At 32.8% G+C, this 57,671-nt stretch carries 42 protein-coding genes and 1 riboswitch (1 of these 43 only partly in view); all 42 genes read right to left on the reverse strand.

Annotated features, from left to right (window positions below):
* Nucleotides 1-244: 244 nt before the first annotated feature.
* Nucleotides 245-1,048: a transposase gene (locus tag BUA21_RS04405; protein ID WP_072743517.1), complete on the reverse strand. Its 804-nt coding sequence runs from the start codon at nt 1,046-1,048 to the stop codon at nt 245-247.
* Nucleotides 1,049-1,178: 130 nt separating this feature from the next.
* On the reverse strand, nt 1,179-3,683 hold the full coding sequence (locus tag BUA21_RS04410) for a sulfatase-like hydrolase/transferase (RefSeq protein WP_072743518.1): 2,505 nt from the start codon (nt 3,681-3,683) through the stop codon (nt 1,179-1,181).
* A gap of 165 nt (nt 3,684-3,848) precedes the next feature.
* Nucleotides 3,849-4,577, reverse strand: coding sequence for an ECF transporter S component (locus BUA21_RS14885; protein ID WP_072743520.1), 729 nt, complete (start codon nt 4,575-4,577; stop codon nt 3,849-3,851).
* Nucleotides 4,559-6,229 carry an ABC transporter ATP-binding protein gene (locus BUA21_RS04420; RefSeq protein WP_072743521.1) on the reverse strand — a complete coding sequence of 557 codons (1,671 nt, stop codon included), beginning with the start codon at nt 6,227-6,229 and terminating at the stop codon, nt 4,559-4,561. The genes BUA21_RS14885 and BUA21_RS04420 overlap by 19 nt, the downstream gene beginning before the upstream one ends.
* Nucleotides 6,202-7,098 (reverse strand): energy-coupling factor transporter transmembrane component T, encoded by an 897-nt coding sequence (locus tag BUA21_RS04425; protein ID WP_072743523.1) that lies wholly within the window; start codon nt 7,096-7,098, stop codon nt 6,202-6,204. The genes BUA21_RS04420 and BUA21_RS04425 overlap by 28 nt, the downstream gene beginning before the upstream one ends.
* Complete coding sequence (locus BUA21_RS04430) at nt 7,095-7,790, reverse strand: DUF4430 domain-containing protein (protein ID WP_072743525.1); 696 nt, start codon at nt 7,788-7,790, stop codon at nt 7,095-7,097. The genes BUA21_RS04425 and BUA21_RS04430 overlap by 4 nt, the downstream gene beginning before the upstream one ends.
* Nucleotides 7,791-7,808: 18 nt before the next feature.
* A complete protein-coding gene (locus tag BUA21_RS04435) occupies nt 7,809-8,837 on the reverse strand; it encodes a prenyltransferase/squalene oxidase repeat-containing protein (protein WP_072743527.1) in 1,029 nt (342 codons plus the stop codon).
* A 19-nt stretch (nt 8,838-8,856) separates the two neighbouring features.
* Nucleotides 8,857-9,897: a prenyltransferase/squalene oxidase repeat-containing protein gene (locus BUA21_RS04440; RefSeq protein WP_143147129.1), complete on the reverse strand. Its 1,041-nt coding sequence runs from the start codon at nt 9,895-9,897 to the stop codon at nt 8,857-8,859.
* A gap of 11 nt (nt 9,898-9,908) precedes the next feature.
* Entirely contained in the window at nt 9,909-12,215 is a 2,307-nt protein-coding gene (locus tag BUA21_RS04445) for a hypothetical protein (protein ID WP_072743530.1), read from the reverse strand.
* Nucleotides 12,199-12,798 (reverse strand): ECF transporter S component, encoded by a 600-nt coding sequence (locus BUA21_RS04450; protein ID WP_200796513.1) that lies wholly within the window; start codon nt 12,796-12,798, stop codon nt 12,199-12,201. Before BUA21_RS04450 ends, BUA21_RS04445 begins: the two co-directional genes overlap by 17 nt.
* Nucleotides 12,799-13,024: 226 nt before the next feature.
* A complete protein-coding gene (locus BUA21_RS04455; RefSeq protein WP_072743533.1) occupies nt 13,025-17,344 on the reverse strand; it encodes an InlB B-repeat-containing protein in 4,320 nt (1,439 codons plus the stop codon).
* Between the two features lie 22 nt (nt 17,345-17,366).
* Nucleotides 17,367-21,689 (reverse strand): DUF6242 domain-containing protein, encoded by a 4,323-nt coding sequence (locus BUA21_RS04460; RefSeq protein ID WP_072743535.1) that lies wholly within the window; start codon nt 21,687-21,689, stop codon nt 17,367-17,369.
* 180 nt (nt 21,690-21,869) lie between these two features.
* Nucleotides 21,870-22,820, reverse strand: coding sequence for a DUF4430 domain-containing protein (locus BUA21_RS04465; protein ID WP_072743536.1), 951 nt, complete (start codon nt 22,818-22,820; stop codon nt 21,870-21,872).
* A gap of 190 nt (nt 22,821-23,010) precedes the next feature.
* On the reverse strand, nt 23,011-24,330 hold the full coding sequence (locus BUA21_RS04470; protein ID WP_072743538.1) for an ABC transporter permease: 1,320 nt from the start codon (nt 24,328-24,330) through the stop codon (nt 23,011-23,013).
* A complete protein-coding gene (locus BUA21_RS04475; RefSeq protein ID WP_072743540.1) occupies nt 24,327-26,150 on the reverse strand; it encodes a COG1361 S-layer family protein in 1,824 nt (607 codons plus the stop codon). Before BUA21_RS04475 ends, BUA21_RS04470 begins: the two co-directional genes overlap by 4 nt.
* A complete protein-coding gene (locus BUA21_RS04480; protein WP_072743542.1) occupies nt 26,147-26,842 on the reverse strand; it encodes an ABC transporter ATP-binding protein in 696 nt (231 codons plus the stop codon). Before BUA21_RS04480 ends, BUA21_RS04475 begins: the two co-directional genes overlap by 4 nt.
* Nucleotides 26,843-26,860: 18 nt before the next feature.
* Nucleotides 26,861-27,877 (reverse strand): DUF4430 domain-containing protein, encoded by a 1,017-nt coding sequence (locus BUA21_RS14890; protein ID WP_199228841.1) that lies wholly within the window; start codon nt 27,875-27,877, stop codon nt 26,861-26,863.
* Nucleotides 27,878-27,970: 93 nt separating this feature from the next.
* Nucleotides 27,971-28,126: a DUF2292 domain-containing protein gene (locus tag BUA21_RS04495; protein ID WP_072743544.1), complete on the reverse strand. Its 156-nt coding sequence runs from the start codon at nt 28,124-28,126 to the stop codon at nt 27,971-27,973.
* A gap of 113 nt (nt 28,127-28,239) precedes the next feature.
* Nucleotides 28,240-28,426: riboswitch (cobalamin riboswitch) on the reverse strand.
* A gap of 129 nt (nt 28,427-28,555) precedes the next feature.
* Nucleotides 28,556-30,904, reverse strand: a complete 2,349-nt coding sequence (locus BUA21_RS04500) for a sulfatase-like hydrolase/transferase (RefSeq protein WP_072743546.1) — start codon at nt 30,902-30,904, stop codon at nt 28,556-28,558.
* Between the two features lie 161 nt (nt 30,905-31,065).
* Nucleotides 31,066-32,433, reverse strand: coding sequence for a dipeptidase PepV (gene pepV, locus BUA21_RS04505; protein WP_072743547.1), 1,368 nt, complete (start codon nt 32,431-32,433; stop codon nt 31,066-31,068).
* A gap of 33 nt (nt 32,434-32,466) precedes the next feature.
* Entirely contained in the window at nt 32,467-32,814 is a 348-nt protein-coding gene (locus BUA21_RS04510; protein WP_072743548.1) for a PqqD family protein, read from the reverse strand.
* Nucleotides 32,815-32,869: 55 nt separating this feature from the next.
* Nucleotides 32,870-34,747, reverse strand: coding sequence for an OPT family oligopeptide transporter (locus tag BUA21_RS04515; protein ID WP_084604168.1), 1,878 nt, complete (start codon nt 34,745-34,747; stop codon nt 32,870-32,872).
* Between the two features lie 359 nt (nt 34,748-35,106).
* A complete protein-coding gene (locus tag BUA21_RS04520; RefSeq protein WP_072743550.1) occupies nt 35,107-36,312 on the reverse strand; it encodes an iron-sulfur cluster-binding domain-containing protein in 1,206 nt (401 codons plus the stop codon).
* Complete coding sequence (locus tag BUA21_RS04525; RefSeq protein WP_072743551.1) at nt 36,312-37,895, reverse strand: phytoene desaturase family protein; 1,584 nt, start codon at nt 37,893-37,895, stop codon at nt 36,312-36,314. Before BUA21_RS04525 ends, BUA21_RS04520 begins: the two co-directional genes overlap by 1 nt.
* Nucleotides 37,896-38,154: 259 nt before the next feature.
* A complete protein-coding gene (gene kamE / locus BUA21_RS04530) occupies nt 38,155-38,913 on the reverse strand; it encodes a lysine 5,6-aminomutase subunit beta (RefSeq protein ID WP_072743552.1) in 759 nt (252 codons plus the stop codon).
* Nucleotides 38,913-40,469, reverse strand: coding sequence for a lysine 5,6-aminomutase subunit alpha (gene kamD / locus BUA21_RS04535; RefSeq protein ID WP_072743553.1), 1,557 nt, complete (start codon nt 40,467-40,469; stop codon nt 38,913-38,915). Before kamD ends, kamE begins: the two co-directional genes overlap by 1 nt.
* 15 nt (nt 40,470-40,484) lie before the next feature.
* A complete protein-coding gene (gene kamC, locus BUA21_RS04540; protein WP_072743554.1) occupies nt 40,485-42,116 on the reverse strand; it encodes a lysine 5,6-aminomutase reactivase ATPase KamC in 1,632 nt (543 codons plus the stop codon).
* A 1-nt stretch (nt 42,117) separates the two neighbouring features.
* The gene (kamB, locus tag BUA21_RS04545) at nt 42,118-43,152 is read right to left on the reverse strand and encodes a lysine 5,6-aminomutase reactivase subunit KamB (RefSeq protein WP_233242533.1); all 1,035 of its coding nucleotides are present in this window, start codon (nt 43,150-43,152) and stop codon (nt 42,118-42,120) included.
* Between the two features lie 25 nt (nt 43,153-43,177).
* The gene (gene kamA, locus BUA21_RS04550; RefSeq protein WP_072743555.1) at nt 43,178-44,428 is read right to left on the reverse strand and encodes a lysine 2,3-aminomutase; all 1,251 of its coding nucleotides are present in this window, start codon (nt 44,426-44,428) and stop codon (nt 43,178-43,180) included.
* A 36-nt stretch (nt 44,429-44,464) separates the two neighbouring features.
* The gene (kdd, locus tag BUA21_RS04555; RefSeq protein WP_072743556.1) at nt 44,465-45,502 is read right to left on the reverse strand and encodes an L-erythro-3,5-diaminohexanoate dehydrogenase; all 1,038 of its coding nucleotides are present in this window, start codon (nt 45,500-45,502) and stop codon (nt 44,465-44,467) included.
* A 166-nt stretch (nt 45,503-45,668) separates the two neighbouring features.
* Nucleotides 45,669-47,057 (reverse strand): sigma-54 interaction domain-containing protein, encoded by a 1,389-nt coding sequence (locus BUA21_RS04560; RefSeq protein WP_072743558.1) that lies wholly within the window; start codon nt 47,055-47,057, stop codon nt 45,669-45,671.
* A 67-nt stretch (nt 47,058-47,124) separates the two neighbouring features.
* Nucleotides 47,125-47,931 (reverse strand): glutamate racemase, encoded by an 807-nt coding sequence (gene murI / locus BUA21_RS04565; protein WP_072743559.1) that lies wholly within the window; start codon nt 47,929-47,931, stop codon nt 47,125-47,127.
* A 58-nt stretch (nt 47,932-47,989) separates the two neighbouring features.
* Nucleotides 47,990-49,354, reverse strand: a complete 1,365-nt coding sequence (gene ypeB, locus BUA21_RS04570) for a germination protein YpeB (RefSeq protein ID WP_072743560.1) — start codon at nt 49,352-49,354, stop codon at nt 47,990-47,992.
* 11 nt (nt 49,355-49,365) lie between these two features.
* Nucleotides 49,366-50,097, reverse strand: a complete 732-nt coding sequence (sleB, locus tag BUA21_RS04575; protein WP_072743561.1) for a spore cortex-lytic enzyme — start codon at nt 50,095-50,097, stop codon at nt 49,366-49,368.
* A 78-nt stretch (nt 50,098-50,175) separates the two neighbouring features.
* The gene (spoIIR, locus tag BUA21_RS04580) at nt 50,176-50,784 is read right to left on the reverse strand and encodes a stage II sporulation protein R (protein ID WP_072743562.1); all 609 of its coding nucleotides are present in this window, start codon (nt 50,782-50,784) and stop codon (nt 50,176-50,178) included.
* Nucleotides 50,785-50,878: 94 nt separating this feature from the next.
* On the reverse strand, nt 50,879-52,003 hold the full coding sequence (locus BUA21_RS04585; RefSeq protein ID WP_072743563.1) for a Ger(x)C family spore germination protein: 1,125 nt from the start codon (nt 52,001-52,003) through the stop codon (nt 50,879-50,881).
* Nucleotides 52,004-52,005: 2 nt separating this feature from the next.
* The gene (locus BUA21_RS04590; RefSeq protein WP_072743564.1) at nt 52,006-53,100 is read right to left on the reverse strand and encodes a GerAB/ArcD/ProY family transporter; all 1,095 of its coding nucleotides are present in this window, start codon (nt 53,098-53,100) and stop codon (nt 52,006-52,008) included.
* An 8-nt stretch (nt 53,101-53,108) separates the two neighbouring features.
* Nucleotides 53,109-54,575 carry a spore germination protein gene (locus BUA21_RS04595; protein WP_233242534.1) on the reverse strand — a complete coding sequence of 489 codons (1,467 nt, stop codon included), beginning with the start codon at nt 54,573-54,575 and terminating at the stop codon, nt 53,109-53,111.
* An 11-nt stretch (nt 54,576-54,586) separates the two neighbouring features.
* Nucleotides 54,587-54,793 (reverse strand): CLC_0170 family protein, encoded by a 207-nt coding sequence (locus BUA21_RS04600; protein WP_072743566.1) that lies wholly within the window; start codon nt 54,791-54,793, stop codon nt 54,587-54,589.
* 60 nt (nt 54,794-54,853) lie between these two features.
* Nucleotides 54,854-55,705, reverse strand: coding sequence for a 4-(cytidine 5'-diphospho)-2-C-methyl-D-erythritol kinase (gene ispE / locus BUA21_RS04605; RefSeq protein WP_199228843.1), 852 nt, complete (start codon nt 55,703-55,705; stop codon nt 54,854-54,856).
* A gap of 96 nt (nt 55,706-55,801) precedes the next feature.
* Entirely contained in the window at nt 55,802-57,352 is a 1,551-nt protein-coding gene (locus tag BUA21_RS04610) for a DUF3794 and LysM peptidoglycan-binding domain-containing protein (protein ID WP_072743567.1), read from the reverse strand.
* Between the two features lie 94 nt (nt 57,353-57,446).
* Nucleotides 57,447-57,671, reverse strand: the final stretch of a protein-coding gene (gene speB, locus BUA21_RS04615; RefSeq protein ID WP_072743569.1) for an agmatinase. It continues 633 nt past the right edge of the window; only the last 225 of its 858 coding nucleotides appear in the window; the start codon falls outside the window, past its right edge; it ends in the stop codon at nt 57,447-57,449.

Here is a 57,671-nt window from a genome sequence, read left to right on the forward strand (position 1 = left end):
ATTTTGTCTCTGCACTGTTGGACTTTACTTCTTCCCTAAGTGATTTCAATTCTGCACTGTTAGATTGTAATTCAACTAATATGCTTTCTAGCAAATCTCTATCTGTCATTTGATTTTCCCCCCCAACTCACCATTTGTATTTTATTTATATTATTATATCATATTTAAGGTTTTCTTATTTATTTTTTTAACATACCATCCAATACTGTGCGACAGTGAGACTGCTGTCCCCTACTGTCGCATTTTAGCTGTCTCTCAGTGCTCTAGCTATTGTATCTTTACTTATTCCTATAATATTTGACATTTGTCTTGTTGATAAATTGACATTAGCATCTATTTCTCTTATTATTCTAGTTCGAATTTTCTTATCCTTTAATTCAGGCAAGTCTTCTAGTGTTAATTTGTAGCTTTTAAGTATTTGTTCAATTTTTTCTACTTGAAACTTTTCTACATCTTCTTCCTTTTCTTCTGCATCTTCTAAATCCATAAAAACTTTTTCACAGTCTAGCGCAGAAAATTTTTGAAATTCTTTTATGGCCCTAGACTTGTTTTCTGAAAAAATATTTAGTATGAATTCCGTTGATATGATTTCGTCTTCATTGTTAAGTTTGCCAATATAGGCGTTGTAGCTGCTCCATTCATAATCTGATGGTTCTTCTACAATAAGAGCTTTTATTGGATTGTTGTGTATGTATCTTATACAGGCCAATAGATAATCTTCGGATTCAATCCTTTCGCTTCTAAATCTATCTTGAAACAAATGTCCTACCCTTTCATACTTTTTGTTAAAATAGTATGAATAGCTAATACATATTCTTTTCATGGTTCTGGATATTGGATCTCTTTCTTCTTTTATTAGCAAATGCACATGGTTGTCCATTATGCAGTAACCATATAATGTATATTCCCCTTCTGAATTCATGTTCCCCAATATCTCTAGAAATTTCGCTTTGTCATCATGATTTAGGAATATATTCATTCTATTGACACCTCTTAGCATGACATGATATATTCCTGTGTTGGCCATGACTCGTGGCAATCTAGGCATGACAATTCACACTCCCTGATAAATATATATTTATTATATCCAATTTTCCCCTAAGTTTCACTAAGAAAATACCATTTATGTAAAAATTGCGACAGCGAGAACCGTCCCCGCTGTCGCAACCTGCCGTCCCCTACTGTCGCAATTCGTCTGTGTAAAAGCCATATACTCCATTTTGTTCAAGTTTCTTTTTAGTTTTTTTGTCATTTATAGTATGAGTATAAGTAAGAATTCCTTCCTTTTTTAAGAGATTTGGAAGAGTCCCTTCTGCTCTCTTTTCTGGCATCGTTATAGCAAATAGTTCATTTTCTCTCGCAAATTCTAATATTTCTTCATCTGAAACTTTGCTAGATAGATATAGTGTATATATTATGTTTTTATATCCCATATTGGCAATAGGTTCATATTCCTCCATATGATATATTTGAGGAATAATTCTATCTTGAATATGTGGATATTCTTCTTTTAATATTCGAAGCCCCTCTACATTATCTCCCTTTATATCAGTGACTATATAAGCATCGGGATGTTTTTCCATCCACTCTGCCAAAATATCTGGTGTCAGTTGTTGCCATCCATGAATCATTTTGAAATTGGCAAATTCATCATAAGAATATTGTTTTACAGGAACATTGAAAAATTTGTTTACAAATCCATCCCAACTGTGGAGACAAACCAATTTGTTGTCCGTAGTCCAAATAAAGTCTACTTCTAGAAGCCTAAGCCCTTTCTTATAGCTTTTATCTAGGGATTCTCTTGAATTTGTATAGGTAAGACCTCTAATTTTCCCTCCTGCATGAGCTACTAATTTGGTAGAATCCTTTCCCGATAAATGCGACAGAGAGAACCGTCCCCCTTGTCGCAAAACATAGTTGGATTTATTTATTTCTTCTATGGCTCTATTGTAGTTTTCTTTGCATTTTTCCAAATCTACTGGTTCTCTTGTGTCTAGGTAATAGGCACGACTGTGCTTGTACACTCCATCTCTAGACATGACAAATACCTTTTCATTATCTATAAAGGAACCTTTGAGCATATAAGTCTGTTGTGCTACAAAGCTATCTTCTGTATTCAATATGTCTTTTCCGAACATAACTCCCTTTTCATTTTTAACTCCCATGATATTCAGTATTGTTGGAAGAAAGTCTAATTGACAGCTGACCTTTGATACAGTTTCGTTTATCTCTTCTCCAGGTACATGAATGATAAGAGGTATATTCATCATGGAATCATAGTCATATTGATATCCTAGATAATCTGTCATTATTTTTTCATTTGCCTCATCCATACTGGATAATGCAAAATGATCTCCATATATTGCTATAACTGTATCATCATATAGTCCTTCTTTTTTTAAATCTTCTATGAACTCTCCTATGGCTTCGTCTGTATAATGTATGGCTTGAAGATAATTGCCAAACATGGTGTCTTTGTGTTCTGGTCTTAATTTTATTACATGATATTTTTCAGGCATAGTAAATGGCGTATGGCTAGATAATGTAATCATGAATGCATGAAATGGCTTTTCCATTTCCTTTAAATAAGGCAGGGATTGTTTGAAAAAGTCTTTATCATTTAATCCTAGAGCTATAACCTCTCCTACATTGTAATTCTCTTCGCTTATGAATCTTTCAAACCCTTGATTTGGATAGGCCGCACTTCTATTCCAAAATTCAGGCTTGTATCCATGAAGGACCCAAGAAGTATACCCATTGTCCCTAAGTATCCAAGGAAGTCCGCAAAAAGTAATGTCTTGATATTGAGTATAGGTAGGATCTTCCATAGATGGATACAAAGAATTGTTTGACACGAATTCTGCATCGGATGTGTTTCCTCTACCTAGAAGTTGATAATATCTATCGAAATAAATACTGCTATTATCTTTTATAAAGGAATTCAAATTTGGTGTGACTTCTTGTCCATCATAATATTCATTGATAACAAAGTTCTGTAATCCTTCTACTTGAATAACTAGGAGATTTTTACCCTTTCCTATACCAGTTAATTTTCCATTATCAACCATGGCCCTTTTTCTTAAATGGGCTAAATCTTCTTCTGTAAATTCCCCTTCTCCTTTGGCATCTTCACTTTTAAATAAACTGACAAAATCCTTAGCATGATAAGTGAAAAGTTCTTGTCTTCCAAGTACCGTTCCATATCCCCCAACGCTTAAAACAGTTATGACTATGGCTAATGTCAAAGCCAATAGGGAAGGAACGCCAATTCTAATCTTTTTTTCATACACTTTTGCACTTTTTTTGATTTTCTTCTTTTTCTTGCTTGAATATACACATAAAAATGGTATATCAACCAAGAACAGTAAATGTAGTGGATTTATAACAGCCCTCACACTATCCCCTACTTGAGCTACTGAACCAAGTTGTTTCAGCATTATGAGAGAGGGCAAGTTGTTGAAATAATGATAATACACTGCATCAGCAAACATAATAGCCGACATGATATTGTAGAAGGAAAAAGCTATTGATTGCTTTTTCTTATTTCTACTAAAATATATAAGTGTAAAAGCAAAAAGTGCGAAAAGAGCACTTACTGTAAATATTATGGCTTGATTATACTGTATTCCAGTCATTTTTATGAATAAGATTATTTTTAAAATAAACAATATAGTTAAAACCATTTTTTAACCTCCATTAGTTGCGCTGCCGCAGGGACATTTCATGTCCCCCTGGCGGCGATTTTGCGACAGCGAGAACCGTCCCTGCTGTCGCATTGATAATCGTTCTCACATCTTCTATATTACAACAAAAAAAATGTCAATTCAAGAACAATCCTTAATTTGTTTCTACTGTTGCATTAGTCCGTACTTTATTTTGATTCTATCGAGCTTTTCAAGCATAGGTTGGGATAATATGTATAAGAAGAATACTGTGGCAATTGCATGGACTATATTGAACCAAAATCCTGAAATATAAGTTGCTAATAGTGCTTTCCATGAAAATTTTGATGTGAACATTAGAAGGCTGCCAATATCAATAATTCCTCCATATATAAAAAACGTTGACAACCCTCCATAAACACATAAGGATAATCTAGTCTTTTTTAAGATTCCCTTTTGAAATAATATACCTGCTAAAAATCCAATTATGCCAAAACAAAACATTTGCCATGGTGTCCAAGGCCCTTGTCCAAAGAAAAAGTTGGATACAAAGCCTGTTAATGCTCCTACTAAAAACCCTGATTCTGGTCCTAATGATACTCCAGTAATAATGACAATAGCCACAACAGGCTTAAACTGAGGTAGCATAAAAAATGCTCCTCTGCCTGCTACTGCAATAGCAGTTAATACAGCAATAAGAACTAATTCTCTGGCCTGTGGTTTTCGCTTTTCAAATATCATAGCAAATGGAATCATAGTATAAATGATTATTAAAAGACTGATAAAATAATATTTTCTATCATCTAAAAAAAATACTCCAAAAAAAATAGTCAGTGGTATAGCTATTAAAATAATTATGGCTGAAACTAAAGTTCTACGACTTAAAGAATTGTCCTTTAACTGTTTTGTTGACATAATTCAATCACATCCTCTATGGTTACTGCCTTTGGATTGATATGACGAGCAATACGATTTGCAGATGTAGTATAAAAGCTATTACCAGCAAAAAATTCCTTTGTAGGTTTAGAGCTTATTATACTTCCATCAAAAACCATAGCACAAGTATCTCCATGTTTAGCACAAAACTCTATATCATGAGATACCATTACAACAGTAACTCCTTTATATGTTAAAGATTTAAGAATATCTGCTAACTTCTCTTTAAAGAAATTGTCTAAGCCCTTAGTTGGTTCATCTAATAATAGTATTTTAGGTTCTAATAGCAATACCTTCGCAAGAGCTGCCCTTTGTTGTTCTCCACCACTTAAATCATAGGGATGCATATCCATTAAATCCTCTAGTTCCGTAAGTTTAGCTATTTCTTTAACTTTCTTGGATTTTTCTTCTTTAGTAATTTTCATATCTGATAACATTTCAAGCAAATCTAGTTCTACAGTTTTCTTCACAAACAAACTTTGAGGATTTTGGGGTAATACCCCTAAGTTGTTGGTGTATTTTTCCTTAGTACTCATCTTTTTTAGATTTTTACCATTTATAAAGACCTTACCCCTATATGGAATTTGTATTCCGCTAATAATTGATAGCGTAGTGCTTTTCCCTGTTCCATTCCCTCCTACCATACAATAAAATTCTCCTTCTTTCACTTCTAAGGACATATCTTTAATAACATCAGGTGAATTTTTGTCGTATTTAAACCACACATCTTTTAGCATTATTGATACATTTCTATCTTTTTCTCTCGTTTTAATCATTGGAGGATTGACTTTAACTTCTTTTCCCTCCATAAATGAATCAATCCAATTTCTACCCTCATTCACAGTTATAGGGTAAGATAATTTGTTTTTTACTCCTGCATAAATTTGCATAGCTGATGTCATTGCTTTGAACATAGGATGGTTCTTGTTTTTTAAATCTTTACCAATGTGTTCGGGAGTACCTTCACTAATAATACACCCTTCATCCATGACAATAATCCTATCTGATATTGGAATTATTTCCTCTAGTCTATGTTCCGTCATTATAATAGTTGTACCTAATTCCCTATTAATCTTTTTTATCGTTTCTATAAAATCAGAAGCTGCAATGGGGTCCAATTGAGAAGTGGGTTCATCTAATATTAAAACAGAAGGCTGCATTGCCATTATCCCAGCTAAATTTAAGATTTGTTTTTGCCCTCCTGAAAGTTCAGTTACCTTCTTATGAAACCAACTATGAACACCAAAAAAACTTGCCATTTCTGCTACTCTAAGCCTGATTGTAGGATTGTCATACCCTAAACTTTCAAGACCAAAGGCTAATTCATGCCATACTTTATCAGTTACTATTTGATTGTCTGGATTTTGAAGTACATATCCAATTTTAGAAACTTGAGTAGAATGTTCTACTTCTTCTAAGGGTTGTCCAAAAAAATAAATTTCTCCTTCCTTTGCTCCATGAGGGGTAAGTATGGTTTTCAGTTGTCTAATTAAAGTACTCTTTCCTGAGCCTGATTTCCCACATATAGTGATGAATTCTCCAGTATTTATTGTAAGGTTTATATTGTTTAATGCTTTTGTTTTCATTAATGGATACGTAAAACTTAAATCCTTGATTCTATATATCTCCATTGAATTGCCTCCTGAACATTGATAATAACTGGTATTATACATAATACAAAATAGGATATATACACTAATATACTAAAACCTGTTATTTCAGTGATTTTTATTGATGGGAAAAATTTTATTGTGTTTACACCTTTAAATGCACCTAATAATATTATTGAAATTAATATGACTATAGTCGAAAAAACTACTTTGTCCCTATTATCAAATCGAAAAAGTGAAAAACTAGTTCTGCCAGGCAATCCATAACCTCTTGACCTCATGGAGTCAGCAGTTTCAATGGCATTCTCTAATGCCCATGTAATCATTATGGATAGTATTTTAATTCCATTTTTTGCCCTTCTAAATATATTGCCTTGTGATGCATCTCTTCCAATACACTTTTGAGCATTTGAAATCACCTTTATTTGTTCTACATATCTTGGGACAAATCTAAGTACCATAGAAAATACTAAAGATAATGATGGAATAATCCTCCCAAATAAATAAATCACTTTGTCTGATGTCATAACGGAATTGTATGATGAAAACCAGATTATAACGGTTATAAACATGGTTGCTGCAGCTATACCGTAAATTATAGACTCTAGTGTTACAGGATTTCCATTTTTAAAATAAAACAATATAGTAGCCCCTTCGTGATTAAATAGAGGATTAAGTATTGACATAAATATTAGCATTGGTAACATATGAGCAAAATTAAACTTTATCCCTTCTTTAGCCCCCTTTATAATAATTGAATAAGAAATAGCAGATATTAAGGATATCAATTGAAATACAGGATGCATAAAGAACATGCTAAATACTAACACAGCTGTAAAATAAGTAAAATTAACTATAGGATGTAAACTAGCAAAACTATCATATTTCATTGTTCTTCCCCTCCAAATATGGCTGACCCGCCACCTATATCACGTCCTAAATCACAAGTATAGATCCATTCGATTTCATCTCCATCTTTTAACATATATCTACTGCAGCCATAATTGGGGAACCAGCCATTAACCCTATACATCCAACCACTCAATTCCCCACAGTCAAATTCATATAAATTATTTATTCCTTCAATATAATGACTATTATAAATAGGTGTCATTTCAAATTCCATGTGTATATTGTTATCTTTCATTTCCCTTAACAATACATCAAATACCGATTCACCTTCATAAAATGTTACTGTTTGTTTGGGATAAATCACACCATCTTCTGGCAGTACTTCAATCTTGTCCATATTAAATAAGTCCATGTTGTTTAATATGGATTTACAAGTTACTGATAACGTTGCTGTTAATTCCTTGTCTTTGTTAATATTTGCATCTTGCCATTCTACAGGACTTGGCTTTCCTTCTGGAACAGGGTCAGTTAGATATTTATCTTTTTTGTCTTTGTTTTGGTTATCTCGAGCTATAATCTTATCTTTTTCAATTGATTTATCACTTTCAGCTTCTGTGTTTTCAATTTGTTCTGGACTTAAAGGCACTATTTCATCTCTTCCACTTAGAAAGAAAGAAATAATTAATATAGCTGCTATTATTATGGCTATTTTAATTTTTTTACTTTTCATTTTTACCACCTTATATCTTTAATCTCTTTTTACATCAAACATATTATAAAAACTATTTTTACCATCCTTATATCTTTTATATGCTACCAAACCATACATTCCTTGATCTGTTGCCATAGGATCTACTACACCTGCTTCTGCTCCACCATTTCCCTGTTGTCCTTCTTTTATATGCATAAATCCTCCTCCATCTGCATAGTAAGTCAACAGATTATCAATTAATGTATTGTCTCCTTTTACAAATCTTTCATCCTCTGGGTCAATCCCCAACTCTGTAAGTGCCATTATCACTTGTACTACAGATTCAGAGTTTTCACTGCCCCAGCTACTGTATCCACCAGTATCTAGCTGAATATTAGAAAGACAAGTTAAGGCTTTGTCAGTTGCTTCTTTTACTTTTGGTATGTCTTGATATTTAGATAATGCCTGTAATACCATTCCAGTCATATCTGGGTCTGCAGGAGTATCATCTCCCATTATAGAAAACCCTCCGTCAGGTAATTGTCTTTCTAAAATATAATCAATATACATTTCCCTAGTAGCTTGAATGTTTACTTTTGGATTTATAGGGATTTCATAACTATTTGAATCTAAGGCTATAAGAGCAAAAGTAGGACCATTTATCCCTTGAAATATTACTTTTTCATAATCCGCTAGGTATTCAAGCAAATTATATCCAGCTACATCCGTTGGATCTTTGCCAATAGCTGTTAATGCAAGAATAACTCTAGAATATTCTGTATACTTTCTCTCATGTAATACCCCTTTATTTTCTTTAACAGTATTTATTACATTATTATAATAATTCTCAAAGTATTCCTTATCTATATCTAAATCAGACCTTGCTAAAGACATTACCGTCCATTCTCCACCTAAAGAGGAAACTGTGGGATTGGGTATTGACTCAATCATAAAATCTGCTGTTTCTTTAATTTTTTCTTCTATTCCATCTTCTGTAGTTGACGAAGTTGTAGTACATGCTGCAAGTCCACAAGCAATAATTAATGTCAAAATAATTGATAATACTCGTTTCAATTTATAATTCATTTTTCCCTTCCTTTACCTTTTATTTTTCATTATTGGCATCTGTCATATCGTAAAAACTATTTTGATTATTTTTGAAACGTCTATAGGCAACAAGTCCATAATATCCTTGCTCTGTTGCTATAGGATCTAACTTTCCTGCCATTCCTCCACCATTGTTTTCTTCACCTTCACGTACATGCATAAAACCCCCGCCTTCTACATAAAACGTTAGGAGGTTTTCTATTAAGGTATTCCCTTCCTTTACAAATCTTTCATCCTCAGGATCTATTCCTAATTCAGTAAGTGCCATTATTACTTGTACTACAGATTCAGAGTTTTCGCTGCCCCAACTGTGATATCCACCATTGTCTAACTGCATATTAGATAAGCAATTTAAAGCTTTTTCAGTTGCTTCTTTTACTTTAGGTATATCTTGATATTTAGATAATGCTTGAAGTATCATTGCTGTCATATCTGGATCTGCACTATCTTCTGGACTTCTAGCTGAAAACTCAAATCCCCCATCATTTAATTGATGCTCTAATATGTGGTCAATATACATTTCACGTGTTCCTTGGATATTTGCATTTGGGTTATTTGGAATTTCATAGTTATTTGAATCTAGAGCTATAAGAGCAAATGTGGGACCATTTATTCCTTGAAATATTACTTTTTCATAATCTGCCATTGCCTCTAATAGATTGTATCCGCCAACATCAGTGGGATCTTTGCCCATTGCTGTTAAAGCTAAAATCGTCCTAGAGTATACTGTATATTTTCTTTCGTGTAGAACTCCATTATTTTCATTTAATACTTTGACTAAATTAGTATAGTAGTCTTCAAATATCTTTTGATCTACATTTTCTCCTGAGCGGGCTAAGGTCATTATTATCCAATAACCTTCTGGTGCCAAATCTATTGCATCATTCATTTCTTTTTCTAAGAATTGTGTAGTCTCTTGAATAGATGTTTCAACTCGTTGTTCTATATTATTTCCTGTTGCTTGCTTGGATTTACATCCTGTTAAAGTTAATATTAGTGCTAAAATTAAAGTATAAGAAATTATTTTATTGAATTTCATATGCTTTCCCATCAATCTTCACCGCCTATTATTACTTGATAATCTTCTAGATCAGAGTATTGTTCTATATATTGCCAAAGTTTTGTCGCAGGTTTGGGTTCTGATATTATAACTATTAGATTGTATTTTTTTATTTCATCTCCATCCCTCAATATAAATATAACAGGTCTATTTAGGTTTATTGATCTACCTGAAGCAGGACAAATATAACCTCTAGATATAGTTATAATAGGTGTTACATTGGTTAAATCAAGTTCATATGGGAGTTCAATAAATATTCTTCCATTAATATTATCTATCTGACCTTCTTGTGTACCTATTTTAAAAGATTCAATGTTTAATTGCTTTTCTTTGTTAGGTTTTTTATCTTCTTCTGGATCTTTTGATGGAAGGTTGCTGGAAGATTTATCTTCAACAAACTTTACATTATATAGGTTCACTTTTCCATCTTCATCTACTAATACATAGTCTTTTAAATAATCATCTAAAGAATTTTTGAGATTTCCTGTATGATTTGGATTAGGGTCTATGGATTCATAATATTTTCCCTTAATTACTGGGGTTTTGTTTTTATTTTCTTCAATAAATTCTTCTTTTGAAACTCCTTTTGGAAGTGTAAAAACTATAGAGTGTCCATCAATTTTTGCCTTATGCTCTCCAATGCTAAATTCCTTTATTTTGCTATACCCCTCTGCTTCAGTGTAGTCTGTTAATATAGTGTATTCGACTTTTCTATTTCCTTCTTCTGAGCTTAATATGAACTTTGTACCTTCCTTTTTAGAAAAATCTATTGGAAGATTAATATCTGGTTGTACTTTTACATTTTTATCTATAGATTGTATTACAGCTATATTGGGTTTGATGTTGTCTGTATATACTCCAAAAGGTAATACTATTTTTACTTCATTTTTTAGTTTGTCTATTTTTCCTTCAACTCCCCTTAGCATGAATTTATTAAACCAACTACTCCCATTTACAATATTGATTGTATAGTCTATGGTTGTCCCATCTTTATGCTTTATAGTGTATATAACCTCATCTTTTGTAAAATCCATTGTTCCTTCCATATTTTCATTAAGTGTGTAATCACTTCCCAACTCTATTTTAGGCTTTACATTCTTTAGCTTTTGTATTGAAACAGGATTTTCCATGATTATGGTTATAGTGTTGGTTTTATGGCTTATTTCACCTTTTTGACCTAGTAATTCAAAGGATATAATTGGTTCTTCGGCAGTATCACTCTTTCCAAAATTAAAAGGCACTCCATCATACCACAGAGAATAAGGCTTTTTGCCTCCATTTTCTATGAAGTTTATATAGCATTGAAGTGCATACATCCCTTGCTCAGTTCCTATGCCATTATACCTATTATCTGTATGACCAAAACCATCATGATTGTTTGTAGTAAACCTGTTGACCCAATTGAATATCATATTGTCATTAGTACCTCTAGAAAATCTATAGTCTGTAAAGGGGTCTATTCCCATATTACACAGAGCAATTATTACATGAGCTGTAGATTCGCTATTAGGGGCCCCCCATGAATTGAAGATAAAATCTTCACCCATTGGCTCTACCTTGTTTGCTGTTTTGTGTCCCTGAAACAAATCCAACCCATGTTCTAATTTGTCTTTAACTCTTTCTCCATATATAGGGTCATTTCGATATGGGTATATGGACTGCATAAGCATTGCTACCATATCTACTGCAAATCCATCTGAACCATATTCGTGATTTAATATCTTTTCTAATAATTTTTCCCTTGTTGAATTAGCATCAGAAGGAGTTGAATAATTCCCCATGTCTAAGGCAATTAATCCCCATGTACAAAAGTTGATTCCTCCTGGATTAGAATCATATATAAATTTCACTAAATTAGTTGCATCTTTTCCATCTCTTGTTCTAAAAGGCTTATCATCTATTTCAAAAGGTTTAAGATTACTAGCATCTATTCCCATTGCAGTAAGTGCAATTACTGTACCTGCTACAGTTCCCCCCATCCCTGCTATGGATCTGCTATCTAATCCTCCAATTGTCCCATAGAAGTCTAAACCTTCTGGTAAATCCTCTATTGTCTTTCTATATCCACCCTTTATTCCATTGTTCATTCCTTCGTAGAATCCAATATTTGCCCATTCCCATTGACTGTTAGCACTTGTTTTATAGCGATGATATATATTATCTCTAAGCTGTTTTAGCTCTGATATGTATTCTTCCTCTGATACACCTATTGCAAAACTGGATGTTAGACTACTAAATGCTATTATAATAGCTAATAAAAGTATACAATGCTGCATTGCATTAGTTTTTCTCTTCATTTATAGCCTCCTTTATAGGTTGAAACAATCCATATTTATACTTTACACGATCTATCTTTTCTATCATTGGTTGGGAGATTAAGTATAAGAACAAAACTGTACCACTAGCGTGAACTAAATCATAAGTAATTCCTGATATATAATAGGCAATTATTAATTCCAATGTAACATAGGATTGCCACATAATAAGAGCAGCAGGATTCATTATTCCACCATAGACAAAAAATGTGGCTAATCCTCCAAATATGCAAAGTGACTTTTTGTTTTCCTTAATAATCCCTTTTTGATGAAATACACCAGACAAAAACCCAATTGTTCCTAAAGCAAACATTTGCCAAGGTGTCCATGGACCTTGTCCAAAGAAAAAATTAGATACAAACATAATCATGGCTCCAATTAAGAAACCTTCTTCCGGACCAAGTGTTATACCTGAAATTATTGTAATTGCATCTATTGGAGCAAATGGTCTTATCATAAATGTAGCACTTCTACCTGCTACACCTATTGCCGATAAAACTGAGATTACCATAAGCTCTCTAGCTTGTGGTTTTCTTTTTTCAAACTTAATAATAAGCGGAATCATGGTATAAAATAGGATCAATAGGCTTATGAAATAATATTTCCTATCGTTGAATATATAAAACCCTACAAAAATTGTAGCTGGAATGAGTACAATAATTATAAATACATCAATTAATATGCTTTTGGAATATTTCATATCCTTATTTTCACCCTTTTTATAGTTAATATAGAATCAATCAAAAAGGCTTAAATGCAAAGCCTTTTTGATTTCTGAAAAACATTACTAATTATTTTTTGTAAATTATGCCGTATATACCTCCCGATACTTGTTCTACATATACACGTTCGTTTACTACTGACCATTTTTCTGGGCTTAAATCTTCAAATTTTTGTTTCATATAATTAAATTTGACAACTCTTATATATTCTGATGGCAATTTTTTGTCTAATTTCATTTCAAAAGAAAGACCTGCTTTAGTGGAATTAGTTTCTATTTCAAAAAGCTTTCCTGCACCTTTTGTCTTTGCCCAAATATATTGAATGTCATTATTTCGTTCGCTTGGAGCTGGTCTAATGTTTATAATCACTCCATCTGCACTGTCCATAAATGGAAAAATCTTTACCCTCACTAAATTGGTGCTGTATTTTAGATAGTCAAATCCCAATTCATTGAGTTCAGTTAATACCCCTGATGGTATATTGATTTGATTTTTTATAAAATCACCTTTGTCTTTAGAATTCTGTTTTACTTCCATATGGTCTGAAAATTGCTTAATAGATACATCTCTTCTTATTCCTCCGCTTTGGGCTGTAATTTTTCCTGCTTTATTTAATGCAGCAGCTTTAACTTCTTTGCTGGTTAGCGATGGTGATTTTTCTTCTTCTAATCTCTTCTTTTTAATTTCTTGGGATATTTCATACCAGTCTTTGTCATCCTTAGATTTACCTTTTGTTTTTCCCGACAATGGTTTGTACCAATCTTCATAATAAGTCTGTCTATCATATCTGTCCCGTCCTCGTGGCATATCAACATAGACTTTATAGGTTTTGGAATTATAATCTCTGCCTGTAATTGTGTAGTATACAGTCCTATTAAAATCCTGTGGTTTGCTAATACTTGGGTAAATCTCATCTCCATCATAGCTGATATCTGGAACTAAATAATCTAAGTCTATATTAAATGGCAAATATATATCTATGGTTTCCCTATCATGATTAATAACTCCCGGTATACCTGCCAAGCTGAATTTGTTGATTCTTGCATCTTTCTTTTCACTTGGTTTTGGAGTTGGACTATCTGATTTTTCCCATTTGGCGAATAAAGTTATATTTTTCGTTATAGGTGTATTGAAGTCAAATACTCTTGTAAGACTTGAATCTTCATACCAACCAATAAATTTATAATCTGATTTAGTAGGATCAGCTGGTCTATATACTTTTTCGTTTGCTTTTAAAATTTGTGGATTTACACTACTTCCACCATTGGAGTTAAATGTTATGGTATATTCATCTTCCACTGGTGGGGTTGGCTCTGTTGCTTCCAATATTTCTATAGTATAGTCTACAGAATTATCATCTTTGTATATGGTGAATTTTTTAGATTGTCCAGCCATAATACTATTGGATATATTTCCAGCAGCCCATTCTTCTATTGGACCATCATATCCTCTGTCTTGGGCGAGGTTGGCTCCTTTTGTACCAGTTATTTTCAATATATGATTGCCTTCAATAATGGACTCATCATATCCCTCTGGAAGTTCTAAAGTTATATTTTTACCTTTTATAACTCCTTTGGATATTACTTTTCCTTCTTTTATTAATTCTACGGAAGTTATTTCAAGGATTTCTTGTATTGGTTCATTGGGTTCTTCTTCCCATTTTGCATATAGGGTTATATTTTCTGTTATCTCTGTATTAAAATCAAATTTCTCTGTTAAACCTTCATCACTATACCAGCCTATAAACTTATATCCTTCTCTTGTTGGGTCCGTTGGTTTTGTAAGTTTTTGTCCTTCTTCTACTTCTGTAGGTGGTATATTGCTTCCACCGTTGGTATTGAAGGTTATGGTATGTTTTTGTTTTTCTACTGTTTTGTCTTTTACTTTTATATTAACATCAACTTCTTTATCTTCTAATTTCCATTCTATGATAGCTTTGACAATATACTCTCCTGCTTGTGACAAGTCTACAGTTTCCTGTTTCCATTCCTTCACATCTACTTCTACAATATCTTTGTCTGTTGTATTAATTGTAATTTTGTCAGGTAATTGAGAATCTACTTCTATTTCAATATTTTCTATAGTGTCTATGAATAATTCTCTCCATTTATTGTATAACGGGTAACTTGAACCTGTCATCTCATTTTCGCCTAATTCTTGTGGAGTTTTAAATTTTTTCCCTGCATTAAGATCCAACGGATCTGAGTAAGAAGCATTACTATACCAACCAGCAGAAATGTATCCTGATCTCTTTGGTGTTTCTTCAGGTTCTAGAATTAATTCTCCTTTTTTTATATCTATAGAATTTAATGTAGTATATACATAACCATTCCCAGATTTTTTAAAATTGTCATCTACTAAAAACCTTACTGTATTTCCTGGTATTACCTCCAATTCATACTGAATTTCTTCATCATACCCTTTTATACCACCATTAGCTGTAAACTTTCCATGTTTATAAAAACATATCGCGCCTTTTTGTACCTCATAGCTACGATCTTCTGACAATTCTTTATCTTTCCATTTTGCATCTAATTCTACAACATTTTCCTTCTCTCCATCAAATATCTTTACTTCAACGGTTTTTGGTAAAGTATGTGATTTTCCAGAGCCTGTAAAAAAGTTACTATTTATCAAGGATGCCTTTTGTGTCAATTCTTTAAAACCTCTTATTTCCTTCACATTTAAATATAGTTTAGCTTCCTTTTCAAAAAATCTAGGATCTCTTAATCTCCCTTTGATAATATGTTCTCCTGAAGCTATACTCTCCAAATCTACTGCTCCCCAATCCACTGCTATTGCAACTTTTTCATCACTATCTTTGAATTTAACTTCTACTGTTTTTGGGAAAACATCAGATACATCTGTATATCCCTTTATATATTCTTTATGAATATCTTGAATTGTATCTATTTCCTTTTGCTCTCCTTCATTTATAGATTTAAAAATTGCCCTTGCTCTAAACCTTTTTATATGTCCCTCTCCTTTGTTTTGCATAGCTTGTAATTCAGTTTTTATATAAGGACTTTTAATTTCACAAAATACTCCTGACTCTGGATTGAGATATTGTGGTTCTATACCCCACTCAGTTTCCATATCCATAGCTGGTGTTATTATCTGCCATTTCTCAAATTCATAATCTTCTTTAGGTATAGCAATTAATTCTACAGTATCACTTTCTTTTACAAATATTGAACTATATGCTAGAATAATATCTTCATTTAGTGACGATGAAAACTTTTCTTTTAACTTCCCATCTTTATCTTTTAATATAATATAGGCTTCACCCATTGTATCGTCTAATTTATGAGTATAATCATTATTTATATTATTTTTTAATAACCTTATTCTATCTTTATATTCTTCTGTTTCCATAGAGTATTCCATCATATTAATAGATCTTTTTGTCATTGTTGATAAATCTGTGGTTTTTAATTCCTCTTTTAATTCTATTTCCACTGAAGTATATTCATCGTATTTGGCTTCTAAATTAATATATCTCTTATTTTCTGGTAATTCTTTAAGCTCTTCTATCAATTTTTCTGTTAATGTGAATTGTAAATTTTCATCTGTCTTTTTACCACTAAAATATTTTTCAAAATTACTCTCTAAATCATCTATATAATTGGTTTCTAATTTCCATTCTTTAAATTTAGTCCTTGTTCCATCTTTGGCTTGGATATTATATGGTTTTCCTGGTTCTAATTCTACTCTCTGTTCACCTAACAATTTGTCATCTACTAAAATGCCAACTTCTATTTCTTTGTCTACATTTTTATTATTTGAATTTGCACTAATTATAATTTCAAATTTTATATCTTCTTCATCATCTCCTTTGAACTCAACTACTTCCCATGGAAGAGTAAAACTTTGACCGTTTGTTGTTGTAAAAGTGAATTCTGGGGGAGTATCTTTGGAGAAAAATGCCGTTTGCTCATCCCAACCTTCTACATATGCCCCTATTTCACTAAAATTTATACCTTTCCCCCATTCTTCTGCTTTTGCCTTAAAATCTTTTACACCTTTTATAGAAGTAAATCCCCAGTCTTCATTTTCTGGTATAGATATTGGATTATTCACCATTATATCTTCTATATTCTCAGTTTCAATAATTAGCTTGTTTTCATCTATATTTTTATTAGCCTCTTCCCAATTCCAAAAACTCTCGACATAATCTTTACTTACCTCTAAAATAATTTTCCCATCTTCTATCTTATATCCCTTAAACCACGATTCTTTTTCTCCTTTGTTATCAATAATGTTTATATTTTTTATATAATCATTAGGATCTATAGAATCAGCAAATACATTTTCAGTATTTCTTCCACTTAAAATAATCATAAGCACCATAACAAAACTTAAAAACAGTTTTAATATTTTTTTATTCACATATCTTCCTCCTTTTCTTTAGCTAATATACAACTTGATAATCTTCTGTTTCATTATATTCCTCTAAATATTTCCATAGTTTTGTAGCAGGTTTTGGTTCTAAAACCCTAATAATCAGAGTATACACTTTGGTTTCTTTCCCATTTGATAAAATAAACTTATTAGAATATCTTAAATCCAATGGTTGTCCTAAATTTGGATATATACTGCTACCTTTGGATATTTCAATTATTGGATATATATTGCTTAAATCCAATTCATAAGGAAGTTCTATATAAATTCTTCCAGCATTGTTATCCACTTCTCCTTCTATACCTTTTATTTTGAAGGATTCTATCTCCATTTCTTCTTTGTTTTTATTTTTATCTTCTCCATTTGTGGGATCTTCTCCACCTGAATCAATTATTTTTATAGTATATAGATTTACATTTCCATCTTCATCAGTTAGTACATAGTCTTTGTAATAGTCCTTTAAAGAATTATTACTCTTTTTAGGATCTGGATCTATAGTTTTTGCGTCCACCTTAATATCAGGAACTAAATCTTTAATATCGCCTTCAGCTATGTCTTTTGGAAGTTTAAGTTCTATAGTATTTCCTTTTATATTGGTTTCAACACCAGGTACAGAAAATTTCTCAATCTTACTATTTCCTGAAGGAGATACATATTCTATATTTAAATCATATTCTATGGGGCCTTCTGGTGGTAGTGGATATGGATTGATTTGTACCTTTTTTCTTTTACTAAAATCAGCCAACTCTTTTAGTCCAGGGCTTATGGAAGTAGTACTATCCTTTGGTTCAAACTCCGCATTATTTAATGAAACTTCCTCTAAATAAGTTCCAAAGGGAAGTTTTAAATCAATACATTGTTCCTTTACATCTATTTTCCCCTCTACTCCCCTTAATACAAATTTAGTAAACCAAAATGGTGCTTCTTTTTTTATATTAACTGATACTTTATATTTTCTTGTAGTTCCATCTTCTGCTGTTACTGTATATACAACTGCTCCTTTTGTGAAATCTTGCGGTTCAGTTTCATCTGGGGATATACTTATCCCTTGGTGAGAGAAGGATACTTTAAGTTTTTTTAATTTTTCTTCATCAGTACCAATTGGAAGTTCTATATTTACAATTCCTTTTTGATTGTCTATTTCAAACTTAGCATCTGAAAATCCTATTATTTTGCCGCCTAATACATCTTTTTTACTGCTCTTTATTCCCTCTTTCCTTTCTATTTTGATTTTGTATTTTTTTGTAGTTATTCCATCTTCCGCTATTACTGTATACTCTACATCTTTAGTAAAATCCTGTTTTTCTCCTACTATCGGAGATATAGTTGCCCCTTTAGGTATTTCTATTAAAGGTGCTTTATCTCTTAATTCTTCATCTAATGTCTCTTTTGGAAGTTCTATTGTGATAATTCCTGCTTCATGGTCTATAATACCTTCTTTGCCTAGTAGTTCAAAACTATTAATTTTTGCATCTTTGCTAAATTCTTTGGTAAATCTAAAGGTAACCCCATCTTTATATAGTGAATAGGGTTTGCCGCCATTTTCTACAAAGTTGATATACCATTGTAACGCATACATTCCCTCATAAGTCCCAATAAAATTGTAATTCTTGTTGGTATGACCAAAGCCATCTAAATCCTTAGTTGCAAATCTATCTATCCAATTGACTATCATATTGTCTTTAGGTCCTCTAGAAAATCTATAATCAGAATAAGGATCTATTCCCATGGAACATAATGCTATTATGACTTGGGCTGTGGATTCACTATTTACAGCTCCCCAAGATATACCTAAAAAATCTTTATCAAGAGGTTCTACTTTTGTAGCTGATTTGCTTCCTAAAAATAGTTCTATACCATGATCTAGTTTTTTCTTTACTTCCTCTCCATAGACAGGATGATTTTGGTAAGGATACAAGCCCTGCATAAGCATAGCTACCATATCTATTCCAAATTCATCAGAGCCATATTCATGACTTAACAAAATCTTTACCAGATCATCTCTGGAAAGATTAGCAGTTCCCGGAATGGAGTATTCTCCCATATCTAATGCTATTAAAGCAAATATAGGTCCATTAATTCCTCCACCAGAGGCATTATATAGTGGCTCTGTCATATCCACTATTTCTTTTCCTCCTGGCCTTCCATAGTCTGTTCTAAAGGGTTTACCATCGATTTGAAATGGCTCTAAATTAGAAGCATCTATTCCCATAGCCGTTAAAGTCATAGTAAATCTAGCGAAATCTGTTGTTTTCCCAGCAGACAACTCCCCAATTTCATTATACATATCAAATTTTTCTGGTAAATTCTCTGCTGTTTTTCTTATTCCATTAGGATTTCCATTGTTTTTCCCTTCATAAAATCCTATATTCATCCATTCCCAGTCTTCTGATGTTGATTCTTCTTTATACTTGTCGTATATATTATCCCTCAGCTTTTTAAGCATAGCCATATACTCTTCATCTGGACCTACTATTTCTTCCTGACTGTGTTTTATATTTACTTTATATGTTCTTTTATCTCCATTTTGAGCAGTTACTACATAGTCAATTGGTCCTTTTGAAAAGTCCACTCCTTCTGAACTAGCAGGCTGTATCTTTGCCTTTGGTGAAATTTCTATAAAGGGCTTTACGTTTTTTAAATCTACTGAAAATGGAACTTCTACTGTAATGCTATCCCCTTCTATTTTTCCCTCTATGGTACCTACCCTAAAGGATAGGATCTCATTTTCTGAAGAGGCTTCACCTCTTTTTATAAAAGCTGTATATTTTCTTGTATCTCCAGATTCTGAAGTTACAGTATATATTACTGGATTGCTAAAATCTTTTTCTTCATATAAGCCCGGTTTGATGGTAGCTCTATAGTCTATTTTAATATCTGTTTTTAATTTGCTTATATCTGTATCAAAAGGTACAGCTATTTCTATTTCATTTTTTTCATTATCTATATTTGCACTATAACTAACACCATCTATTTCCACTCTAAAATCTAGAATTTCATTATTGGCAGATTTTTTACTATCTACTTTAAAGTCATATATTTTTTCAACCCCGCCATCCTTTATCTTAATCTTATCTATATTACTACAATTTTTAATTTTATTTCCTTCAATTTTAATTTTCTGATTGTCTTTAGTTATTACAAAGGCTTCATTCCCTGTATGATAAAAATCTAATTCTATCTCATCTAAATCAACATAGAAGGGTATATTTAGCTCTATTTTGTTTTCAGATACAATGGCATCAATTTTTTCTCCATATTGACTTATATATTTTAGAGAATTCACATCTAATCTATTGGCAGTGTCTTCTTTGAATACTTTTACTATCCACTCTTCTATTAAATTATCGTATTTAGGCATATCTTTATAATTATGATATGCAATATCTATTGGTTGGACTGTATATTTGGCTTCTTCTCCTATTTTAAGCTCTCCAGATTTATAATCAGCTATGACCCAATCTGGAGTTTCTATTTCTACATTTTCCTTATTTAAAACTATTCCTTCTGGTATATATAGCTCTATGGTTTTATTATCTTTGTTTATAATTCCCTTATATCCATCTACTTTAAACTCTAGTATTTCTGCTTTATTTATTCTATGACTTTCTATATATTTAGGAATTTCGTCCATTATAGAAATTAGGGTTTCTACTTGATTTTCATTTAAATTACCTCTAAACTCATCCTTTTGTCCTCCAACCAGCACCCAATCCCATTCTTCCATAGCACTTTTAAGAAAAAACAAATGAGTAGAATGATAGTCTCCTGCTTTATTAGGAGTTCCCTGTCTTTTTATGGTGTTATATAAAGATTGTAAGGTATTTTTCTTTTCCCTATATAAACTTAATAATTCTTTTGTTCTTTCTTTTGGTATAGTTTCATTACTACCCTCTGCTATCATCCATACAGGGAAAGTATCCATTTTTTTACGATTATCATAGCTAATTCTATACTCGTGTTTTATAGGAAGTGAATAATCATGCTTTTCCCCATCTAAATATAGTTCTCCTGCTTCTTTTTTTGTAATTCCCGCCGCTGGATAAGAGCTACTTTTGACCATATCTATTTTAGCTTTGTTGTTGCCTTTTACCGGTATCCTTAAAGGAATTAATATAGAGTGAAATTTTCGAACATCTCCTATTAAGTTTGTATAATCACCACCACTAAAATATTCATAGGATTTAATCTCCTCAAATTTATATGCCCACCACTCACGAACTTCTATGGTTGGTTCGGCATGAGATATATTTATTAAACTAGAACTAAAGTTTAATAATATTGCTAAAATCAGAGTAAATATAATGTTTTTTTGAAAATCTATTTTTTTCATATTTACCTCCTTTACTCCACTTGATAATTTATTATAATTTAAAATATCTTAATATTATGTATTATATAAATTAGTAAATAATATGTATTTTTTATTCTTAGTTTTCAACTTAAAAAACTATGCAAATTATATTAAGAAGGTATGGAGCGAAAATACCGCTCCATATCCTTTCTAAAATATCTACCATTCAGGTCCACCAAGATCTACGCCCCAGTCAAATGTATATCCCCAAGACACATTGCTATCTGTTTCAGATAATTTATATTGTGATGCACCCATATTAGCTACTTCATTATTTACTTTGAATATCCAACCAGTTCTATCCTTCATATAATCATCTTCTGGAAAATCTGGTGCTCCAATTGTTCTTTGGAAAATTCTATCTGGAAGAGTATATCGTCCACCATATTTACCTATTTCACTTATATATCCTGAATCTGCCCCAACTAATTTAATTACATCTGCAGCTGCATATTTTGTTGCATCCATAGCTGTAGTACCAACTTTAACTTTAAGATCTCTAATTTCAATTGGTTCTACTAATTCTTGTTCGTTATCTAAATGCAAACCTGGATATAATTCTTCCAATACCCGTTTAATAACTATAGCTGCTGGTTCTGTTGAATTATCTCGTACAGGTGGATTATAACTTCCTGGTGTACTATAATTTCCTCTATACCAATCTACTGCATTTTCAAAATTGAATTCAACTGTTAAATTTATATCTTGACCTTTTATACCTGCATTGATCTTATAGTTTCTAAACTCTGTACCATTTTTATTCTTTAATTTAAAGTCTACATATCCCTTAGAAAAGTCTACAGGCATATTATCTTGGTAATTTACACCGTTTACTTCTAAGTTATATTTCTTAAGAAATGCAGCCTTTATTTCAACTTGACTTAAATCCTGAGCTGAATTTTCTGGAAATTCTATATACCCAGTATATCTAGTGACTCCACCTACTTCTACTGCATTCATTTCTGCATGAATATTTCCATTAGTAGCCCAAATATCTAGAATTCCATCCCCTTGGTTTGTCGCAAATACAGTACTTGTCAAACCAAATACCATAATTAAAGCTAACATCAAACTTAAAATCTTACTGCTTTTTCCAAATCTCTTAAACATCTTTTTGCCCCCTTTTAAAATTTGTTTTTTGTAAATAGCCTATTCTATTTACTTTTCTCTTGCCGTTAGGATAATTTCTCCTAACAATAGGTATTGGTTACAATGATTAAATCTTATTTATAGTCATATTTAATCAAATGACTATATCAATTTACCATTGGAATCACCCCCCTTGGTAATGCCTCTCGCCTTACTCCGCCCTAATGGCAACCTGTGGACTGATTCTCATTGCTTTTATAGCTGGAACTAATGCACTAAGTATTGCTACTAATCCTGCAAATACTACTGCTCCTATTGCTAACCATGGCGGGATAATAGACCTTACTTCCATTTCACTTAATAAAACAGGTAATAACTTTTGTAATCCAAAACTCATTAATAAACCAGTTATTCCTCCTATAACCCCTATAATTGCAGATTCAACTAAAAACATTTGTAATATATCAGTTAATTCGCTTCCCAATACTTTTAGGATACCGATTTCCTTTGTTCTTTCATTTATTGACATCATCATGGTGTTAGCTGTACCTATTCCTGCTACCAAAAGAGATACTCCACCTATTGCTGCAAGCATTCCTTGAATTTGTTTAGATTGCTTTTTTACTGATTCCAACATATCGTTTAATGAATAGGTTTCAAATCCAGCAGCCCTTATTATATTTATTACGTCTTGGGCTGAATTTGTGTCTTTGGCTTTTACCCATACCATTTGATATTTTTGAAGTTTTGCCAATTCTTCATCTTCAGTATCAGAGTCTTCTGGAGGGGCAGGCAAATATTCTTGATTATCCTTCATTATTTCTTCTAGTATTTTATATTCTATAAATCCTGATGTGGTATAATTGTTGTTTTGATTACTGCATATTCCTGTTATTTCAGTTTTGTAATTGTTCCCTGTCTGGATTGCTCTTCCATCTTCTCCTTCTTCATATTGCCCCATTAATGTCTCATAATCAAATGCCATTCTAATATTTGATTTCATAGGATCTAGAAATTCTTTTATTTTTTCATTCTCTACCTCTTCCCAAGTTTCAGGATCTGCAAATGAGTCTTGTACATCATCAGTTAGCATTATTTGAGGTCTCAGCCTTGTACCTTTTAATGGGAGTTCTCCTTCTAAAGGTACAAGCTGAAAACTAGGAGCAGTCTCCATATCTATTCCATATAGCTTGATTGGTGCTACATATTTACCGTTCTTTAAATAAGGTACTACTTGCAATACAGGGGTAGCTGCCTTAACACCTTCCAATTGATTGAAGGATTGAACTGCCTTTTCATTTAATAAAGCTACCCTACCTTTTGATTCTCTTGGTGGCATTACATCTATCTTTGTTAAACTGCCCATTTCTTCTATGGATTCTTTATAGGTTTGATCATAACCAATACCAATAGAGATCAACACTACTATACAAGCTACACCTACAGTCATAGCCAAAGCAGTTAAAATTGTTCTTACTTTTCTTCTCCAAAGATTTATAAATCCCATGCGAAAAAAATCTGAAGTTCTCATATTTTACCCCTACTTTTCCTCAAAACATAGTAAACTCCTCCACCAATTGCTGCCAACAGACCTACCCCTCCAGTTACTGCCAATGCCTTACTTTTCTTCTTCTTTGGTTTTATTTCATCTTGTACAACTTCACTTCCTGAATAATCTTTGTCTTGTATTTCCAGTTTGAAAGGTACTTTCTGAATACCTTCTATCCCATCTATATCTTCATATGAAATGATGAAATTTCCTTCTATTTCACCTGCTTTATCACATATTATTTGAAAATCTGCACTGTTTTTGGCAGCAGGAAGCAAATCACCACCATAAAATTTTTCCACCATGGATATTCCTTCTCCTTCAACATCTACCTGTAGATTTAGCACTTTGCTTTTCCCTTTATTTACAATGGGAATAGTAACAGCTATAGGTTCATTGATTCCACTATCACTTCCATAAATTGTTGGCTCTTCAACGAATATATTGACTTCTTGCTTTATCTCTAAAACTATGCCTTGTGTTTGAGTCCCTTGGGTTATTTTTGGAGTTTCATAATTCATATCAACTACTATTGTAGATGTTGGATTTATAGCAGTTGGTAATGCTTTTAATTTAAATGTACGAGTTGCTGTCTTTTCTGGCCCTAAATAGTCAATATAGGCACTATCACTTTCTCCTATGTCAGGCATCAGTTCTTCTTCAGCTAGAGTTAAAACAATACCCGCATTTTTTATGCTTTTATTCTTAGATGTATTTTTAAATTCTAATGTTAAATCAAATGATTCCCCTGAATAAATTGTCTCTGGATTTGTTGTGTAGCTTACTATCATTAATTTAGGTATAGAGTCTGGCAATTCTTCTGGCTCTTTTTCTTCTGCTTTCCCTTTAGCTACATTTATATATGCTGAAAAAAGGCTCTCTCCCATCATTCCATTTTCTTTATATGTAGCTCTAAAATTTATTGGCTTAGCTCCAGAGGTGATTTCTGGAGATATCCTAAATTCATATTCTAAAGTAGTAACATCTCCTGGATTCATTTTAGGTATCTTTTTACCGTAATTAATTACTTCTACTATAAAAGGCCACTCATCTAGTGAATTTGATATAACAGGGCTAATATTTATATCCGTTAATGTCCCTCCGGTGTTTATTATTGGTAATTTGAGTTTTATTCTTTCTCCTGCGTTTCCTGATGGAGCTGGAATTATAGAACCGTCTTTATCAACTGTTGCTATGCTTAATGCTCCTAATTCATTTATAATTTTGGATTCGCTTCCATCATCCGTTACATTTACATATACCATCAGCTCAAATTCTACATCCTCTTTTATCTGAGTTTTATTTATATCATCTTTTCTCCAAATTGTAGCATTTACTAAAAATGTTATTGGATATGTTCCTTTTTGTGCTGTTTCTGAAATTTCAAAATCATAAAACACATCTGCTCGGCTATTATATGTCATGTCTTTCATTTTTTTTATATAACTAGCATTTTTAATTTTAAAAGGCCAATCTTCTATTTCCGATCTTTCTGTAGGAATCATTGGCTCTATGGTTATATTTCTTATTACATAATTCAAGCTTGGTATATATTCCCTATTAACTGCTAATGGCAATTCAATTCGTACTTTATCTCCCGGTTTACCACTTACTGCCTTTGCACCTGTATCTGCTATTATAATTGCTTTTTTATCACTAGTTTCAATTTTATCCTGACCTGGTATATTTGATTTTTTATTGCTAGTTTCATTATCATCAGCATAGATAAAGTTTAAAGTTATCATTAATATAAAAACTAAAACTGCTAATGTCCTCGCCCATTTCTTTTTATTCAAATTCAATTGCTTTCCTCCTTACTAAAATTAATTATTCTCCCATCTTCTAAATATATAGTCCTTGTAGTATAATCTTGTATTCCTTCATCATGGGATACTAATACAAAGGTTGTCCCTCTTTGTATGAAAAGTTTTGTCAACAATTCCATTACTTCTTGACTAGTTTTTGTATCTAAATTTCCTGTTGGTTCATCAGCAAATACTATTGGAGGACTTGTAATCAGTGCTCTTGCAATACCTACTCTTTGTTGTTGTCCTCCTGACATCTCATTCGGCTTATGCTTAGCATGAGAATATATTCCTACCTGCTCCATGATTTCCTTTGCCATTTCTATTCTCTTTTTTGGTGCTATGCCTCTTAATACCAAAGGAAGCGCTACATTTTCTAACGCTGTATATTGAGGCAATAAATTATAGGATTGAAATATAAAACCTATAGTTTTTCTTCTATATCTAATTCGATCCCTTTCGTTCATTTGGTCAATACGATTTCCATCAATAATTATTTGTCCTGAAGTAGTTTTCTCTAGACCCGCCATCAAATTTAAAAGTGTGGATTTACCAGAACCAGAACGTCCTGATATTCGTAACCGTTCTCCTTTTTCTACAGATAAATCTATTCCGCTTACAGCTTTAATCACATTATCTCCCAATATAAATTCTTTTTGAACATCCTTTAGTTCTATATATCCTCCCATTGAATCCCACCTTTACTGTTAATCCCCTAACCAGTCTTGTCCTAAATCTTTTCCTAAGTCACATGTATAATTCCACTCAATTACATCCCCACCTTTGAGTGTGTATACTCCTGCACCATAATTTGGATACCAGCCATTTACACAGTACATCCAACCACTCCAACGCCCTCCATCAAATTCATAGAGATTGTTGATACCTTCTATATAAGCAGATGCTTCACTGCCTCTATAACTCATATGAAATTTATATTGCTCTTTTGCCATTATCAAAACATCAAGAACTGTATCGCCTTCCTTTATTTTGAATTTAGTAGGAGGTAATATAACACCACTTGGCGGTACTATGCCCTGCCATTTAGGGTCATCTGCCATCCCTTTTGCTACTGCTGTATCACAACGAATCTGCATTGTTACAATATTTTCCTTTTTTTCACGTTCTCTTTCTTCTTTTTTCTTTCTTTCTTTTTCTTTTTTTGCCTCTTTTATAGCCTTTTGTCTTTCTTCTTCTTTTGTAGTCTGCTTTTCTTTTTCATTGCTGCCTTTATCTTTGTTTAGCTTATCTTTCTGTTTCTCTATTGCTTTTTTTATTTCTTCTTGAAAACTATTAACTGGTTCAGCTTCTTCAATTATTTCCTTATCTATATTGTCTTCTTTACCTTTTTTAGCTATTTTTTTAACTTCATCTCTTGTAGATGTTTTATTTTCTTTTTTTGATTCTAATAATTTTTCCCACACAGATTTTTTATTATTTTTAGATTCTGATTCTATTTCTGCTATTTCTTCTATATTTTCTTGTTTTTCTGTATGAATTTTGTTTTTTTGAGATCTAAGTTGAGCTAACAAAGAATAGTTATCTTCATCTTTTTCTATTTCTTTTGCATTTGGATCTATCCAATATTCAATTTCAAGTTTATTAGATTTAGCAAATGCTTCTTCATTAAAAAAGTAATTACCTATTATGTCAAATACATGAACCCCGCCTACTATTATTGCTGCTATCAAAAGTAGTAACAAGAAAAACTTTTTGTTTTTCATATCATTAACCTCCTACTTCTTTTCCTTTCATGAAAACAAAAAAAACACTACCTTTTTTATAAGTAGTGCCTCCAGTTTTCTGGTCAGCATATTTTATAGTTTTATTGATTTCTTTAATTCTTGGATTCTTATAGGTTCACTGTCTTGAACTATAATATTGATTTCTCCAAACTCTGTTTTTCTTATTATCTCTATGAGCTTTCTTTCCCTATTAGTTAGCTCCATCGTTGAATTTTTTTCATCTATCATTAAACCAACCCCCTTAAAAATTTAAAGTCTTAAACCCTCTAAGGAATTTAAGACTTTAAAATAATATCAAAATTATAAATATTCATCACAATACCCTAATCCAAGAAGGTTAATGAAGATAATTTATTTAGGCAGTTCTCCTGACTTATGGTTCATAGCTCTCTTTCACCTTCCCAAGAATACTCTCAGTGGCATATTGAAAAATCACTCTCCATTTACAGTGGCCGGTCCGTTCAGGATTTTCACCTGATTCCCTTTTAATCTTTGCCAATACAAAGAACCTAAATATTTTTATTCAATTTTTTAACTAACACCATTATATACCATATCTTGATTTAAGGCAACACATACTTTTCCAAAGGTTTTTGTCTATCATGGTGATTTTGCGACAGTGAGAACCGTCCCCGCTGTCTCAGCGTCCCCGCTGTCTCAGTATATATATGTGGTGAGGCCTTGTTTTTGAAGTTTCCTTAGAAGGCCCCTGTTTGCTCTGTATTCTGATATGGCTATTCCAAAGTGATCATATAGTTTTACAAATTCTAGTATTTCTTTATCTGTGTATTTGTCATCAGGTATTTTAAATATGATGTTTTTGAAACCTTTGGTATATACTAGATAGTATTCTTCCATATCTTTTACTTGTGGAATGAATCTAGTCTTTACTTCTTTTAAATTGTACTTTATATATTTCATGGCTTTGGAATTATCTCCAACCATATCTGTGATTATATAGGCATCGGTGTGGTCTTCCATCCATTGTTCCAATTCTTCAACGGTCATCCCATTGTCACAATTTACTATCAATCTTTCATCAGTTGTCCATTCCAAATCTACTTCCATAAGTCTAAGACCATCTTCATAGTATTCATCCAATTTAGCCTTTGTATCTGCTGCAAATCCTATAGTGTTTTTGTTTTGAATTTCTAGTTTTTCTTCAGGTTCTTTGGCTATTATTTCATCTGAACCATTGATTATACTCCCAATAAGATCATTATTTAAAATATATTTAGATTTGTCTATTTCAGATATGGCTCTTCCATATCCTTCTCTACACTCTTCCAGTGGTATGGACTTTCTAGTCTTTAAATCTATGGCTCTACTGTGGTCAAATATTCCATCCCTAGACATGACAAACATCTTTTCATCATCTATAAAGGAACCTTTTCTCATGTGAATTTGTTGAGCTACAATTTGATCTTCCGAATTCAGCAAATCTAGTCCAAACATAATTCCCTTTTCATTTTCAATTCCCATGATATTTAGTATTGTAGGGAGAAAATCCAATTGACTTCCAACTGTGGAAACAGTTTCATTTATATCTTCTCCAGGTACATGAACTATAAGAGGGATGTTCATCATAGAATCAAAATCATAATCAATATCTAGATATTCTGACATTATCTTTATATTTTCATCCTCTAAACTTGATATGGCAAAATGGTCTCCATATAGAGCTATAATTGAATTGCCATATATTCCTTCTTTTTTTAATTCATTAAAGAATTCACCAATGGCTTTATCTGCATAATGCACTGCTTGAAGATAATTTCCAAACAATGTGTCTTTGTGTTCTTGTTTTAGTTGAATCTCCTGATATTCTTCAGGCATATTGAATGGATTGTGACTTGAAAGAGTAATCATGAACGCATAAAAAGGTTCATCCATCTCTTTTATATAGTCCATAGACTGATGAAAAAAGTCTTCATCATTTAGTCCCAAGGCCACAATGTCTCCAAGTTCAAAATCTTCCTCATTTACATATCTTTCAAATCCTTGTTTTGGATAAGATTTATCCCTATTCCAAAATTCTTTTTTGTATCCATGAAATGACCAAGCAGTATAGCCCTTGTCCCTGAGTATCCAAGGGAGTCCATAAAATGTGTTGTCTTGATATTGAATATAGCTTGGCTCGTCCATAGAAGGATACAGAGAATTGTTGGTGACAAATTCTGCATCTGAAGTACTTCCTATTCCCACTAATTGATAGTATCTGTCAAAATATATGCTTCCATTCTCTTTTATGAATTTATTTAAATTTGGAGTAAGTTCTTGACCCTCATAATATCTATTTATAGCAAAGTTCTGAAGAGCTTCTACTTGTATGACTATTAAGTTTTTGTCTTTCCCTATACCTGTGTATTTTCTGTCCTCCAATATGGATTGCTCTTTTAGGCATTGAAGATCATGTTCTGTAAATACACTTTCCCCTACAGCTACATCACCACTTCCTTTAAAAAGGCTTGTTAGATCTTTAGCATGATATGTGAAAAATTCTTGTCCATTAATGATTGAACTATAACCACTTGTATTCATGACTATGGCAAGTATTGCAAGAGCTGAAACAATTGCATAGGGTATTCTTGTCTTTATATTTTTGCTATAAATCTTGTTTTCTCTTTTTATCTTCTTTTTCTTTTTGCTTGAATAAAAACAAAGTACTGGAATATCCAAAATAAATAGGAGATTTAATGGGTTTATGATAGTTTTTACACTTTCGCTTACTTGGGCTACTTGTCCCAATTGTTTCACCATATTTACCGAAGGAAGTCCGTTAAAGTATTGATAATATACTACATCTACAAACATGATTGCAGATATTATATTGTAGAAAGAAAAAGCAATACTCTGTTTCTTTTTGTTGTGGCTAAAATATATAAGTGAAAAGAAAAATATTATATATAAACTACTCACAATAAATACTAAAACTTTGTTGTACTCTATTTTAGTTAAAAACATAAAAAGCATCATCTTTAATAATAACAAAAAAGATAAAACCATTTTACTGCCCCCAAGTATTAGATTTTTTCTACTATATTATATATTATTACTTTACAACAATACAAACTATGAATCAAGTTTGTTAAAATATTTGTTATGGAATTTTTTATGATATAAAAAAGGACTGAGTTCTATTTAAATAGAACTCAGTCCTTAATCTTCTACTTTGCCAATTCATATAGTGCTTTTTCATATATCTTGGTGAGAAGCAACAATTTGTTTACAGATATAAACTCATTGGCTTGATGAGCTATTTCTTCTTCATCTGGGAATACAGGTCCAAAGGCTACTGCATTTTCCATAGCCCTTGCATATGTGCCTCCTCCTATAGTTATAGGTTTGCTGTCTTTATCTCCTGTTTCTTCTCTATATACTTTCATGAGTTTTTGAACTAAAAAATTATCTTTTGGTACGTATAATGGCTTCATCTCTCCCTCGTCTTCAAAGAGTTCAATTCCTGTCCCCTCTAAATTTTCTCTGATTCCATCATATACAAGCCTACTACTGGATTTAATTGGATATCTGATATTTATAGATAAAACTATCTTTCCATCCTTCATTTCTATAACTCCAGGGTTAAAATCTAGTTTTCCAGATACATCATCTTCAAATCCACATCCTATAGCTTCTCCATGATGTTTAAATGCTATCTTTTCATTGTAAATATTGATGAAATCACATATATCACATTTACAATCTAATATTTCTCCAAGGAACTCTAGTATATAGGATATGGCATTTTTCCCTTTCCAAGGAGTGGAACCATGAGCTGAAACTCCTTTTGCCTTTATCTTTATATCGTCTCCATCTTTTTCAGTGGCCATTTGATATCCAGTTTTGTCTTTGAATTCGTTAAATTTCTTTTCTAGGGCTGAAAAGTCTTTAGCTGTAATCACTGCTTCACAATAATCCGGAACCATATTTACTGCGTTTCCACCTTTTATGCTCTTTATAGATATATCTCCACAACAAGTATCTTTTATTTCCTTTACAAGATCAAATGCTATAATCCCCTTTTCTCCATGAATAACAGGGAAGTTTGCATCTGGTGTAAAAGCCATATCTGGTGCCTTTTCATGTGCAAAATAATATTTCATACATCCCCACCCTGTTTCTTCGTTGGTCCCAAATATAATCCTTATTTTTCTACTTAAAGGCATTTTTTTGTCCTTTATACTCTTCATAGCATATAATGCTGCCATAGCAGGTCCCTTGTCATCTATAGCTCCTCTGCCATATATTTTCCCATCATGGATTTCTGCTTTATATGGAGGGTAGTCCCATCCATCACCTTCAGGAACTACATCAAGATGAACAAGTATTCCTACAGTTTCTTCACCTTCACCAAATTCTGCATATCCTGCATACCCATCAACATTTTTGGTTTCAAATCCCATATCTTTTGCTAGGTTAAGAGCATATTCCAAAGCCCTATATGGTCCTTCTCCAAAAGGCATTCCTTCTTTTGGCGCTCCTTCAACACTCTTTATTTTTATAATCTCTTGAGTTGAAGATATTACATCTTCCATGTTTTTCGCCCCCTAATTTTATTTTATGTAAACTCACTCTCTAAAACTAATGAATTTGTTGTTGTTTAAAATATTTAAATATTCTGCAAGTCTTTCATAAAGCGGCTCTGCCTTCTCTTTAAATTTCTCTTTCACTAACTCTCCTATTTGATATACATTTCTTTTACCATCTATATTCTTCCATATAAAGCTACCTAGTTCATCTAAATCTATTTTAAATTTATCTGGTACAAAAAAAAGCTTTATAGCTATTTTGTCAAAAAAAGAAGTTCTGGGAACTATCAATTGAATATTTCCATCTTCTATTATTTTCTCTTCAATCTTTTCAGATTTTATAGGTACGAATTCTAAATAATTTTTGCCTTTGTCCGTTTTAGCCATTTTATCCCTCCATCTGAAAAATTAGAATTATCTTGGGATAAACCCAAGATAATTTCTAATTTTCTTCTGTCTTCTTCCATGTAGAATATTTCAAAAGAGTCATGATTAAAATTATGAAAAATACTACTGCTCCGTATTTCCCTAATACTTCATCTCCAAAGGCAACTTTATCCAATACACTGCCTTCCCCTACTTGGATAACAGCAAGTATTGCAAGTAAAATTCCTATAAGTCCTTCACCAGCTATAAGACCTGAAGAATACAATACTCCACTATTGATCTTTTCATCAGCTGCTTTTTCACTAAGTTTATTTTTAGCTTTTTTGCTATCCAATATGCCTCTTATGATTCCACCAACCATTATAGGTGTACTCAAGTGGATTGGAAGATATAGTCCTACTGCAAAAGGAAGTATCTGAATTCCAAGTAGTTCTACAACTACTCCTATACCTATACCTACAAATATAAGTACCCAAGGTAGATTTCCATTCATAACTCCTTCTATGACAAGTCTCATCATACTAGCCTGTGGTGCAGGAAGTTCTGCTGAACCAAATCCCCATGCCTTGTTTAAAAGCACCAATACATATCCTATAACCAAAGCAGAAGCAACAACACCTATAAGCTCTCCAATTTGCTGTTTTTTAGGAGTTGCTCCAACCAAGAAACCTGTCTTTAAGTCTTGAGACATATCCCCAGCTATAGCTGTGATGATACATATTACAGTTCCAACTAAAAGTGCTCCAATCATTCCTTCTTCTCCATCAAAACCTATGGCTTTGAATATAATACTTGCAACTAGTAATGTTGCAATAGTCATACCTGATACAGGATTGTTGCTACTTCCAACCAATCCTACAAGTCTTGCTGAAACTGTTGCAAACAAGAATCCAAATATTGCAATGAGTATAGCACCAGCTATTCCAACTGGTATTATAGGAGTTGCTGCAATGAATATTATCAATGCAATGACACATATAAGTGCAACTTTCATAGACATATCAGCATCAGTTCGTAAATTTGAATCTCCGCCAGCTCCTGAAGCTTTAAGACCACTCATAGCTTCTTTAAATGTTCTGGCAATAAGAGGCATAGATTTGATAAGACTTAAAATTCCTCCAAAGGCTACTGCCCCAGCTCCAATATACCTCAAATAATTGCTCCATATTCCCCAATAGTCAAGCTCTGACAACGCTACGGATGCAGGATAGATAGCTTCTGGAATATATTGTCCTAGATGTGCAATAAGTGGTATGATAACAAGCCAGCCAAGAATTGCTCCAGAAAGCATATAGGCTGAAATTTGAGGTCCAACGATGAATCCAACTCCAAGTAGTGCTGGAAGTACATCCATTCCTATAGCTGCCCCCCGGTAACCTTTTATTCCCCATTCAATTTCACTTGGGAACAATTTGAAACCATCAGCTATAAATTTGTAAATTGCACCTATTCCAAGTCCTGAAAATACTGTTTTTGCCTTTACTCCGCCAGTTTCTCCAGCCTTTAATACTTCAGCACAGGCTGTTCCTTCTGGATATGGCAATGTACCATGTTCATTGACTACAAGAGCTTTCCTCAAGGGAATCATGAAAAATACTCCCAATAGTCCGCCTACAAGAGATGCTGTTATGATTTCAACCATATTTGGTTCTGCCATTCCAAGCTCTTGTGACCAGATAAACAATGCAGGCAATGTAAATATGGCTCCTGCTGCAAGAGATTCTCCAGCTGAGCCTATGGTCTGAACCATATTGTTCTCCAAAATAGAGTCTCTCTTCATGATTCCACGGATGATTCCCATAGAAATAACTGCTGCTGGTATAGAAGCACTAATAGTCATACCTACCCTAAGTCCTATGTAGGCATTTGCAGCTCCAAAAACTATTGACATAATGATTCCTATGATAATTGATGTAGCTGTAAATTCAGGCATTATTTTGTCTGCTGGTATATACGGAGTAAACTCATTTGTTTTCTTGACCTGTTCAGTCACATTAAAACCCCCTTTTATTTATTTTTTAAACCTTTATCTTTTTAGGACAAAGGTCTAAATCCTCTTCCCATATATATCTATGCTGAACATTGTGTGAAATATTAGAGTCGTTTGAATATTCCATTTATTTATTTTAGATTATATACCATATTTATATTTTTATCAATATTTAAAAAATTAGTTATTATTTTGGCCATATTCTATAAAGTGTATTTTTATGTTGTAAAATGTCAAATTGTTGACCAATAGGTATTTTTAAGTCAAAAAAGAAAGAAGGGACAGCTTTCTGTCCCTTATATCTAATCTCTTTGAATTAGAGGTATTTCTATTTCTAAATTTTCTGTTGGATATGTTGAGCATGGATGAATATAGCCATACATCTTGTCTGCTATTCTTCTTCCATCTACATCCTTCTTTATATATACATCGCCAGCTATTAGCTTAGATCTACAGAATCCACATTCTCCACTTCTACATTCAGAAGGAGAAGCTATGCCTGCTTTTTCTAAAGATACCAATATTGTATCTGTAGCTTTTGCAGGAATAGTCACATTGCTAGTTCCTATATGAACTACAATATTGAAAACTTCATCCTTCAAATCTTGCGGATAATCTGGGTATTTAGTTATATCATTTGCTTCTCCAGGAGCTTCTTTTCTGATTCTTCTCCTTGGAATATTTAGTTTTGCAAGTTCACCGTCCAAATAGTCATACATTCCCTTTGGTCCGCATATGATAAATGTCCTATCTTCTACATCTACTTGTTCCTTTATAAGTTCTGCACTCAAATATCCCGTACACCCGTCCCAGCCTTCACATGGATGATTGCATACATATACAACTTTTACTTTTCCATTTGATTGTTTTTCAAAGCTATCCAATTCTTCTTTAAATATTATCTCATCTTCTCTTTCTATTCCGTAGAATAAAGTAAAGTTAATGTCTAAATCTTTTTCAATTATATCCCTTGCAAAAGAACGCATTGGAGTGATACCACTGCCCCCAGCCAATCCTATTACATTTTTTGCATCTCTCACTGGATGATAATAGAAAAATCCCAATGGACTCGAAGATTCTACTTTGGTTCCAACCTTCCAATTTTCCCATATATATTGGGTGAAAAATCCACCTTCTTTTTTCCTTATGGTAATTGTATAAAATCCTCTCTTTAGTGCATCATGTGGAGAAGATGATAGGGAATAAGGTCTTGTTATTTTGCTTCCATTTACTTCTGCTTTTATGCTTATATATTGACCCGCTCTGAAATAAGGTAGCTTTTCCGTTCCACTTTCCTTATCTGGTACAAATTTAAAAGTCTTTGTATCTTTTGTCTCTTCAGTTATCTCATCAATAACCATATATACCTTATCTGGATGGAGTATTTTTGCCAATTCTCTCATTGGATCATAGGGATCTAATTCAGCTGATGCTTTCCCTATCATTTGCTGTCTGGTAGGGATTATATCATTAAAACTTTTCATAGCATTTTCATATCTTTCTCTCATTATTTATTCACCTCCATCTCTTTTTCCATGACCTTTAACATTTTTGCAGTTACTTCTTTACCTGATGTTAAACTACAACTATAAGCATGAGCATTAGTTGAGCAACCGCCAACAAAGTCTAACCCCTTGATAGACATTTTAGTTTCTTCAGCATCAACTACTTTTCTTATGAGACTTCCGTTCCATGGATGTTGTTCATAGCCAAATACCATACCCTTATAAGCTCCAGTGTATCTTGACCAAGTTTCTGGAGTCACCATTTCTATTTCTTCAATATGATCCCTCAAGTTTACATTTAGAGCCTTTTCAAACATATCAACCAAATATCCTGCAAGCTCATCTTTCACTTCAAAATAATTTTCTTCCGTTACATTTTTCCAAGCATCCCCCATTACAAGACCAGTTATAGACAATTGACAAATTCCTTTTCCAGTAGTACCTGGCACAGCCTTGTCTAAACATATAGCTGAAACCCATTTGGATGGTACAAATTCATAGAAAGATTTATATATTTCTTCTACATCAGAAGTATCACCAATGAAGTACTCGTAGTCATGAATTCCCAATTCATCTGGTTCTCTGTCAAGTCCTAAATAAACAGTGATTGCTGAACAAGATGGTGTTTGAGCATTTATTTTTTTAGCTTCAAATTCCGATATTTCAGATTTTGGTTCTATCATTCTTCCATATACCACATGAGGATGAGCATTAGATAGAACTATATCGGTTTCAATAATTGTACCATCAGCCAATTCTACTGATTTCACTTGACGATTTTCTACATGAATTTTTTCAACTTTGCAGTTGAATTCTACTTGTCCGCCTAATTCTCTGATTCTCTCTACTATTGATGTAGAAAGAGCATGAGATCTATTAGTTGGTACATATGCACCTGTAGTCAAATAGCCACAAATCATATAACACCAAGTCACAAAAGTAAGTTCGCTTAAAGCTGGGCCTTGATAGCACCAATATGGAGTTATAAGTTTCATTGCCTTTTCCGGTATATTAAATTCCTTATGAACTTCTTCTACAGTCTTGTAAACATTTTCAACAAATCCTTTGTATTTAGTAGCCATCTTCATCTTGTCTGGTTTTTTGCCCTTTGCAGCACAGTCTCTAATATACAATATACCTTCATATACATTGTTGCAAAGTTTCATGTATTTTGTCACTTCTTTTTTACTTCCTGGAACTTCCTTTTCTATGGTTTCGATGAAATTTTCTATTCCGAATGGTAGTTTTACATTTATATTATCATTTGGTAGGACTATTACATATGGTTCTGGAACTCTATTTAATTCGTATTCTACACCTGCATCTTCAAGCAATTTTCTGATAGGCCCCATATTTTCTGGAGTATCAAAGTCTAGCAATTCATGAAGAGTTGCTTCAAAATCAAATCTCCCTCTGACAAAACTAGTAGCAAATCCTCCTAGTAAATTGTGTTGTTCTAGAACCAATACTTTTTGACCAAATAGTGCTGAGTGTAGTCCCGCACTTAATCCACCCATACCAGTTCCAATGACTACAACATCATAGTGAGGATCAAATCTACTCTTTGTGTTTAATGCAGTCACCATAAGCTTTTCCTCCTTTTTTGAAAATTATAAATATTCACAATTATATTTTATTTTATCTATGTAAATCGTCAAAAAAAATACAATGGCTATTTTTAGCCATTGTACTTATCTATATTTTGTTATGGTTTACACTCAATCATTTCTAGAAGCCTTCCATTCATGGGGTTTTCGTCCATTATTTAGAAAAATAATGTAAATACCTCTTGAAGGTATAATATTTGAAACAGTTTTTGCGACAGGAAGAACCGTCCCTGCTGTATCAAACTAGGTTTCTTTTGACCATTTCTGTGACTACAAAACTAGCTACGTCTTCTGCATAACTTCCTGGTCCAAATCCAGCATCGTAACCTAGTTCTTTTGCCAATTCATGAGAAAGCCTTGGCCCACCACATACCAATACTACTTTATCTCTCAATCCTTCTGCTTCAAGTAATTCAACTAGTTGAGTTAGATTTGGAATGTGGACATTTTTCTGTGTTACAACTTGAGAAACGAGTATTGCATCAGCATTTACTTCTATAGCTTTAGCAACAAGATCTTCGTTTAAAACTTGACTACCCATGTTTATAGCGTCCATTCCTTCGTATCTTTCTAGACCAAAGTGATGGTTGTAGCCCTTCATATTCATTATAGCATCTATTCCTACAGTATGAGCATCTGTACCAGTACAAGCTCCTACTATGGTTACTGTTCTCTTTATATTTTCTTTTATATATTCTTCTACTTCTTCTTTAGTCATAGTGTCAACATCAACTTTTGGCACTTCTATCTTTGAATAGTCAACAGTGTGAGTACATTTTCCATATACTACAAAGTAAGTGTATCCTATTCCTAAATCTGCATGGTGAACTACTGATGGTTCTTCTAGTCCCATTTTCTTTACAATTTGTCTTGCTGCTTCTATTGCTTCATCTCCATCTGGAACTGGCAATGTAAAACTCAATTGAACCATACCATCATTCATGGTATCTCCATAAGGTTTAACTTTTGTCAAATCTACCTTTGCTACATCTACCATTATCTGTCACCTCCAAGCATCAATTCGATGAATGGGTTGAAATATCCTGCATCTTTCTTTGCTACACCATCAAGGCCTTTTCCACCATCTCTTGGTCTTTTTACTCCACCAAATTTACCTTGTTCTATTGTAGAGAATAGTCCTTCTTTTTCAATTTGTTTTAGAAGATCGTCTGCATTGTTTAGTACTTCATTTGCTCTGTTTTGAATGATTCCATCTTCCTTAAATGTGATTTCATCTCCTAAATCTCTTGCATTGTTAAATATATATTCGGCATTTTCTATAGCTAAAAATCTATCGTGCATATGTGGAGTATGAATAGCTTCTGTAAGCATTCCAAGAAGTTGAATTCCTTGATGAGTCATGATGGATATCATATTGAACATGGCATCTTGAACATGACCTCTAAATATATTACCAGTCATATATTTTGTTGGAGGCATATATTTAAGTGGTGCATTTGGGAATATTTCTCTTGCCATTTGAGCTTGAGCTAATTCATATAAAAATCCATTTTCAAGATCTGGATTCATTTCAAAAGCATGACCAAGTCCCATTTGTTCTTCTGGAAGACCTGCCTTTAGTGCAAATTGTTCATTTATGAATTGGGATGCAAGTACAGTATGAGCTGCTTCTACTGCATCATCTGTTGTAAGATAATTGTCTTCACCAGTGTTTATGATGATTCCAGCATAGCCATTTATTACTCTTGAGAAATATTGATCAACTAATGTTCTCTGCATATTTATATCTCTAAATAGTATTCCATATAAAGCATCGTTTAGCATGACATCTAGTCTTTCATAAGCTCCCATAGCTGCAATTTCGGGCATACATAGTCCTGAACAGTAGTTGCAAAGTCTTATATATCTGCCTACTTCTTCTCCTACTTCATCTAATGCTTTTCTCATAAGTCTAAAGTTTTCTTGAGTTGCATATGTTCCACCAAAGCCTTCTGTTGTAGCTCCATATGGAACATAGTCAAGTAAGCTTTGACCTGTAGTTCTTATAACTGCTATGATATCCGCTCCTTGTTTTGCAGCAGCTTGAGCTTGAATGATATCTTCATATATATTTCCTGTAGCAACTATTACATAGATATAAGGTTGTTTGCCTTCTCCAAGAGTTCTTATATATTCATCTCTTTTTTCTCTATTTGCTTTTATCTTAAGTACAGTTTTTTCTGCTATTGGATATATAGTATCTCTTATCTTTTCTTCACTTGCAACCGGAAGTCTAGTTATATCCAATTCTCCACGAGAAATTTTTTCTGCTATAGCTTGAGGGTCATCTCCAGTTTGAATCATAGTATTTCCAATCCAGAAAGCTGCTCCTCGTTCTAATCCGCCACCTTCTTTGATATTATCTACTATTACATTTGGAAGTGGTCTATCTATTTCATCTACTCCATCTATTCCCAATAGTCTTGCAACTGTTCGCTCTGTAGATGTTGTAGTATGAAGGTCAATAAACTTTTGGACATCATCTGCAATATTTTTAGCCGCATTTCTAGCACTATCTACGACTTTTTGGTCAAGATTTAATTTGCTTTCCAATCGCCTCAGCCTCCTTTATTTTTCTTCTAATATCTTTTCCGCATCTTTTATGATACATTTATCTAATCCCATGAGTCTGGCAATATTCAGTGCATCTCTTGGCACTTCATTTTTGTGTTTTACCTTTTTCAATCTATAGTCCATGTATTTATTGATTATATCCATTTTATCTTCATTCTTATCCGTTAATTCATTATTTAATTTGTCAAAATCAATTTTAGAAAGTCCTACTACCTGAAGATGTTCTACTCCATCTATGTCTGCAATATTATCATAATGAGTAGTGATAAGAGTGATTGAAGTCTTGTCTTTTAGAAATTTAACTACAGCCTTTGAAATAGCATATCCTTCTTCAGGATTGGTTCCACGAGCAAGCTCATCTATGAGTATAAGACCTCTTTTGTGAGATTTTTCTACTGCATCTTGCACAAGTTTTATTTCTCCACCAAAGGTACTTAGTCCGCTATCTGTTGACTGCATATCTCCTATAGATGCACGAATGAAAAAATTTAGGCCCAATTTCATCTTTTTAGCTGGAACAAAAAGTCCATACTGGGCCATAGCGCACAATAGTCCGGATAGTCTCAAGCTAACTGTCTTTCCTCCCATATTGGCTCCCGTAATACAAGTAACTCCTTCTTTCAATTCTATGGATATAGGAGTAAATTTTAAATTTTTCTTAGATAAAAATTCTTCTACTTTGGGATGTCTTCCTTCTTCTATATATAGATAGTGATCTTCAGATATTTTAGGTTTGGTTCCATGAATTTCAGTGGCAAATTGTGCTTTTCCAAGTATGAGATCCAGCTTTCCGATACTTGCCATATTCCTAAATAGTTTCTTTCTATGGCTTGCTATTTCTCCACTGATTTTTTCTCTAATACTATATTCTTCTTTTTCTTCTCTCTCTTTTAGAATAAAACCTTTTCTCTCTAATTCATTTATTTCTTCTGTAGGTTTTAAGGCAAATTTTACATTCATATAGCTTTCCGAAACATAGGTAAGATGTGGATAATTTTCTATACTCTTTATAGTTTCAATATCTTCTTTAGATACAACCAAAGTCCCATCTGGTCTAATGTCTAATTTGAGGTCTTTTTTTATTTTTCCTTTTAATTCTTTTTTTTCGCTTTTTATCTTTTTTTCTATCTTTTTCTTTTTTTCTCTTATGCTCTTTAAATTTTCCGAATAGGAATCATATATATAAAAAGTTGCAATCCCTGTATCTTCTGGATCCAGCAATTTTTCAAGCTTTGGAATACTTTTTATATCAATATCTTTCCATGTATCTATCTCATACTTTTTAAGAAGAGATTCTAATTCTCTTATGAGAAATAGAAAGGATTTTATCTCAAACAATTCTACTTCTGTCAAAACACAACCTTCCATTGTTCGCTTGACAGAAGTTCTCAAATCTTTTACATGGGCAAATATATCTTCTATCTCTCTTCTGAAATGATTATCTTCAACATATTTAATGATACACTCTATTCTTTTTAATTCCTCTTTTAATTCTGATTCTTCTCCAGGCAAAAATGGTCTCATTTCTTCTTTATATCCTTTGCCATAAGGAGTTCTGGTTCTTATCTTGGACAATACATAGTCAAAATCTATACTTTCTCTTGTAAGCTCATCTAGAAAATCCATATTATTCACCACCAAGAACTACATCCATTACTGGCACATCAGTGATATAGTTTTTCATTTTATTTAAAAATTCTCTAGAATCAAAATAATATCCTTGTGGAGCATAGGGGTTTGTTGTAATGGCAATAAGATTTATGCTATTTAATACTTGCACTTTTATTCCGTATTTCATAAATCTCATCCAATCTTTTGGTTCTATAAATATTTTAGTTCCATCTTTCACTACTAAAGTCACATCTTTGTATCTTTTCGTAGTTTGATACAAATCTTTAACTGTATTTTTCACAAGAGAACCAGGAAGGACTACATATTTAGAATCCTCCCTTATATGGTCTCCTATAATGTTTCCACAGTTAAGAGCAGTTTTTACATTTAGCTTTTCTACATCAAATTGCTCGTCTATTATAGATACTTTTCCCGATTCCATTATGTCCGCTATAATAGATCTGGTCCGTTCATCTTCTACTTCATCCAATTTAAAGAGATTGGCTACATGTAGTGTTTCCTCTATGACTTTGTTCATATCTCTACTTAAAGTGGCTCCTGTAGACAATATAGTACCTTCTGAAACAGAGGGGGCTGCCGAGGACATTCTGTCTAAGGCTCCATCTATTATGACAAATTCCGCACCAAGACTTAACATCATATGGGAAACTTTTTTGGCTTCACTGACTGTCTGTGGCCCTGCCACTTGTACATAACCGCTATCTACTATCCGACCAATGACAATAGCACCTAGGGGAGTTCTATAATCTGTAACATTTACAATTTCTATTTTTGCATCTCCTAGAGGAAGAAGCTCTGTTGTAGTCGCCACAAAAGAGCCTTCTTCTAGGAATATTTTAGGTTTTTCTGTTTCGGTGACTAAATCTAAACTTTCACCATCTCTACCAATGGAGGTGATACCAATAGTCACTCCTTCATCTATGGCTTCTTCTATGAGACAATTTAATGTGACAGTCTTTCCTGTATTTTTTGCCATTCCTACTATAGATATTGTTTTATACTTTCCTTTTACAAGCTCTAGCAGTGACAATTAGAACACTCCTTTGGTTTTATAATTATTTATTTTGATTTCTCTTTGCTGCTCTGTCTCTTCTTTCCATTTGAGTTGGTTCAAGAGCTTTCACTTCTCCACCTTTTATAAGTCCTGCAACTCCATGTAAATTGTATTTGTTCTCATCTGTTGCTTCTTCAATATATTGAGGTTCAGTATAAGTTGTGATAACTCCCTCATAGTTTCTTAAAACTACTTTTGTAGGAGACATACTGATTAAATATTGTGGCATAACAGGAGTCTTTCCGCCTCCACCAGGAGCGTCAATAACAAACGTTGGTACACAATATCCTGAAGTATGGCCTCTTAGGGATTCCATTATTTCCAATCCTTTAGATACTTTTGTTCTAAAGTGTTCAATACCCATGGACAAGTCACATTGATAGATATAGTATGGTCTAACTCTCATCTTTACAAGCCCATGAACTAAATCCATCATAGTATCTGGATTGTCATTTATTCCTCTTAGAAGTACTGATTGATTTCCCAATGGTATACCTGCATCTGCCAATTTTCTACAAGCTTCTGCTGATTCCTTAGTGAACTCTTTTGGATGATTGAAGTGAGTATTTAACCATATTGGGTGATATTTCTTAAGCATATTCACTAAATCATCAGTTATTCTTTGAGGCATAACTACTGGTGTACGAGAACCTAATCTTATGATTTCTACATGAGGTATTTCTCTTAATTTTTTAATTATATATTCAAGTTTGTCATCTGATACCAATAGACAGTCTCCACCTGACAACAATACATCTCTAACTTGAGGAGTGTTTCTAATGTATTCTATACATTTGTCTATTCTATCCATTGGAACTCCTGAATCATTTTGTCCTGCAAATCTTCTTCTTGTACAATGTCTACAGTACATAGAACATTGATCTGTAATCAAGAAAAGTACTCTATCTGGATATCTGTGAGTAAGACCTGGCACTGGTGAATCTGTGTCTTCATGTAGTGGATCTTCCATATCTGCCGCACTTTTATGAGTTTCATATATAGTTGGAACAGCTTGCATTCTAACAGGGTCTTTTGGATCATCTGGGTCCATAAGAGATGCATAGTATGGGGTGATTCCCATTCTAAATTTCTTTAAAACTTCATTTATCTCTTCTGCTTCTTTCTCTGTAAGATTGATTACTTTTCCTAATGTCTCTACATCTGTAATCCTATTTCTAACTTGCCATTTCCAATCGTTCCATTCATCCTCTGTGACATTTTCCCAAATTTCAATGTCTTTATATGATCTCATTTAAGAAATCCTCCTTTTTGATAGGTTTAATTTTATCTATGCATACAATTCTTCAAATATCTTTTTAAGAGCTTCACTCTCTCTCATGATTTGTAGTGATATTTCAGCATGTCCTTTAGTGTATCCATTTCCCATAATCATAGTTACGTCTTTTCCTACTCCTTCTGCACCTAGAGCTGCTTTTGTGAAGCTTGTAGCCATACTGAAGAAATATACCAATCCATTGTCTTTAGTTGCAAGAATGCTTGACATTTCTGTGTTTGGAATATTAACTACGTTTATAAGAATATCTGCCATTTCTCCATTTGTAGCTTCTGCTACTTTGTTCATTACTTCAACTGCATCTGTTGCATTTGCCTTAATATATACATCTGCCAAATTTGCATTTTTAACTCTTTCTATAGTCTTATCACGTGAACCTATGCAGATAACCTTTCCTGTAACTCCAGCTCTCTTCTTTGCTTCATATAGACAAAGCATTCCTGACTTTCCAGTTCCTCCAAGAACTACAACTGTATCTCCAGGTTTAACTAATTTTGCAGTTTGAGCTGGTGCCCCTGCTACGTCTAATACTGATAATGCTAGGTTTTCTGGCATATCTGTAGGAATCTTTGCATAAATTCCGCTTTCAAATAATATAGCTTTTCCCTTTATATCTACTTGATCTATTTCTGGTCTAACTTCGAGTATTTCGTCAATTCTAAGTGGTGTCAATGATAGTGAAACCAATGTAGCTATTTTATCTCCAACTTTAAGATCAGTCTTTCCTTCAAGAGCTGGTCCAATTTTTTCAATTGTTCCTATAAGCATTCCACCTGAACCTGTAACTGGATTTTGATGTTTTCCTCTTTCTGCTACAATTCCCTTCATAATTTTCTTGATTTCTTCTACATCTCCATTAGCTTGTTCTCTTATTTGTGTAAAGCTTGCTGAGTCAACATTTAAAGTTTGAACATCAATAAGAATTTCATTGTCATAAATCTCCATATCATTGTCGATTTTTAATGCCGGTTGTGGCAATACTCCCTTTGGTTCTATAACTCTATGTGTTCCGTATGGACATCCTTTTTTCATATTGCATTCCTCCTCTAAATTTTTGTCTTTTCATTGTCAATTTATATTAATGCAATTTATGTGCCAACTTGACAAAATTAGATAAAAACTGTATTTTTCAAGGTTCTCAGTGAAATACAGTTTGAAACTTTGATAAAAAATAAACACATCTGCCAGCTTTTCGGCACTACTTGAGTTTATATTTGTTTATTTTGTATTGAAGAGTTTGCCTTGGAAGTTTAAGTTTTTCAGCAGAACGAGTTATATTCCAATGAGTTTTTTCAAGGGTTTCAAGTATTATACATTTTTCTGTTTCCTCAAGCAATTCTGTAAGGGATACATCTTCACCTTTTTTCTGTTCGTCCCTATGTTTTTTAAATTTTTGTGGCAAATGTTTTACTTCTATAGTTTCTACATCATATAAACTCATTATTCCTTCTATAGTGTTTTCAAGTTCTCTGACATTTCCTTCCCATTCATAGGAAAGAAATATTTCCATTACTTCTCCTGATACTTCTTTAACAGACTTTTTCAATTTCATATTTAATTTGTCAATAAAATATTTTGTAAGAACAGGAATATCATCTCTTCTTTCTCGTAGTGGAGGTATTTCAAGATTTACTACATTTAATCTATAGTACAAGTCTTTTCTAAGAATTTTTTCTCTTACAGCTTCTTCTGGTGGAATATTGGTTGCAGCAATAATTCTAGTGTCTATGTCTATAGTCTTTGTGCCTCCTACTCGCCTTATAGAGCTATCTTGAAGGACTCTTAAAAGCTTTGCTTGAAGCTCTAATGGCATAGAATTTATTTCATCAAGAAATAAAGTACCTCCATTAGCTAATTCAAAGAGTCCTTGTCTATCTTCTGCTCCTGTGAACCCTCCTTTTACTGTTCCAAATAATATTCCTTCCAGCAAATTGGATGGAAGTGCTGCACAGTTTTGAGCTATAAAAGGCCCATATTTTCTGGAACTAGCATTGTGAATAGAATGGACAAACAATTCTTTACCGGTACCTGTTTCCCCATATATGAGAACTGGAGCATCTGCATCAGAAGCCTTTAGAGCCAATGACTTTAGAGCTAGCATCTTTTTATTTTCGCCTATTATGTCTATGAAATTGTATTTGCCTTTTTCTTTGTCATCTTTGTTCTTTTTTTCACTGTTTTTATAGAGTTTTGATTGGAGATCTACTATGGTTTCTGACATTTTCTTGACTTGAGTTATATCCCGAGAGATTTCTAATGCTCCAACTACTTTGCCTTTAGATTTTATGGGGATAGAAGAGTTTATAGTTGTTATTTTTTTGCCTTTATAATTTATGAAAGTTTGCTCTACATTCAATATAGGCTCTCCAGTTTTCATGACTATAAGAAGTGTACTTGTTTCTTCTGATAGAGATGGATATATCTCTAAAATATGCCTTCCTTTGGCCCTATCCCTATCTATATCGTCAATTGTTTGGGCAAATCTGTTGTAGTAGACTATTCTTCCATTTTTGTCAATGATGTGGATGCCTTCGTCTAAATAGTCTAGTATTTCATAAATATTTTCTCTTATGAAAACATCATTCATATTTTCCCTCCTTTTATGACGCCTGATTTTTGGCACCAATAGCCAAATATTAGGCACTATTAAGTGCCTATAGTAGTTCTATATTTACTTTTTGTATGGTAGATATTTCCTTTCTCAATATATTTCCACCAATTCTTCTAAATTTTTCCGGATCATCGCTTACATAAAATTCATATTTTCCTCCATCAATTTTTTCAGAAAGCAATCCATTTTCTTTGAGAAGAATTTTTGTACTTTGGGCAGTTTCATATGCTGGATTTACCAATGTAACCCTGTCACCCATGACTTTTCCAATAGTATACCTTAAAGCTGGGTAATGAGTACATCCAAGTACCAGGGTATCTGTATCGTGTTCTTTTAATTCTTGAAGATATTTCTCTGCTGTCATATTGGCTACATCTGAATCTTCCCAACCCTCTTCAACTATAGGAACAAATAGTGGACAAGAAATACCTATGACTTCTAAGTTTGGATGAATTCTTCTTATTTTTCTTTGATAAGCTTCGCTATTTATTGTACCTGTAGTACCTATAACTCCAATTTTATTGTTTTTTGTAGCTGATACAGCTGCGTTGGCTCCAGGCTCAATGACTCCCAATATTGGTATTTCAAATACTTTTTTGGCTTCTTCCAATGCCATGGCGCTAGCAGTATTGCAAGCAATGACTATAGCCTTTATATCTTTGCTTAAGAGGAATCTTATGCATTGAAAAGAATATTTTATGACTGTTTCTCTAGATCTGGTTCCATAGGGAATTCTAGCTGTATCTCCAAAATATATTACATCTTCTCCTGGAAGCTGTTCTACAATTTCTTTTAAAACCGTTAGTCCACCTATACCTGAATCAAATACTCCAATTGGTCTATTGTCCATAAAAAATTCCCCCTTTTATTATATTGTATAGATAAAAGGGGGAATTTACAACTTATTTTTAGAAGGTGAGAGTACCATTTTCATCTTTGATTATTTGAAGTATTTGTTCTTCTTTTCCACTCATTGCATTTATATATATGATAAAATCTGAATCTTTGTATTTTCCCTTGAATTCATAACATAAGAGCTCCTTGCTTCCTTTTGGAATCATAGCAAGCCTTATGCTATTTATATCAAAATCAACTCTTACTTTTTTTCTTGCCTCTTCTTTTGTCAAGGAAGGCTTTTCAATATTTCTATCTTTGTGATTCATCAAGTAAGTAGAAGAATCAAATCCTACTATTTCTCCATTGTCCAATGCCACTTTAACTTTCACAAGATCTGGATATATAGTGACCTCATCTTGTTTGTAAGCAAAGTTAAATAACATTGTTCCATCATATTTTAGAGAATAATTGGGTTCCATATCTTGATATCCTTTTTCTTTAAGAAATTTCGCTGCTCTTTCTTCTGCTTGTTTAGCTGAAATATTTACATTTGAAACTCCTCTAGGATTAGCCATCCATACAACTTTTCCTCCTGCTTCACTGACTCCAATATATATAGCCATTTCTTTTGGAGTGTTTTTAGGAAGAATACTAAAAGTATAGGATGGAATTCTTGCTGTAGAAATGTCTTGACCTTTTTCAAAAGGAGTTACTTTGTCTATTTTTTTATTGCCTAAAAAATCCCTTGCCACCTTTTCAGCTTCACTTTGGGTAAACTTCTTGTTCCCGAGTCCAACTGGTTTTTTATTTAACTCTTGATCTGAAAAGGGTCCATCATATATAAGTTCTGGTGCCTTTCCCATTTGTTTTTCTATGCTTCCCAAACTTGTAGCAAACATCTTTTTATTTGCTTCTTCTAGTTTATTTTTCTGTCTTCCTTTAGTATTTTCCACAGTAAAGTTTTGTTCTAATATTTTGTCATGGAGAGCTGACAATTCACCGTTGAAATTTGCAGAGCCTTCTTGCAGCTTAAATAGTGCCTCTCTTTGCTTGCTTGTTAACTCTTCTCCATCTAAATGAGACTGCATAAGTGAAAAACTGTAATCTGCCACTTGAGTCAGAAACTTTTCTGTTTTGGCAATTTCCGAGTGAGTCACTGGCAATTGAGAAAGCTTATCTTGGGCAGAATAAGCCTCATTCATTATCTGAGAAAGCAGTAGCACATTTTGTTCTCTGGATTCTGAAACCAAAGCTTTCGATAAAGATACCTGTACATTTTCCACATGTTTTTTGGCATCATAAAAAAGCCTCTGATAATCATTAGTTAAATTCGTCTGTAATTGTCTTTTATCAGTTAATTGATTGTACCCCCAAACTATTGATACTACAAGGGCGATACTAAGTATGGTTGGAAGTATCCATCTTTTATCTCTCACATTTTCACCTCCTATCTTCCAAACCAGTGCTTACCTATTTTAAGTACAACTTTTCTTGACCATATCCAGCGACTAGTAGCTGTAGCTGGGTTCCAATAGTAGGTACAACCATAAGTAGGATCCCAACCATTTAGTGCATCTCTGGCAGCTTTTATAGAATCTTTTCCAGGAGCCATATTTATTTGACCATCTGCTACAGCTGTAAAAGCTAGGGGCTGATATATAACTCCTGCTACTGTATTTGGAAAAGAAGGATGCCTAGTTCTATTGAGTATAACTGCTCCTACAGCTACTTTCCCTACATAAGGCTCTCCTCTTGCTTCCCCATGAATTGCCCTTGCAAGTAGATAGACATCATCTTTTCTATTGATACCTGCAGTAGATGTCTTCCTAGCCGCAGCCCTTGAAGTAGTGGCTAAGGATAGCCCCATAGCCCTAGCCGTGCCCTCTCCTACTACTCCATCTACTTTAAGTCCATTTTTCTTTTGAAATCTTCTGACAGCTCTATAGGTTCTAGCTCCATATACTCCATCTACTTTCCCATCATAATATTTCCAATTTCTAAGTTTCCATTGAACATTTTTTACATCCTGCCCCCTACTGCCCCAATACAATGTTCTAGAGGATTGATAATAATCATAACTAGCTGAAGTTTCTAATTGTTTTTTTGCAGGTTCATAAAAAGTAAATATTGAAACAATAAGTAATATGATTATAGTCCCTATAAATACTTTCTTCTTCAAATGGTAAATCCTCCTTTCATTTTATTTATGACTTTATTTTTTGTAAAATAAAAGTTTTTATGCAAGAAAAAAGGATGTTTATTCTAACATCCTTACTATTTGTATTTTGGTTTTCTGAAACAGCTCCACAATTTTTGACTTTGGTCTTATTTGTTGACTGTTCTCTACAGTATTTAATTCACTTGTAGCAGAAACTCCATGATTTATATCTACAAAACATAGAGGTGGAAACATGACGCACCACCAATTTTTCCCTCTTCCTTCTCCTATAATTACTTTGAGTGCTTCATACTCTCCTGCTGGAAGTGTTAATTTTCCATAACTCTTAGTGGGAAATGTGTCTTTGCCTAAAATCACCCTTACGCCATAATCTTTTCCTTGCCTCTTAATTTCTTCTTCCGCAATGTGCTTTATTCCTTTCATATTTTTCTCTATGATACTTCTAGACTCTTCTATGCTTGAAGAATCTCCAAATTTTTCTCCAACCTCTGATAGTATTTCATCCCTTACTTTGAGTTTCAGTTCTTGGTCTTCAGGAGAATCGCTATTGGCTATAACATGAAATCTGATGACTTCCTTTTTTATATCCATCTCATTTGAAGTATGTATGTTTTCATAGGGGTAAACTATATATACCATCGTGATGATAAACAGTGACAATATGAGAATAAGTTTTTTTTCTTTCATTTCTATCCTCCTCAAAGTCTTGTCCTTTTTATCTGTTTCTATTTATTAGTAAGTATTGACCAAAAACATTTTTTTATTCATATTTTTCTCATATTCACCTCGTAAGACCAGCCCTTCTTATTTTAGTATCTACAATTACATTTATGTCTAAATTGGGAAACACTTCATCCCAATCCTCATTCACTTTTTCCCATAAATTTGGTTTGAACTTATATATATATTCAGCTATTCCTATAGCATCTGCATTGTATTTTTTTTGCAATTTGACCACTGAATTTTCTACTTCCTTTTTTATGGTTTCTGATATCTTCTCTTCTACTTTATCAATAAATTGTTGACTAAAAACATCTTCTTTCTTGCCATTTGGACATTGCTGAATATATCCTACAGTAGAAATGTTTAAATCTACTTTTATTTTTCCTCCTGTTTCACTCACTCGTTTTTTAGAAATAACATTAGTTATGACATAGGAGACAACTGTACCATTGTAAGGTATGTCTATTATTTCAGACTTAACTTTGTTTCTAGCTAATGCAATAGCCCTATTTTCTTTTTCCCCTACCCATCCTACAAGTCTATAGTCTTTTAAAACTGCTCCCCCAGACAATTTAAATTCATTTTTTTTAGGCACAGCTCTAGGAACTATAGTTGAACCACAAAAATCAAAATCTTTTATGACCTCTGAAAAGGTTTGAGAAGTAAATCTTGCCGCAACACTATCATTTTGAAGCATACTGTTTAAATATCCTCCTATAACTGCCAACTCCTCCATCTTTGTACTCACTACATCCTTTGCAGTTCCTTGAGCCACTACAACCATTGCTTTGGTATTGATTCTAGGATCTCTATTTATTCCATCAAAAAATTCTTTTATCATTTCTGGTTCTTTGAACAATTCTTCTCCAATGACTATTACTTTCAAATGTTTGAAAAAAAATGGATTGTTTATCCTAGTTGTCAGTTGTCTGCTTCCATCAAAAACTGTTTCAGCAACTGTAGACTTGACAAATTTAGCTTCTTTTTGTGATGGATTTTTTCCCACAGCTCCTATATTGGGATAAACATAGGTAATCACATATCTTCCTTCTTCATCCGGATCTTTGTTTAAGTCTACTCCCGAAAGAGTGACAAAATTTCTCTCATTTATTTCAATTGAATCCCAACATCCGCTTAAGAATATCATTGTAAATATTAAGAATATCATTAAAAATCTTTTCATATCTAACCATCCTTCCTTAAACGAGCTATTATGTATAGCATTGTTGGACATATAAACAATGTGAAAGTTCCCAATATTTTAGACATAGTATCTATTTGACTATATACTTGACTTAAATTTTGTGGGATGAGAGATATAATATATACTATTGGAATTAAAGGCAATATAAAAAAATCATGTCTTTTTGTATTGAATATACTTTTCAATATAATTCCGCTTATATACATTATGGGACCGATAGTACCAAAGACAACCAATACCCAGGCCGACATGACAAGGGCATCTAAATTTTCTATAAAAAATCCAGGAAGTTCTATTTCTCTCATTATGGACAACATTGGCCAAACTTGTCTTTTAGTATCATAAATTCCAAGCTGGGCGAGAGATATAAAAAATGTAATTAAATAAATAATTGTTATATAAAAAATACTTTTTATGCTATATCTTAATGAATCTTTTGGTTTTTCTATGTAGGCCATAGCTATAAGTATTATTTCAAATCCAACATAGCTAAAAGAAATATATCCAAGACCTTTAAGTATATTTTTTATATCACCAAGACCTATCCTAAAGAGTGGAAATATATTTGTATAGTCCATAGTTGGAAGTGCTAAAATGGTAAATATAAACATGATTGTTCCAACTATAAATATAAGTATGATTGCCATCCTCCCTATAGCTCCAAAATCTTTTCTTGCTATATATGAAGAAACAAGTAACATTGTGATTATGATGACTTCTGTTGGAGTTCTGTCAAGTAAAAAAGCTTTGATGACCTCAGCAAAAACTCTGACTTCAAAGGCCAGCATAAATATATAGAATATGATATAAAGTATATTGAATACATCAAACAAAGTAGTACCCACTATTTTTTTCCCATATTCAAAATAGACTTCTCCAGGAAACATCTTGTTTAATTTATACATTATGTATAAAAAAGGTAAGGTAACAAGCCCTCCAACGATTATTATGATCCATCCATCATTGCCTAGAATATTGGCTAAAACATTTGGAAGAGATAGTACTCCTACACCTATGGCAATAGTCAAAATAAGTGCTTCCAATTGACCATTAGATATTCTATTTTTCCTTTCCATATAATCACCTATTTAATCCTTTTTTTATCTTTGGGATATGTAAATGTTGGTCTATACCTCATTCTACTCATAGGTACCCTAGCCAATACATCCTTTAAATCTCCAGTATTAAGCCCTAATCCTGAAAAAGGTGAAGTAAATGGAATACCAAAACTGTTTAAATCAGCTAAATGCGTAAGCATAAGTATGATTCCAAGCATTATTCCGTAAAGGCCCAATATGGAAGCTAATACCATGACAAAAAATCTATAAAATCTAAGAGCTGCTGCAAATTCATAGCTGGGAATAGTAAAGGAAGCTACAGTAGTTACAGCTACTATGATGATCATGAGGGGACTCACTATTCCTGCTTCTACTGCTGCCTGCCCTATGATAAGACCTCCTACAATTCCAATTGTAGTTCCAATGGGTCCTGATATTCTAGTACCTGCTTCTCTTAAAAATTCTATAGTTATTTCCATCAAAAAAGCTTCTATTACCGCTGGAAAAGGTACATTGACTCTAGTTCCTGCTACATAAAAAGCAAGTCTTGTAGGTAATAATCCTGGATGAAAAGATGTAACTGCTATGTAAAGTCCTGGGGCCAATACAGCTACAGCTGCCGCAATATATCTAATAATCCTAGTTATACCTGCTACGACCCATCTTGTATAATAATCTTCACTGGATTGCATGATTGTTCCTATAGTTGCAGGAACTACCAACACTGATGGTGTATTGTCTACAACTAAAGCTATTCTACCTTCGTATAGTGAAGCTGCTACAGAATCTGGACGTTCTGTATTTTCTATTTGAGGAAAAGGCGAATAATAATCATCTTGTATATGCTCTTCCAATATAGCACTTTCTACAATAGCATCTACATCTACCTTTCCTAACCTAGTGAAAACTTCTCCTAAAATGCCATCATTTACAATATCTTCTATGTACATAACAGCCACATCGGTCTTTGACCTTCGACCTATTTTGACCATTTTGACCTTCAAATTTGGATCTTTGATTCGTCTTCTTATGAGTGTAATATTTACTTTTAAAGTTTCTGTAAAGGCATCTCTAGGACCCCTCACTACGGTTTCAGATTGAGATTCATTGATACTTCTTGTAGGCCATCCTCTTGAAGATAGTATAATTGCCTTGTCGTATTTATCTATAAAAAGAGCTGTTTCACCTGAAAGAATTGCATCTATAGTTTCTTCTATAGTTGATACTTCTTCTATTTCAGTTATTGAGATATTTCCTTTGGTTATCAGTTCAATGAGATTGTCCTTTATTCCCTTTGGGGTAGGTTCTAGACCCCTTGCTCCTTCCATGAGAGATTCCAATACAAAATCGCTTACGCTTTCTTTGTTTATGAGTCCATCTACATAAACTATACATAAAGAGAAATTTTGTTTCACTCCCACCTTAAAATCCCTGTATACTACATCGTCACAATCTTTAAGTATTTCTTTTACCTTTCCTACATTTAAGTCCATTTTAAGCCTCCTCATTGTCTAAATAAAATATATAGTATGGGACTTACAACAATATAGAAAATTCCTATGCACTTTGCCATATTGGCTTCTCTTTTGAATTTATCTTTTTTAAGTCTGGGTATATCTACTAGAAATATGCATAAACATATAAATACTATAGCTAATAGCAAATAAATACCAAATATATGTTTTAACATTTCTCTAATTCCAAAAAACAAAATTCCCACTCCTTTCAGTAGATCCATAATTATATGTTCTACAAGAAGTGGGAATTTTATTCAAATAGTTCTAGCAATGAAAACTTTTTCTATTCTTTTTTCCAATATTCTTTTGCAATTGTATAATTTATCTTCATCGTCAAAGAAGCCAAATACAGTAGGCCCGCTACCGCTCATGAGACTACCCAGTGCTCCACATTTTATCATATCTTCTTTGATTTTTTCAATTTCTTTATATTCCTTACAAGTTACTTGTTCTAATACATTGACCATATTTTTTGAAACAGTATATATGTCATTTTTTTGTATAGCTTTGAGAAGTGTATCTGTTTGAGGCCTATTTTTTATATTTTCTACATCAAATACGCTGTAGACATGGCTAGATGTAACTTCTATACCTGGATTGGCAAGTAATAGCATATGATCTTTGAAACTATCCAATTTTTCAAGTTTTTCTCCAATTCCCTTTGCCAGTGCAGTTCCTCCCATGATACAAAATGGAACATCGGCACCTATATGAACTCCTATGTCCATAAGTTCAGCTTCTGTTAAATTTAAATTCCAAAGCTTATTTAGCCCTTTAAGTGTTGCAGCTGCATTTGCACTTCCTCCTGCTAGTCCTGCTGCCACAGGAATATTTTTTTCTATGATTATATGAGCTCCTCTTTTTACATGACACTTTTCACTTAAAACTCTAAAGGCCTTATGTACTATATTTGATGAATCTAAAGGAACCAGAGAATTGTTGCATTCGATTTTTATTTCATTTTTTCTGTCTCTAATAGTCAAAATATCTTTTAAATCTATCTGTTGCATAATAGTTTCTATTTCATGATAATTATCTTTTCTCTTTCCTATTACATCTAGAGAAATATTTACTTTTCCATAAGCTTCTATCTGAATTTCATTCATTTCTTTTCTCCTTTTGTTTTAGGTTTTCACAATATAGTATTATATCATAGAGACGATTAATGAGAAACAAAAAAAAGCCTTTAGAATATCTAAAGGCTAAAAACTATTGTCAACTATTTTTTCTATGATGATTTTTTCACCAGGCATCAAATGATCAGGTGATACTATATTGTTTGAAAGTACTATTTCTTCAACTGTAGTATTGTACCTTCTAGCTATATCCCAAAGAGAATCACCTTTTTGCACTATATATACAGTGATACTCGGTCTTTTGCTTTTGTCTACAAGCTCATCTGTTTCCTCTAAATCAAGGACTATATTTACTTTTCTCTGCCTATTTAAAAAGATGAAATTGTCAATGTTTGCTTCTACTTCTATACTTTGTTCATCAATTATTTTATAATTTATATCTTCTAAAATTAGTTCTACCAATGGACTCATAGTCTCATCTATACCTTCTGATTCTATATAAGTCTTAAATGGAATTTCTTCTTTTATAGTTTTTATTTCCTTGACGCCAGTTTCAAGGTAGAGAAGCTTTAATGAAATGAGGCCTTCAAGTATTATTTTATCTTCTATAATCTTGCTATCTATCAATATTGGATTTCCCTCTATATGATAAATTTCTCCGAAACCCATTCCCTTTAATTTTCCCTTTATAGTTTCTTTTTGATGGATATCTTTTACATTTTCAATTACTTCTATTTCTTCATTTTGAATATTTATCTTCTTTTTTGTAGAATAAGCATCTAATACAATTTCTTTTTGTTTTTGCTCATATACTTTTCCAGCAACTTTAACTTTTGCTTCTAAATCCAATACTCTAAGTTTTCCTTCTAAATCTTCTTTTATTTCATATTCTCCATTAACTACTTCTAATTTTAGCTGACAATTCGAATCTTTTTTGGCTCCTTCTATATCTACAAAATGGTTAAAAGCTACTTCTCTTTTTAAAGAATTTAATTTTCCTCCCCCATAGTATACAAAAGAAGCTTCTACTATTCCTGAAACTATAATTCTGTCTTCAACTACTTTAGATTCTACTTCATAAGAAGTTAAATCAAGTTTTAATACTTCCTCAATATCTGGCAAGGTACCTCTTAGTTCAAAAGCATCTCTTACTACTGCATAGGAATCACTAGAGCCTAAAAGACAATTGTATCTTATCTTTTCTTTTAAAACTTCAAGACCCTCTCCACCTTTTATATCTTTGACAATTTCTATGGTCTTGGTATTTTCCACTCTTGCTTCGATATTTATCAAGGCCTCTAATACTATTTTTCTTTCATCCACTTCGTCATATTCTATATGTTCTATACGAGCACTAACTTTTCCCATCATTTCTTCATCTATGTCGGACATTTCTATCTCTTCTCTGAAATCACTGGTTGTCTCCACCGTCTCTATTGGTATATTTTCTTCTTTTGTTTTGTAGACAATATTGAAATTCACAATACCGCTCACTACCATTTTATCTTTAACTATCTTGGTATTCATGATTTCTACTTTTCCATCAGTCCACAATATCTTTTCTAAACTAGCTTTAGTTTGATTTAGATATATTTCTGTTTCAACTAATACTTGAACTTCGTTTTTACCTTTTAACTCCTCTACTTTCAATATATCTTTAACTAGTTCTATTGTCACTCCTATCCCCCCTATTTATCCAATTATATATTCTATGAAAAAATATATGTCTAAAGCCCTGAAAATATTACTAAATAGGAGGATATTTAAAAGTTTATTTATGAACTACCAAGGCCAACTCTCTGAATATTTTACACGCTACTGCACTACTTACCCCTGTTGGATCATAATGCGGAGCCAATTCAACCAAATCTGCACCTACTATATTGTTTAATTTGTTTATTTTAGAAAGTATGTCTAACATTTCTTTAAAGCTTATACCACCTGGTTCTGGCGTTCCAGTTCCAGGAACTACTGATGGATCTAAAATATCGATATC

This window comes from Sporanaerobacter acetigenes DSM 13106 (assembly GCF_900130025.1).
GTDB classification, from domain to species: Bacteria; Bacillota; Clostridia; order Tissierellales; family Sporanaerobacteraceae; genus Sporanaerobacter; species Sporanaerobacter acetigenes.

Excerpts from the sequence above, each read along its gene's own strand:
- BUA21_RS04425 (WP_072743523.1), bottom strand. The coding sequence starts at position 7,098 with ATGAAATATGATAGTTTTGCTAGTTTACATCCTATAGTTAATTTTACT.
- BUA21_RS04460 (WP_072743535.1), bottom strand. The coding sequence starts at position 21,689 with ATGAAAAAAATAGATTTTCAAAAAAACATTATATTTACTCTGATTTTA.
- ispE (WP_199228843.1), bottom strand. The coding sequence starts at position 55,705 with ATGAATGAAATTCAGATAGAAGCTTATGGAAAAGTAAATATTTCTCTA.
- BUA21_RS04435 (WP_072743527.1), bottom strand. The coding sequence starts at position 8,837 with ATGAATTATAAATTGAAACGAGTATTATCAATTATTTTGACATTAATT.
- BUA21_RS04465 (WP_072743536.1), bottom strand. The coding sequence starts at position 22,820 with ATGTTTAAGAGATTTGGAAAAAGCAGTAAGATTTTAAGTTTGATGTTA.
- BUA21_RS04480 (WP_072743542.1), bottom strand. The coding sequence starts at position 26,842 with ATGGGAGGATATATAGAACTAAAGGATGTTCAAAAAGAATTTATATTG.
- BUA21_RS04470 (WP_072743538.1), bottom strand. The coding sequence starts at position 24,330 with ATGAGAACTTCAGATTTTTTTCGCATGGGATTTATAAATCTTTGGAGA.
- kamA (WP_072743555.1), bottom strand. The coding sequence starts at position 44,428 with ATGAGATCATATAAAGACATTGAAATTTGGGAAAATGTCACAGAGGAT.
- BUA21_RS04560 (WP_072743558.1), bottom strand. The coding sequence starts at position 47,057 with ATGAATGATGTTTTCATAAGAGAAAATATTTATGAAATACTAGACTAT.
- BUA21_RS04520 (WP_072743550.1), bottom strand. The coding sequence starts at position 36,312 with ATGAGAGAAAGATATGAAAATGCTATGAAAAGTTTTAATGATATAATC.
- BUA21_RS04440 (WP_143147129.1), bottom strand. The coding sequence starts at position 9,897 with ATGAAATTCAATAAAATAATTTCTTATACTTTAATTTTAGCACTAATA.
- BUA21_RS04510 (WP_072743548.1), bottom strand. The coding sequence starts at position 32,814 with ATGGCTAAAACGGACAAAGGCAAAAATTATTTAGAATTCGTACCTATA.
- kdd (WP_072743556.1), bottom strand. The coding sequence starts at position 45,502 with ATGAAAAAAGGATGTCCATACGGAACACATAGAGTTATAGAACCAAAG.
- BUA21_RS04495 (WP_072743544.1), bottom strand. The coding sequence starts at position 28,126 with ATGATAGATGAAAAAAATTCAACGATGGAGCTAACTAATAGGGAAAGA.
- spoIIR (WP_072743562.1), bottom strand. The coding sequence starts at position 50,784 with ATGAAAGAAAAAAAACTTATTCTCATATTGTCACTGTTTATCATCACG.
- BUA21_RS04445 (WP_072743530.1), bottom strand. The coding sequence starts at position 12,215 with ATGAAGAGAAAAACTAATGCAATGCAGCATTGTATACTTTTATTAGCT.
- BUA21_RS04405 (WP_072743517.1), bottom strand. The coding sequence starts at position 1,048 with ATGCCTAGATTGCCACGAGTCATGGCCAACACAGGAATATATCATGTC.
- BUA21_RS04500 (WP_072743546.1), bottom strand. The coding sequence starts at position 30,904 with ATGGTTTTATCTTTTTTGTTATTATTAAAGATGATGCTTTTTATGTTT.
- BUA21_RS04515 (WP_084604168.1), bottom strand. The coding sequence starts at position 34,747 with ATGCCTGAATTTACAGCTACATCAATTATCATAGGAATCATTATGTCA.
- kamC (WP_072743554.1), bottom strand. The coding sequence starts at position 42,116 with ATGGATTTTCTAGATGAGCTTACAAGAGAAAGTATAGATTTTGACTAT.
- BUA21_RS04420 (WP_072743521.1), bottom strand. The coding sequence starts at position 6,229 with ATGGAGATATATAGAATCAAGGATTTAAGTTTTACGTATCCATTAATG.
- pepV (WP_072743547.1), bottom strand. The coding sequence starts at position 32,433 with ATGGAAGATGTAATATCTTCAACTCAAGAGATTATAAAAATAAAGAGT.
- BUA21_RS04525 (WP_072743551.1), bottom strand. The coding sequence starts at position 37,895 with ATGGTGACTGCATTAAACACAAAGAGTAGATTTGATCCTCACTATGAT.
- BUA21_RS14885 (WP_072743520.1), bottom strand. The coding sequence starts at position 4,577 with ATGTCAACAAAACAGTTAAAGGACAATTCTTTAAGTCGTAGAACTTTA.
- murI (WP_072743559.1), bottom strand. The coding sequence starts at position 47,931 with ATGGACAATAGACCAATTGGAGTATTTGATTCAGGTATAGGTGGACTA.
- kamE (WP_072743552.1), bottom strand. The coding sequence starts at position 38,913 with ATGGTAGATGTAGCAAAGGTAGATTTGACAAAAGTTAAACCTTATGGA.
- BUA21_RS04450 (WP_200796513.1), bottom strand. The coding sequence starts at position 12,798 with ATGATTCCGCTTATTATTAAGTTTGAAAAAAGAAAACCACAAGCTAGA.
- BUA21_RS04410 (WP_072743518.1), bottom strand. The coding sequence starts at position 3,683 with ATGGTTTTAACTATATTGTTTATTTTAAAAATAATCTTATTCATAAAA.
- BUA21_RS04595 (WP_233242534.1), bottom strand. The coding sequence starts at position 54,575 with ATGGACTTAAATGTAGGAAAGGTAAAAGAAATACTTAAAGATTGTGAC.
- BUA21_RS04430 (WP_072743525.1), bottom strand. The coding sequence starts at position 7,790 with ATGAAAAGTAAAAAAATTAAAATAGCCATAATAATAGCAGCTATATTA.
- BUA21_RS14890 (WP_199228841.1), bottom strand. The coding sequence starts at position 27,877 with ATGAAAAACAAAAAGTTTTTCTTGTTACTACTTTTGATAGCAGCAATA.
- BUA21_RS04590 (WP_072743564.1), bottom strand. The coding sequence starts at position 53,100 with ATGGAAAGGAAAAATAGAATATCTAATGGTCAATTGGAAGCACTTATT.
- BUA21_RS04585 (WP_072743563.1), bottom strand. The coding sequence starts at position 52,003 with ATGAAAAGATTTTTAATGATATTCTTAATATTTACAATGATATTCTTA.